This window comes from Saccharopolyspora phatthalungensis (genome assembly GCF_014203395.1).
Classification (GTDB): Bacteria; Actinomycetota; Actinomycetes; order Mycobacteriales; family Pseudonocardiaceae; genus Saccharopolyspora; species Saccharopolyspora phatthalungensis.
Map to the genome: position 1 here is coordinate 1 of NZ_JACHIW010000003.1, position 55,586 is coordinate 55,586.

56 protein-coding genes and 1 tRNA gene (1 of these 57 running past the window's edge) are annotated in these 55,586 nt (G+C 69.4%); 25 read left to right on the top strand and 32 right to left on the bottom strand.

The window, feature by feature from the left end; translation table 11 throughout:
• The 3 genes from BJ970_RS35330 to BJ970_RS35340 form a co-directional block, all read left to right on the top strand.
• The coding region (locus BJ970_RS35330) for a dipeptidase (protein WP_184732656.1) at nucleotides 1-618 on the top strand (618 nt) is incomplete at its 5' end.
• A 206-nt stretch (nucleotides 619-824) separates the two neighbouring features.
• Nucleotides 825-1,715, top strand: coding sequence for an oxygenase MpaB family protein (locus tag BJ970_RS35335; protein ID WP_184732658.1), 891 nt, complete (start codon nucleotides 825-827; stop codon nucleotides 1,713-1,715).
• On the top strand, nucleotides 1,712-2,323 hold the full coding sequence (locus BJ970_RS35340; RefSeq protein ID WP_184732660.1) for a TetR/AcrR family transcriptional regulator: 612 nt from the start codon (nucleotides 1,712-1,714) through the stop codon (nucleotides 2,321-2,323). The genes BJ970_RS35335 and BJ970_RS35340 overlap by 4 nt, the downstream gene beginning before the upstream one ends.
• A gap of 99 nt (nucleotides 2,324-2,422) precedes the next feature.
• On the opposite strand, the gene BJ970_RS35345 is transcribed toward BJ970_RS35340, so the two are convergent.
• Both BJ970_RS35345 and BJ970_RS35350 read right to left on the bottom strand, forming a co-directional pair.
• Nucleotides 2,423-3,061, bottom strand: coding sequence for a TetR/AcrR family transcriptional regulator (locus BJ970_RS35345; RefSeq protein WP_376775187.1), 639 nt, complete (start codon nucleotides 3,059-3,061; stop codon nucleotides 2,423-2,425).
• Complete coding sequence (locus BJ970_RS35350) at nucleotides 3,061-3,582, bottom strand: AMP-binding protein (protein WP_221468579.1); 522 nt, start codon at nucleotides 3,580-3,582, stop codon at nucleotides 3,061-3,063. Before BJ970_RS35350 ends, BJ970_RS35345 begins: the two co-directional genes overlap by 1 nt.
• A gap of 348 nt (nucleotides 3,583-3,930) precedes the next feature.
• On the opposite strand from BJ970_RS35350, the gene hpnC reads away from it, so the two are divergent.
• From hpnC to BJ970_RS35380, 8 genes are read left to right on the top strand one after another with little or no spacing between them, the layout of a single operon-like run.
• Nucleotides 3,931-4,839: a squalene synthase HpnC gene (gene hpnC, locus BJ970_RS35355; protein ID WP_184732664.1), complete on the top strand. Its 909-nt coding sequence runs from the start codon at nucleotides 3,931-3,933 to the stop codon at nucleotides 4,837-4,839.
• Nucleotides 4,836-5,699 carry a presqualene diphosphate synthase HpnD gene (hpnD, locus tag BJ970_RS37445; RefSeq protein WP_312864639.1) on the top strand — a complete coding sequence of 288 codons (864 nt, stop codon included), beginning with the start codon at nucleotides 4,836-4,838 and terminating at the stop codon, nucleotides 5,697-5,699. The genes hpnC and hpnD overlap by 4 nt, the downstream gene beginning before the upstream one ends.
• The gene (hpnE, locus tag BJ970_RS37450) at nucleotides 5,696-7,057 is read left to right on the top strand and encodes a hydroxysqualene dehydroxylase HpnE (protein WP_312864640.1); all 1,362 of its coding nucleotides are present in this window, start codon (nucleotides 5,696-5,698) and stop codon (nucleotides 7,055-7,057) included. Before hpnD ends, hpnE begins: the two co-directional genes overlap by 4 nt.
• Entirely contained in the window at nucleotides 7,054-8,064 is a 1,011-nt protein-coding gene (locus BJ970_RS37455; protein ID WP_221468581.1) for a polyprenyl synthetase family protein, read from the top strand. The genes hpnE and BJ970_RS37455 overlap by 4 nt, the downstream gene beginning before the upstream one ends.
• On the top strand, nucleotides 8,061-9,968 hold the full coding sequence (shc, locus tag BJ970_RS35365; protein ID WP_376775188.1) for a squalene--hopene cyclase: 1,908 nt from the start codon (nucleotides 8,061-8,063) through the stop codon (nucleotides 9,966-9,968). The genes BJ970_RS37455 and shc overlap by 4 nt, the downstream gene beginning before the upstream one ends.
• Nucleotide 9,969: 1 nt before the next feature.
• Entirely contained in the window at nucleotides 9,970-10,578 is a 609-nt protein-coding gene (locus tag BJ970_RS35370; protein WP_184732671.1) for a phosphorylase family protein, read from the top strand.
• A complete protein-coding gene (gene hpnH, locus BJ970_RS35375) occupies nucleotides 10,578-11,579 on the top strand; it encodes an adenosyl-hopene transferase HpnH (protein WP_184732673.1) in 1,002 nt (333 codons plus the stop codon). Before BJ970_RS35370 ends, hpnH begins: the two co-directional genes overlap by 1 nt.
• A gap of 24 nt (nucleotides 11,580-11,603) precedes the next feature.
• Nucleotides 11,604-12,320, top strand: coding sequence for a VC0807 family protein (locus BJ970_RS35380; RefSeq protein WP_246472187.1), 717 nt, complete (start codon nucleotides 11,604-11,606; stop codon nucleotides 12,318-12,320).
• A gap of 12 nt (nucleotides 12,321-12,332) precedes the next feature.
• Here BJ970_RS35380 and BJ970_RS35385 read toward each other — a convergent pair whose 3' ends face one another.
• The 4 genes from BJ970_RS35385 to BJ970_RS35400 form a co-directional block, all read right to left on the bottom strand.
• Nucleotides 12,333-13,046: an SDR family NAD(P)-dependent oxidoreductase gene (locus BJ970_RS35385; RefSeq protein WP_312864641.1), complete on the bottom strand. Its 714-nt coding sequence runs from the start codon at nucleotides 13,044-13,046 to the stop codon at nucleotides 12,333-12,335.
• A 20-nt stretch (nucleotides 13,047-13,066) separates the two neighbouring features.
• On the bottom strand, nucleotides 13,067-13,993 hold the full coding sequence (locus tag BJ970_RS35390; RefSeq protein WP_312864642.1) for a DMT family transporter: 927 nt from the start codon (nucleotides 13,991-13,993) through the stop codon (nucleotides 13,067-13,069).
• Nucleotides 13,990-16,368, bottom strand: coding sequence for a wax ester/triacylglycerol synthase domain-containing protein (locus BJ970_RS35395; protein WP_184732677.1), 2,379 nt, complete (start codon nucleotides 16,366-16,368; stop codon nucleotides 13,990-13,992). Before BJ970_RS35395 ends, BJ970_RS35390 begins: the two co-directional genes overlap by 4 nt.
• A 160-nt stretch (nucleotides 16,369-16,528) precedes the next feature.
• Nucleotides 16,529-17,158, bottom strand: a complete 630-nt coding sequence (locus BJ970_RS35400; protein ID WP_184732679.1) for a carbonic anhydrase — start codon at nucleotides 17,156-17,158, stop codon at nucleotides 16,529-16,531.
• 277 nt (nucleotides 17,159-17,435) lie between these two features.
• Here BJ970_RS35400 and BJ970_RS35405 point away from each other — a divergent pair, with 277 nt between their 5' ends.
• From BJ970_RS35405 to BJ970_RS35415, 3 genes are all read left to right on the top strand, one after another.
• A complete protein-coding gene (locus BJ970_RS35405; protein ID WP_312864643.1) occupies nucleotides 17,436-17,984 on the top strand; it encodes a Chromate resistance protein ChrB in 549 nt (182 codons plus the stop codon).
• 37 nt (nucleotides 17,985-18,021) lie between these two features.
• The gene (locus tag BJ970_RS35410; RefSeq protein ID WP_184732681.1) at nucleotides 18,022-19,197 is read left to right on the top strand and encodes an MFS transporter; all 1,176 of its coding nucleotides are present in this window, start codon (nucleotides 18,022-18,024) and stop codon (nucleotides 19,195-19,197) included.
• Between the two features lie 508 nt (nucleotides 19,198-19,705).
• The gene (locus tag BJ970_RS35415; protein ID WP_184732683.1) at nucleotides 19,706-20,503 is read left to right on the top strand and encodes an SAM-dependent methyltransferase; all 798 of its coding nucleotides are present in this window, start codon (nucleotides 19,706-19,708) and stop codon (nucleotides 20,501-20,503) included.
• A 62-nt stretch (nucleotides 20,504-20,565) separates the two neighbouring features.
• Here BJ970_RS35415 and BJ970_RS35420 read toward each other — a convergent pair whose 3' ends face one another.
• Together BJ970_RS35420 and BJ970_RS35425 are read right to left on the bottom strand one after the other, a co-directional pair.
• Nucleotides 20,566-22,107, bottom strand: coding sequence for an LCP family protein (locus BJ970_RS35420; RefSeq protein ID WP_184732685.1), 1,542 nt, complete (start codon nucleotides 22,105-22,107; stop codon nucleotides 20,566-20,568).
• Nucleotides 22,108-22,285: 178 nt separating this feature from the next.
• Nucleotides 22,286-22,852 (bottom strand): GNAT family N-acetyltransferase, encoded by a 567-nt coding sequence (locus BJ970_RS35425; RefSeq protein WP_184732687.1) that lies wholly within the window; start codon nucleotides 22,850-22,852, stop codon nucleotides 22,286-22,288.
• A gap of 291 nt (nucleotides 22,853-23,143) precedes the next feature.
• Between BJ970_RS35425 and BJ970_RS35430 the strand changes: the two genes are divergently transcribed.
• A complete protein-coding gene (locus tag BJ970_RS35430) occupies nucleotides 23,144-23,542 on the top strand; it encodes a DUF5313 family protein (RefSeq protein ID WP_184732689.1) in 399 nt (132 codons plus the stop codon).
• 156 nt (nucleotides 23,543-23,698) lie between these two features.
• On the opposite strand, the gene BJ970_RS35435 is transcribed toward BJ970_RS35430, so the two are convergent.
• Nucleotides 23,699-24,523, bottom strand: a complete 825-nt coding sequence (locus BJ970_RS35435; protein ID WP_184732691.1) for a universal stress protein — start codon at nucleotides 24,521-24,523, stop codon at nucleotides 23,699-23,701.
• Nucleotides 24,524-24,680: 157 nt separating this feature from the next.
• Between BJ970_RS35435 and ilvA the strand changes: the two genes are divergently transcribed.
• Entirely contained in the window at nucleotides 24,681-25,934 is a 1,254-nt protein-coding gene (ilvA, locus tag BJ970_RS35440; RefSeq protein WP_184732693.1) for a threonine ammonia-lyase IlvA, read from the top strand.
• Between the two features lie 51 nt (nucleotides 25,935-25,985).
• On the opposite strand, the gene BJ970_RS35445 is transcribed toward ilvA, so the two are convergent.
• From BJ970_RS35445 to BJ970_RS35455, 3 genes are all read right to left on the bottom strand, one after another.
• Nucleotides 25,986-26,873: a TIGR03854 family LLM class F420-dependent oxidoreductase gene (locus BJ970_RS35445; RefSeq protein ID WP_184732695.1), complete on the bottom strand. Its 888-nt coding sequence runs from the start codon at nucleotides 26,871-26,873 to the stop codon at nucleotides 25,986-25,988.
• A 162-nt stretch (nucleotides 26,874-27,035) separates the two neighbouring features.
• Nucleotides 27,036-28,634, bottom strand: a complete 1,599-nt coding sequence (locus tag BJ970_RS35450; protein WP_184732697.1) for an alkaline phosphatase D family protein — start codon at nucleotides 28,632-28,634, stop codon at nucleotides 27,036-27,038.
• Between the two features lie 321 nt (nucleotides 28,635-28,955).
• On the bottom strand, nucleotides 28,956-29,171 hold the full coding sequence (locus BJ970_RS35455; protein ID WP_184732698.1) for a hypothetical protein: 216 nt from the start codon (nucleotides 29,169-29,171) through the stop codon (nucleotides 28,956-28,958).
• Between BJ970_RS35455 and BJ970_RS35460 the strand changes: the two genes are divergently transcribed.
• Complete coding sequence (locus tag BJ970_RS35460) at nucleotides 29,158-29,682, top strand: hypothetical protein (protein ID WP_184732700.1); 525 nt, start codon at nucleotides 29,158-29,160, stop codon at nucleotides 29,680-29,682. The genes BJ970_RS35455 and BJ970_RS35460 overlap by 14 nt on opposite strands.
• Before the next feature lie 171 nt (nucleotides 29,683-29,853).
• Entirely contained in the window at nucleotides 29,854-30,543 is a 690-nt protein-coding gene (locus BJ970_RS35465) for a YqjF family protein (RefSeq protein WP_184732702.1), read from the top strand.
• 188 nt (nucleotides 30,544-30,731) lie between these two features.
• On the opposite strand, the gene BJ970_RS35470 is transcribed toward BJ970_RS35465, so the two are convergent.
• Nucleotides 30,732-31,589, bottom strand: coding sequence for an alpha/beta fold hydrolase (locus BJ970_RS35470; protein WP_184732704.1), 858 nt, complete (start codon nucleotides 31,587-31,589; stop codon nucleotides 30,732-30,734).
• 49 nt (nucleotides 31,590-31,638) lie between these two features.
• On the opposite strand from BJ970_RS35470, the gene BJ970_RS35475 reads away from it, so the two are divergent.
• Nucleotides 31,639-32,100 (top strand): MarR family winged helix-turn-helix transcriptional regulator, encoded by a 462-nt coding sequence (locus BJ970_RS35475; RefSeq protein ID WP_184732706.1) that lies wholly within the window; start codon nucleotides 31,639-31,641, stop codon nucleotides 32,098-32,100.
• Between the two features lie 51 nt (nucleotides 32,101-32,151).
• Here the strand turns inward: BJ970_RS35475 and BJ970_RS35480 are convergent, their stop codons facing one another.
• Complete coding sequence (locus BJ970_RS35480) at nucleotides 32,152-32,928, bottom strand: SDR family NAD(P)-dependent oxidoreductase (RefSeq protein ID WP_184732724.1); 777 nt, start codon at nucleotides 32,926-32,928, stop codon at nucleotides 32,152-32,154.
• Nucleotides 32,929-33,293: 365 nt separating this feature from the next.
• Here BJ970_RS35480 and BJ970_RS35485 point away from each other — a divergent pair, with 365 nt between their 5' ends.
• Nucleotides 33,294-33,968, top strand: a complete 675-nt coding sequence (locus BJ970_RS35485) for an HNH endonuclease family protein (RefSeq protein WP_246472189.1) — start codon at nucleotides 33,294-33,296, stop codon at nucleotides 33,966-33,968.
• 127 nt (nucleotides 33,969-34,095) lie between these two features.
• On the opposite strand, the gene BJ970_RS35490 is transcribed toward BJ970_RS35485, so the two are convergent.
• Nucleotides 34,096-36,015, bottom strand: coding sequence for an acyl-CoA dehydrogenase family protein (locus tag BJ970_RS35490; RefSeq protein ID WP_184732726.1), 1,920 nt, complete (start codon nucleotides 36,013-36,015; stop codon nucleotides 34,096-34,098).
• Between the two features lie 265 nt (nucleotides 36,016-36,280).
• Between BJ970_RS35490 and BJ970_RS35495 the strand changes: the two genes are divergently transcribed.
• Nucleotides 36,281-36,901, top strand: a complete 621-nt coding sequence (locus tag BJ970_RS35495) for an L-threonylcarbamoyladenylate synthase (protein WP_184732728.1) — start codon at nucleotides 36,281-36,283, stop codon at nucleotides 36,899-36,901.
• A gap of 350 nt (nucleotides 36,902-37,251) precedes the next feature.
• Entirely contained in the window at nucleotides 37,252-37,455 is a 204-nt protein-coding gene (locus BJ970_RS35500) for a cold-shock protein (protein WP_184732731.1), read from the top strand.
• Between the two features lie 132 nt (nucleotides 37,456-37,587).
• On the opposite strand, the gene BJ970_RS35505 is transcribed toward BJ970_RS35500, so the two are convergent.
• From BJ970_RS35505 to qcrB, 10 genes are all read right to left on the bottom strand, one after another.
• Entirely contained in the window at nucleotides 37,588-38,967 is a 1,380-nt protein-coding gene (locus BJ970_RS35505) for an MFS transporter (protein ID WP_312864644.1), read from the bottom strand.
• Nucleotides 38,968-39,059: 92 nt separating this feature from the next.
• Nucleotides 39,060-39,512, bottom strand: a complete 453-nt coding sequence (locus BJ970_RS35510; protein ID WP_184732735.1) for a MarR family winged helix-turn-helix transcriptional regulator — start codon at nucleotides 39,510-39,512, stop codon at nucleotides 39,060-39,062.
• Between the two features lie 98 nt (nucleotides 39,513-39,610).
• Nucleotides 39,611-40,159, bottom strand: coding sequence for a heme-binding beta-barrel domain-containing protein (locus BJ970_RS35515; protein ID WP_246472191.1), 549 nt, complete (start codon nucleotides 40,157-40,159; stop codon nucleotides 39,611-39,613).
• Between the two features lie 972 nt (nucleotides 40,160-41,131).
• Nucleotides 41,132-41,410, bottom strand: a complete 279-nt coding sequence (locus BJ970_RS35520) for a DUF6343 family protein (RefSeq protein WP_184732739.1) — start codon at nucleotides 41,408-41,410, stop codon at nucleotides 41,132-41,134.
• A gap of 50 nt (nucleotides 41,411-41,460) precedes the next feature.
• Nucleotides 41,461-42,054, bottom strand: coding sequence for a winged helix-turn-helix domain-containing protein (locus tag BJ970_RS35525; RefSeq protein WP_184732741.1), 594 nt, complete (start codon nucleotides 42,052-42,054; stop codon nucleotides 41,461-41,463).
• 309 nt (nucleotides 42,055-42,363) lie between these two features.
• Nucleotides 42,364-42,846, bottom strand: a complete 483-nt coding sequence (locus tag BJ970_RS35530) for a DnaJ family domain-containing protein (RefSeq protein WP_184732742.1) — start codon at nucleotides 42,844-42,846, stop codon at nucleotides 42,364-42,366.
• Between the two features lie 40 nt (nucleotides 42,847-42,886).
• A complete protein-coding gene (locus BJ970_RS35535) occupies nucleotides 42,887-43,399 on the bottom strand; it encodes a mycothiol transferase (protein ID WP_184732744.1) in 513 nt (170 codons plus the stop codon).
• A gap of 244 nt (nucleotides 43,400-43,643) precedes the next feature.
• On the bottom strand, nucleotides 43,644-44,669 hold the full coding sequence (locus tag BJ970_RS35540; RefSeq protein ID WP_184732746.1) for a CobW family GTP-binding protein: 1,026 nt from the start codon (nucleotides 44,667-44,669) through the stop codon (nucleotides 43,644-43,646).
• A gap of 50 nt (nucleotides 44,670-44,719) precedes the next feature.
• Complete coding sequence (locus BJ970_RS35545; protein WP_184732748.1) at nucleotides 44,720-45,634, bottom strand: ribonuclease Z; 915 nt, start codon at nucleotides 45,632-45,634, stop codon at nucleotides 44,720-44,722.
• A 38-nt stretch (nucleotides 45,635-45,672) separates the two neighbouring features.
• A complete protein-coding gene (gene qcrB / locus BJ970_RS35550; protein WP_184732750.1) occupies nucleotides 45,673-47,340 on the bottom strand; it encodes a cytochrome bc1 complex cytochrome b subunit in 1,668 nt (555 codons plus the stop codon).
• Between the two features lie 506 nt (nucleotides 47,341-47,846).
• Here qcrB and BJ970_RS39300 point away from each other — a divergent pair.
• Together BJ970_RS39300 and BJ970_RS35560 are read left to right on the top strand one after the other, a co-directional pair.
• A complete protein-coding gene (locus BJ970_RS39300) occupies nucleotides 47,847-48,023 on the top strand; it encodes a LapA family protein (RefSeq protein WP_312864646.1) in 177 nt (58 codons plus the stop codon).
• Nucleotides 48,024-48,087: 64 nt separating this feature from the next.
• Nucleotides 48,088-48,504, top strand: coding sequence for a DUF7144 family membrane protein (locus BJ970_RS35560; protein WP_184732755.1), 417 nt, complete (start codon nucleotides 48,088-48,090; stop codon nucleotides 48,502-48,504).
• Nucleotides 48,505-48,517: 13 nt separating this feature from the next.
• Here the strand turns inward: BJ970_RS35560 and BJ970_RS38635 are convergent, their stop codons facing one another.
• Complete coding sequence (locus tag BJ970_RS38635) at nucleotides 48,518-48,718, bottom strand: hypothetical protein (RefSeq protein ID WP_246472193.1); 201 nt, start codon at nucleotides 48,716-48,718, stop codon at nucleotides 48,518-48,520.
• Between the two features lie 339 nt (nucleotides 48,719-49,057).
• Here BJ970_RS38635 and BJ970_RS35570 point away from each other — a divergent pair, with 339 nt between their 5' ends.
• A complete protein-coding gene (locus tag BJ970_RS35570) occupies nucleotides 49,058-49,801 on the top strand; it encodes an SDR family oxidoreductase (protein WP_184732759.1) in 744 nt (247 codons plus the stop codon).
• Here the strand turns inward: BJ970_RS35570 and BJ970_RS35575 are convergent.
• From BJ970_RS35575 to BJ970_RS35600, 6 genes are all read right to left on the bottom strand, one after another.
• A complete protein-coding gene (locus BJ970_RS35575; RefSeq protein ID WP_184732761.1) occupies nucleotides 49,798-50,940 on the bottom strand; it encodes an MsnO8 family LLM class oxidoreductase in 1,143 nt (380 codons plus the stop codon). The genes BJ970_RS35570 and BJ970_RS35575 overlap by 4 nt on opposite strands.
• 26 nt (nucleotides 50,941-50,966) lie before the next feature.
• On the bottom strand, nucleotides 50,967-52,334 hold the full coding sequence (locus BJ970_RS35580; RefSeq protein ID WP_184732763.1) for an NtaA/DmoA family FMN-dependent monooxygenase: 1,368 nt from the start codon (nucleotides 52,332-52,334) through the stop codon (nucleotides 50,967-50,969).
• On the bottom strand, nucleotides 52,331-53,470 hold the full coding sequence (locus BJ970_RS35585) for an LLM class flavin-dependent oxidoreductase (RefSeq protein WP_184732765.1): 1,140 nt from the start codon (nucleotides 53,468-53,470) through the stop codon (nucleotides 52,331-52,333). The genes BJ970_RS35580 and BJ970_RS35585 overlap by 4 nt, the downstream gene beginning before the upstream one ends.
• 324 nt (nucleotides 53,471-53,794) lie before the next feature.
• Nucleotides 53,795-54,796 (bottom strand): selenide, water dikinase SelD, encoded by a 1,002-nt coding sequence (gene selD, locus BJ970_RS35590; protein WP_184732767.1) that lies wholly within the window; start codon nucleotides 54,794-54,796, stop codon nucleotides 53,795-53,797.
• Nucleotides 54,797-54,831: 35 nt separating this feature from the next.
• Nucleotides 54,832-54,926 (bottom strand) — tRNA-Sec (locus BJ970_RS35595).
• 173 nt (nucleotides 54,927-55,099) lie between these two features.
• Nucleotides 55,100-55,586, bottom strand: partial view of a sigma-70 family RNA polymerase sigma factor gene (locus BJ970_RS35600; protein ID WP_184732769.1) — the 3' portion only. Its footprint extends 494 nt past the window's final position; 487 of the gene's 981 nt are visible here — the last part of the coding sequence; the start codon falls outside the window, past its right edge; it ends in the stop codon at nucleotides 55,100-55,102.

Here is a 55,586-nt window from a genome sequence, read left to right on the forward strand (position 1 = left end):
CCCGAGACCATGCGGGACGCGCTGCGGGCCAGCCGCGCACCGGTGATCTTCTCGCATTCCTCCTCTCGGGCCGTCTGCGACCATCCGCGCAACATCCCCGACGACGTGCTGGCCGCGCTGCCCGCCAATGGTGGTGTGGCGATGGCGACCTTCGTGCCGAAGTTCGTACTGCCCGCGGCGATCGAATGGAGCAAGCGAGCCGAGGCCGTGCTCGGCGAGCAGGGCTTTCACCCGCTGGAGACGACGCCCGAGGCGTTGGCGGCGCTGCGCGCTCACGAGGCGGCCAATCCGCGACCGGTGGCCACCGTCGCGACCGTCGCCGATCACCTCGACCACATGCGCGAGGTGGCGGGCATCGATCACATCGGCATCGGCGGCGACTACGACGGCACCGCCTACACCCCGGCAGGGCTGGAAGACGTCGCCGGATACCCGAACCTGATCGCGGAACTGCTGACCCGGGGCTGGTCGGCGGCCGACCTCGCCAAACTCACCTGGCACAACGCCGTGCGCGTGCTCCGCGACGCGCAAAGCGTGGCCCTCGACCTCCAACGCACGGAACGGCCCTCGATCGCGACCATCGATGAACTGGACGGTCCTGAGGCGACCAAGCGCTGATCGCTGAGACATCAGTAGCCGAGGCCGTTCGGGCCGAGGCGATCGTCGGGGCACCGGAGCGGTACTTTCGGTCGATTTTGGCGACGCGAGCAGCGCCGCAGCGCCTCCTTGCCCCGGTCGGGCGAACACTGAGACGGCCGTTGACGATTTGTCTCGCAGCTCGCTACGGTCGCGGCAAACACGGGCCCGAGACGAGGTGCTGCGCAATGAAGCGTTTCGACCGGCTGGAGCAGATTCTCGCGCTCGACCCCGACCGCGACTGCGAGCAGATCTACCGGCTGCTCGCCGAGTACGAATTCCCCTGGGACATCACCAAAGCGCTGGAGTTCGCGCTGTTCCGCACCTACGCGGTGCCCAGCATCGGCCGATTGCTGGACCGCACCGGCGAATTCACCAGGAGCACGCAGCGGCGCTACGACGACACCGTGCTGATCCTGTTCGAGATCTTCCACTGGGGCACCGGGAGCGACCGTGGGCGGCAGGCGCTGGAACAGCTCAACGCCATCCACGGCCGTTTCAAAATCAGCAACGAGGACTACGTCTACACCCTGTCGACGCTCGTGGTCACGCCGGTGCGCTGGATCGAGCAGTTCGGCTGGCGGCGGCTGCATCCCCGCGAGGTCCGCGCACTGACCAACACCATGCGGCTGCTCGGCGAGGGCATGAAGCTGACCGGAATCCCGGAGACCTACGCGGAGTTCGAGCGGCTGCTCGACGATTACGAGCGCGAGCACTTCGGCTTCGACGCCGGTGGCCGTCGGGTCGCCGACGCCACGCTCCACCTGTTCGGGACCTGGTACCCGCGGTTGCTGTCGCCGGGGGTGGTGCGGGCGGCGCGGTTCCTGATGGAGCCGCACCTGCTGACCGCTTTCGGCTTCCCGCGGGTCTCGTCGTTTGGCCGCCGGACCGCCGAACTGGCGTTGAAGGTCCGCGCCGGGCTGGTGCGAATGGGCCCACCACGGCCGGATTCCCGCCCGGTGGAGCCGGACCCGCTGTCCTATCCGGGCGGGTACGAGATCGCCGATCTCGGCCCGGAGTCGTTCCACCGGTACCAGGCCAAGCGCCGGGACGAGCAGGCTTGTCCGGTGGCCACATGACCTCGGGCACGCTGGAAGACGCCTTGCGCCGGCCGTTCGCCGAGCCGGGCGGTGACCGGGTGCTGGACGCGGCGCGGGCGGCGATCGAGGAAGTCGGGATCCGGCGGACCACGATGCATGACATCGCCCGCCGAGCCGGGCTCGGGCGCGCGACGGTGTACCGGCGCTATCCGGACCGGGACGCGGTGGTGGCGGCCGTTCTGCTGCGCGAGGTCCGCGACTTCCTCGCCTGGCTGGACGGGCGGATCGATCACATCGAAGACCCCGCCGAACAGACCGTCGAGTGCTTCGTCGCGGTGGTCACCGGTCTGCGTGGGCATTTCCTGCTGAACCGGCTGCTGACGCTCGAACCGGCTGCGGCGCTGCCGGGGTTGACTGCCGACGCCGGTCCGGTGCTGGCGGTCGCGCGCGGTTACCTCGCCGAGAAGCTGCGTCGGCATCAGGCGGCCGGTCGGCTGCGCCGCTTCGATCCGGAGCCCGCCGCGGAGGTCTTCGTGCGGCTGGCCCACTCGATGCTGCTCACCCCGTCCGGCTGCATCCCCGAGAACGACGATGCGCAGTCCCGCGCCTTCGCCCGCGCCCACCTGGTTCCGGTCATCACGGGCTAGAGCAGCTTGATGTCGTCGATGAGCCAGCGGCCCTCGACGCGCACCAGGGGCATCTGCATGCGGTTGCGGTCGATGCGTGGCTGCGGACTGTTGAGGTCCTCAGGTCGCCTGGTCGAGGGGAGCCTGGTCGCGCACCGCGGGGTACACGGTTTGCAGCAGATGCAGGGCCGATTGCGTCAGCAGGATGTGCAGATCGCCACGGCTGAGGGTGCCGCGGACGAGCCATTCGCGGGAGGCGGCCTTGAGCATGGTGCCGTAGGCGCGGATCATCGCCCGCAGCTGCTCGCGGCCCTCGACGACATCGGTCATCATCGCCGCCTCCAGCACCAGGTCCGCGGCCATCTCGTCGGACTCCAGCAGGACCCGGTCGAGGTCCTCGTCGCGGCCGATGCCTTCGTCGATCGCGGACAGCCACATCTCCCGATCGCGGTCGACCACGTCGATCCAGCGGTCCACGACGATCGCGATCCGCTCCCGCGGGGTGGTGCGCGGCAGGTCTTCGCTGACCGAGCCGGGCGTCACCAGCATCTCCCGGACGATTTCCAGGTACAGCTGGCGCTTGCCGCCGAAGTAGTGGTTGATCAGCGGCCGGGTCACTCCCGCGGCCCTGGCGATGTCCGATGTGGACACCGACGAGTAACTGCCCCGGGCGAACAGCCGACGTGCGACTGCCAGGATCTGGGTCCGCCGCTGATCCGGTTCCAGTCGCTGCCGCCTGGCGCCGGTGCTCATGGTCATCACTGTTGCCGGTCGATTGCCACCCCGTCAACGAGTAGCCTGCGAACCGCTCGAATCGAGCACCCCGAAACCGAGCGACGACGCTGCTCTGAACGAGTCGTCTTTGTTGACCGCGGGAAAACGACTTCCAGCATGACCGACTGGTGGATTACGTTGCGGTGTGAGAGCACGACGCCCTTCGGAGCGCCGGCCGTGCCGGAGGTGTAGACAGCGCACAGGGCCTGGTCTGGGGTTGCGGCATCGGTGAGCTTCTCTGACGAACCGGGGTTCGCCGGACGGGATAATCGCCGGTTCAACACCACCACGGTGCGCAGGTCTGGCAGATCGTCGATGACCGGGCGCCACCGGTCCCACTGCTCGGTGCCTTCCAGCGCCACCACCGATGCCGCGCTGTGCCGCGTGATGTACCGGATCTGCTCGGTGCTCAACGTGTCGTAGAGCGTGCACGGGAGCGCGCCGAGGTGGGCGGCCCCGAGTTCGCAGACCCAGTTCCCGGGGCGTTTGGATATCGCGATCAACATCCGCTCGCCCCCGGTCGAGCCCGAGCGCGTCGAGGCCATGGGCGACGGCGGCGACCTCGCGGCGTGGCCCGGCCCAGCCGAGGGGGTCGCATCGGGGCCGATCCCGCTGGTAAGCGCGGATCACCGCCTTATCGTCAACTAAGGTCCCGTCAAGGTCCACTGTGGTCGGTTCAGATCGATCCGGCGTCTTTCCGGCGACCGCGTTGTCCAATATGGAAGACGGTGGCCGAACGATCGAACACCGGCTCGAATCACGGGAAACGCGGTGCCGCGTTGCTCACCCTGCGGTGCCGCAAAGGTGCTCATACGATGCCGGTTGCGCCTCCTGGTCGGCGGATAGGAGGATCCATGGGGTTGTCGCTGCCTGATAGCGCGTTGTCCGGCGGGGATTCCGGACACTCGGACGATGTGCCACGTTCGGGTGATTTTCCGCGCAGTGCGGCGGTGCTCGCCCGGATGCGATCGGAGAATTTTCCCGTCGCCGCGCGGATCCTGCCGCACGGGCTGCGGCGCCACCTGCAGGCGCTGTACGGCTACTTCCGCCTGGTCGACTACGCCGGGGACGAGGCACCCGGGAACCGAGGTGCGCTGCTCGACTTCCTGGAGATCGACCTCAAACGCGTCTACCAGGGAACTGCCCGCATTCCCATGCTGCGTGCGTTGACACCCACGGTTGCCGAGTGTGCCATCCCCTTCGACGTTCTGGTCAAGTTGATCGACGCCAACCGGCAGGACCAGCGGGTGCGGCGTTACCGTAGCTTTCCCGACCTGCTCGACTACTGCGCCCTGTCGGCCAATCCGGTGGGGGAAGCGGTGCTGTACGTCTTCGGCCGGGCCGAGCCGCCGCTGATCGCGTTGTCGGACCACGTCTGCAGCGCGCTGCAGGTCTTGGAACACTGCCAGGACGTCGCCGAGGATTTCCAGCAGGGCCGGGTGTACCTGCCGACCGACGACATGCGGCGGTTCGGCTGCCAGGAGCCGGATCTGACCGGCGAACGCGCCTCGACGAGGCTGCGCGGCCTGGTGAAGTACGAAGTGGACCGCGCACGCCGGATGCTCGACGCGGGCGCGCCGCTGGTCGGCCAGCTCTCCGGGATGGCCCGGGTCGCGGTCGCCGGCTACGTCGCGGGCGGGCGCGCCACCGCCGCCGCGTTCGCCGCGGCGAAGCACGATCCGCTGCGGGTCGACGTGCGGCCGGGCCGGCGACGCACCTTCGCCGAATGGGGGCGGTTGTACGTGTTGGGAGGCACCTGGTGACCGAATGGGCCCGGATCCGGGACGCCTACGCCGAGTGCGAGCGAATCACCCGGGCACAGGCGCGCAACTTCTCCTACGGGATCCGGTTGCTGCCCGGTCCGAAGCGCCGCGCGCTCTCGGCGGTCTACGCCTTCGCCCGGCGCGTCGACGACATCGGCGACGGCGCCCTGTCTCGGGAGGAGAAGCTGCAGAGGCTCAAGCAGGCCCGCGAGGCGATCCACGCGGTCAGCGTCGGTTCCGCCGACCCGGTGCTGGTAGCGCTCGGCGACTCCGCCGCGCGCCTGCCGCTGCCGCTGGAGGCGTTCGACGAGCTCATCGACGGTTGCGAGGCCGATGTCCGCGGCGTGCGTTACGGCACCTTCGACGAGTTGCTGCACTACTGCCGGTGCGTGGCTGGCTCGATTGGGCGGCTGTCACTCGGCGTGTTCGGCCCCATCGATCTCGCCACGGCCGAGCGACGCGCGGACGCGCTTGGTATCGCGCTGCAACTGACCAACATCCTGCGCGACGTCCGAGAGGACCACTTGGCCGGACGCGTCTACCTGCCGGTGGAGGACCTGGAGCGGTTCGGCGTCCGGCTGGAGCCGGGCAACCGCTACGTCGAGGACCCGGTGCGCTGGGACCAGCTGATCCGCTTCCAAGCCGTCCGCGCCGAGCAGTGGTACGACGAAGGGCTGCGGCTGCTGCCCATGCTCGATCGGCGCAGCCGAGCGTGCTGCGCGTCAATGGCCGGGATTTACCACGAACTGCTGGCCCGCATCGCCGCCGACCCGCGGGCCGCGTTGCAGCAGCGGACCGTGCTGTCCGGCTGGCGGAAGGCGGGCGTCGCGGCGCGGTCGCTGGCGGGGATGGCGCCGTGAGCCGCGGGCGGGTGGTGGTGGTCGGTGGCGGGCTGGCCGGGGTGACGGCCTCGCTGCGCTGCGCCGAACTGGGTTTCGAGGTCAAGCTGCTGGAAAGCCGGCCGCGGCTGGGCGGAGCGACGTATTCCTTCGCGCGCGGCGAACTCGTGGTCGACACCGGACAGCACGTGTTCCTGCGCTGCTACACCGCCTATATCGGACTGTTGCAGCGGCTCGGGGTGGCCGATTCGATCAGCATGCAACCCCGTTTCCGCGTTCCGGTGCTCAGCCCCGATGGCCGCTCATCGGTGTTGCGGCGGTGGAATCTCCCGGCACCGGCACACCTGACCCCCGCCCTGCTGGGGTACCGGATGTTGACGATGTCCGAACGCGCCAGGGTGGCGCGGACCGCGCTGGCGCTTCGGCGCCTCGACCCGGCCGACCCTGCGCTCGACGACATCAGTCTCGGGCAGTGGCTCATGCAGCGCGGCGAGTCTCCGCGCGCCGTCGACGCGTTGTGGGGCCTGTTGGCGGTGGCGGCGCTCAACGCCGAGCCGGAAAACTCCTCGATGGCGTTGGCGACCAAGGTGTTCCGAACCGGCGTACTGGATGCCGCAGACACCGCCGACATCGCGATTCCGCAGCTGCCATTGGGGCAACTGCACGGTGAGGCCGCCCAGCGCGCGTTGCTGTCGGTCGGCGTCGACGTCCGGTTGCGCTGCAAAGCCCAGCTGATCCGTCGCTCGGACACGGGTTTTCAGATTCCCGTGCGGGAGAACAGCGGGGAGGCGATGATCGCCGCGGACTCGGTGGTCGTAGCGGTGCCACATCGCGCGGCGGCGGCGCTCCTGGCAGAACTACCGGTGCCGGGGGCGGCGGCGTGGGAGCGGCTGTCGGCGGCACCGATCGTCAACGTGCACGTGTGCTACGACCGCCGGGTGACCGGTTGGGAGATGGCCGCTGTGTTGGACTCGCCGGTGCAGTGGGTTTTCGACCGGACGGCCATCTCGGGCGCTCCCCGCGGGCAATACTTGGCCATCTCGCTGTCGGCCGCGCAAGAACACATCGACGCGCGCACTGATGATCTGCGGGAGCTCTTCTTGCCGGCGCTGCAGCAGGTCTTCCCGCGCGCCCGCGACGCGCGGGTGCTCGACTTCTTCGTCACCCGCGAACCGAACGCCACCTTCCGGCAGGCACCCGGCACCGCCGCGATCCGGCCGCCGGCCCGCACCGCGGTGCCCGGCCTGGTGCTGGCCGGGGCGTGGACCGGCACCGGGTGGCCCGACACGACGGAGGGAGCGGTATTGAGCGGCACCCGCGCTGCCGAGGTAGTGGACCTGGACCAGCGATCGCAACATGGCGTGGAGGTGACCGCATGACGACCGTCCTGCCACCCGCCCTGCTCACAGCGCGGGAGACCGTGGATCCGGTACTGCGCACGGCAGTGGACCGACTCGACCCGGACACGCGCCGCGTATGCGAATACCACTTCGGCTGGAGCAACGCCGACGGCTCCCCGGACGGCGGTGGCGGCAAGGCCCTGCGACCGGCGATGGTGCTGCTGTCCGCACGCAGCGTCGAGCCCGTGGCGATGGGGGACGCGGTCGTGGCGGCGGCAGCGGTGGAACTGGTGCACAACTTCTCCCTGCTGCACGACGACGTTATGGACGGCGATACCTCCCGCCGCCACCGGCCGACCGCGTGGACCGTCTTCGGGCGGCCGGCGGCGTTGCTGGCCGGAGACGCGCTGCTGACGTTGTCCACCGACGTCCTGCTGGAGTCGACATCGAGCCATTCGGCGCAAGCGGCCCGGTCGCTGTCCACCGCGACCCGCACCCTGATCGCCGGTCAGGCCGCCGATCTGGACTTCGAGCGCCGCTCGACGGTGGGGCTCGACGAATGCCTGCGGATGGCGCACGACAAGACCGCCGCACTGCTCGCCTGCGCGTCCTCAATCGGCGCGCTTTACGTTGGCGCGCAGCAGGAAACCGTGATCCGGCTGCACGCCTTCGGCACCGAGGTGGGGATGGCCTTCCAACTCGTCGACGACCTGCTCGGCCTGTGGGGCGATCCCGGGATCACCGGCAAGCCGGTGCTGTCCGACCTGCGCGCCCGCAAGAAGTCGGTGCCGGTAGTGCACGCGTTGAGCTCCGGGACCGCTGCCGGCGACCGGCTGCACCAGCTGTATGCGCAGGCCGAACCGCTCAGCGAGGACCAGCTGCACGAGGCCGCCGAAATGGTGCAGCGGGCCGGTTCGGCCGACTGGACCCGCCAGGAGTGCGAACGGAGGCTGGCCGCCGCCCACGAGTACCTGCCCGGCGGCCCGCACGGGGCGTCCGAATCCCTGACCGAGCTCGCCGAGTTCATCGTACGGAGGAAGCTTTGACCGATCAGTTGCAGCAGCCCGTCGGCGCGATCGCCGTTGCCGAAGCGCGGACCGCGCTGGACGCCGCCCGCGATTACCTGCTTTCCCTCCAGCACCCCGACGGCTGGTGGAAGGGGGAGTTGGAGACCAACGTGACGATGGACGTCGAGGACCTGCTGCTGCGCCAGTTCCTCGGCATCCGCACGGCCGCCGAGACCGAGCAGGCGGCCCGCTGGATCCGCTCGCAGCAACGCCGAGACGGTACCTGGGCGAACTTCTACGGCGGCCCCGGCGACCTGTCGACCACGGTCGAGGCATACACCGCACTCAAGCTCGCTGGCGACGACATCGACGCCGAGCACATGGTCGTGGCGCGGGACTGGATCCTTGCCCAGGGCGGGTTGGAAGCCACCCGGGTGTTCACCCGGATCTGGTTGGCGCTGTTCGGCGAATGGTCCTGGGACGAACTGCCTGCCATGCCACCGGAACTCGTGCTGGCGCCCAAGTGGTTCCCGCTGAACGTCTCGGACTGGGGATGCTGGGCGCGCCAGACGGTGGTGCCGCTGACCGTGGTGTGCACGTTGCGGCCGCGTCGGGACCTCGGCATCAGCGTGCGCGAACTGCGCACCGGACGGTCCGGCGATCCCATTCGTCCACAGTGGTCATGGGAATTCGCCTTCCATTCGTTGGACCGGGTTCTACGCCGGTACCAACAACGTCCACTTAAGACGATTCGTAGGCACGCCATGCTGCGCGCGGCGGAGTGGATCGTGGCCCGGCAGGAGGCCGACGGATCCTGGGGCGGCATCCAGCCGCCCTGGGTGTACTCGCTGCTGGCGCTGAACCTGCTCGGCTACCCGCTGGACCATCCGGTGCTGCGGCATGGACTGGCCGGGTTGGAGGGTTTCCTGGTCCGCGAGCAGACCCCGGCCGGTCCGGTGCGGCGGCTGGAGGCATGCCAGTCGCCGGTATGGGACACCGTGCTCGCCATGCAGGCGCTAAGCGACGCCGGGGCGCCCGCCGACCACCCGTCGCTGCGCCGGGCGACCAACTACCTGCTGGCCGAGGAGATCCAGGTCAAGGGCGACTGGTCGGTGCGCCGCCCGCACCTGCCGGCCGGTGGCGGCTGGGCATTCGAATTCGACAACGACGGTTACCCGGACATCGACGACACCGCCGAAGTCCTGCTCGCGTTGAACCGTGTGGACCACTCGGATCCGGCGGCGGTGCGTAGTGCGATCGAACGTGGCATCCGCTGGTTGCGCGGCATGCAGTCGAAGGATGGCGGCTGGGGCGCCTTCGACGCGGACAACACCCGCTCGTTGGTGCGCAAACTGCCGTTCTGCGACTTCGGCGAGGTGATCGACCCGCCGTCGGCCGACGTAACGGCGCATGTGGTCGAGGCGCTAGCGGCGCTGGGGCACGACGACCGCGTCGTGCGGCGGGGCGTGCAGTGGCTACTGGACAACCAGGAGAAGGACGGCTCCTGGTTCGGGCGTTGGGGCGCGAACCACGTATACGGCACCGGCGCCGTGGTCCCTGCCTTGGTCCGGGCGGGCTTCAAACCCGGTCACCGAGCACTGCGGCGGGCGGTGAAGTGGCTGGAAAGCCACCAGAACGCCGACGGCGGCTGGGGCGAGGACCTGCGCTCCTACGACGACCCGGCGTGGATCGGCAGGGGCGATTCCACGGCGTCGCAGACCGGGTGGGCGCTGCTTGCCCTGCTCGCGGTGGACCGGCACGGGACCGAAGCGGTGCGTCGCGGGGTGCAGTACCTGGCCCGCACCCAGCGCGCGGACGGCGGCTGGGACGAGCCGCAGTTCACCGGCACCGGGTTCCCCGGCGACTTCTACATCAACTACCACCTGTACCGGGTGATCTTCCCGCTCACCGCGTTGGGGAGGTACCACCGTGCGGCGGGGTGAGATGCCCACTCGGCTCCTGGTCTGCGCGCCTCTGGGCCTCGAAGCCCGAGCGCTGCGGGCGGCCGTGGGCCGCAAGTGCGTGCGCCGCACGGGCTTCGGCCCGCGCCGCAGCGCCCGCAGTGCTGCTGCGTTCATTGATGCGGACTTCGATGTGCTGGTCGTCGCCGGGTTCGCCGGCGGCGTCAGCGCCGACGTCCGCAGCGGCGACGTGATCGTGGCCGCCGAGCTTCGCGGACAGCGCGGCATCGTGTGCTGCCCGTGGGCGCCGTCGCTGGCCTCGGAACTGCGTTGCGCGGGCTTGCCGGTGCGTTGCGGGTCCATCGTCACTACCGACCACGTTGTGCACGGTGCCCAGCGCGCCGAGTTGGCCCGGACCGGGGCCCTCGCCGCCGACATGGAGTCGGCCGTGCTCGCCCAAGCCGCTCGGGGACGCCCGTTCGGCGTCGTGCGGGTGGTGGTCGACACCGACCGGCAACCGCTGCTCCGGCCGGGCACGCCGAGCCGGGCATTGGCCGCGCGCGCCCGGCTGCACGCCGTCGGTTCATGCCTGCCCCGGTGGGGCCGCACCGTCCTGCCGGAGATCCGATCCGCACCCGAGGAGGTGTCCTGATGGGCATTCCGGTACGCCAAGCGATCCGCATCGGCGCCTACCTACTGAAGCAGAAGCTCGCCCGCCGCGACAAGTTCGCCCTGACACTAGAGCTGGAACCGCTGTTCGCGTGCAATCTGGCTTGTGCGGGTTGCGGCAAGATCCAGCACCCGGCGAGCGTGCTCAAGCAGCGGATGCCGGTCGAGCAGGCCGTCGCCGCCGTCGAGGAGTGCGGGGCCCCGGTGGTGTCCATCGCCGGTGGTGAACCGCTGATGCACCCCGAGATCGAGGTCATCGTCGAAGAGCTGATCAAGCGCAAGAAATTCGTCTACCTGTGCACCAACGCCTTGCTGCTGCCGCGCAAGATCGACAAGTTCCGGCCATCGCCGTACTTCAATTGGGCCGTACACATCGACGGGCTGGAAGAACGGCACGACGCGTCGGTGTGCAAGCAGGGCGTGTTCGCCCAGGCGGTGGACAACATCAAGGAGGTCCAGCGGCGCGGGTTCCGGGTCACCACCAACTCCACCTTCTTCACCTCAGACACCCCGCAGTCGGTGATCGAGGTGCTGGAGTACCTCAATAACGACCTCGCGGTCGACCAGATGATGCTGTCGCCGGCCTACGCCTACGACAAGGCCCCCGACCAGGATCATTTCCTCGGCGTGACCGAGACGCGCGAGCTGTTCCGGAAGGTCTTCGCCGACGGGCGGCGCAAGAAGTGGCGGTTCAACCACTCTCCGCTGTTCCTGGACTTCCTGGAGGGCAAGGTCGACTTCCGGTGCACGGCCTGGGCGATCCCGTCGTACTCGCTGTACGGCTGGCAGCGGCCGTGTTACCTGATGAACGACGGCTACGCGAAGAGCTACCAAGAACTGCTGACCGACACCGACTGGTCGGCCTACGGGCGTGGGCGAGATCCGCGCTGCGCGAACTGCATGGCACACTGCGGCTACGAGCCGACCGCCGTGTTGGCCACCCTGGGCTCGTTGCGCGAGTCGATCCGCGCGCTGCGCGGGTAGGCCGATGTGCGGGGAGCGGGTACCTTGACGCAGGATGTCCCCGACTTACGGGCGAGGCAGCAGCCCGACCGCGAGGAACCAATGCACAACCACCACCGCACCGTTCATCTGCACGGACTCCCGGCCCACCTGTGGCACGCCGCCAAGAACCTGACAGAGACGGTGCTGGCGCCGCTGCTGCTGTTTTACCTGCTGTTCAAGCTGACCGGCTTCACCGGCGGCCTGCTGGCGGCGCTGGGTTGGGTGGCGGCCTCGATCGCGTTCCGGTTGGTGGTGCGCGCGAAGATCCCGATGGTGCTGTGGCTGACCGCGCTGGTCCTGGTGGCCCGTACGCTGCTGGGCTTCGCCACCGGGTCGACGTTCGTGTACTTCCTGGAGCCGAGCCTGCAGAACTTCCTGATCGCGGCGGTCCTGCTGGTCACGCTGCCGTTCGAGCGGACGTTTCTGGCCAAACTGGCCAACGACTTCTGCTTGCTCCCGGTTGAGCTGACCGGAAATGCGCGGATCCAGCGGTTCTTCCGGCGGGTGTCGCTGCTGTGGGCGCTGGTGTTCATCGTCAACGGGCTGACGACGCTGTGGGCGTTGGCGCAGGCCACTCTCGGAAGCTTCCTGGTGGTCAGCACCGCCGGTTCGTTCTCACTGGTGGTCGTCGCGGCGGTCGCTTCACTGCTGTGGTTCCGCCGTGAGCTGCGCGGCGAGGGCATCCGGGTGCGCTTCGGCAAGCCCGCAGCCGCGGCGTGAAGCCGCGCGCTGTCAGCGGAAGCGGCGGGCGAGGCGATGGAATGTCTTCGGCATCGCACCCTGCAGCCGCGCGGGCACGATGAGCCACTTCGGGACGAACACCTCCGCCGCGCCCCGCTCGACGGCGCGCACCAGTGCCCGGGCCACTTCTTGCGCGCTGACCATCCGTGGGACGCGGCGCTCGTAGTGGCGACCGTCGAAGAACGGCGTCCGCACCGCGCCGGGGAACACTGTGGTCACGCCGATGCCGTCCTGATAGCGCAGGCTGGCCGCGAAGGCCCGCAGGCCGGCCTTGGTCGCCGAATACACCTCTTCGCCAGCTACGCCGACAACGGCGACCGAGGCGACGAACACGACGTGCCCGCGGCGTCGTCGCAGCTCGGGCAGCACAGCGCGGGTCAGCAGCATCGGTGCTGTCAGGTTCACCGCCGTGAGTTGCGCGATCCGCTCCGCTGGCATTGCGGTCAGCTCGCCTGCCCAGCCCAGTCCCGCGCTGTGCACCAGCAGGTCGGCGGCTCCGGCGGCTCCGGCTACCCGGTCGAGCCCGGCCGGATCGGTGAGGTCGGCGTGCACCGGTTCGCCGCCCGTGCGCTCGGCGACCTCGGCCAGTCGGTGCTCGTCACGACCGACCAGCAGGACCCGGCACCCCCGGGCGTTCAGCTCGGTCGCGGTGGCCGCGCCGATCCCCGAGGACGCGCCGGTGACCAGCGCCGTGCGCCCGCGCACGGCAAAACCTTCACGCTCGGTCAGCCCCACGTCGTATCCCACGAGTCGCCGTCGCGGTCGGGCTGCTCCGCGGCCCGTCGCAACTGCTCGCCCCGGCGGGTCAGCACCAAGATGGCGCCGATGATCACCACAACGGCGATCAGCTCACCGGCGAGGATCGAGGGGGTGGACTCGATGCGCTCGCCGAGCCAGCTCACCCCGATCGCGGCCGCCACCAGCGGATCCACCGTGGTGATCACCGCCAGCGCCGGCGATATCAGCTTGCCCCGCTGGAGCGTCTGCTGGCTGAGCAGGAACCCCATCGGTCCGATCACGCACACCGCGTAGAGCGACCAGTGCTGGAACGGCTCGGCCAGGCCGCCGCTGCGGAAGTGCCCGGCCACCACCTTGATCAAGCTGGCCGTCACCCCGTACAACACGCCGGTGGCCACCGCCAAGCCGATCACCCCGACCTCGCCGGGCAACAACCGGGCCGCCACCAGCGACACCACGACCAGCAGCCCGAGCGCAAGCGCCAACGGCAGGATCGATGCCCCGGTGAACTCGCTGCCCTGCCCGGACGGCCGCCCCAGCACCAGAAACGCGGACAACCCGCCCATGCAGGCCAGCGCGCCCAGCCCCAGCACCAGGTCCATCTTGCGATGCCCCAGCCACGCGGCGAACGCGGCGCCGAAAAGCACCGAGGTGACCAACAACGGCTGCACCAGCACCAGTGGGCCGAAGGCCAGCGCCACCACCTGCAACGACAACCCGATGATCACGGTGAGGATGCTGAGCACCCAGATCGGCTTGCGGACCAGAGCGAACAGCATGCGGGGGCTGAGCGTGCGCACCTCGGGCACTTGCTTGGTGACGCGGTGCTGGATGGCGCTGGCCAGCCCGAAGCTCGCCGCGCCGACGATCGCCGTTGGAACGGCGATGACGAGCTCGGTGCTTTGCGTGTTCACCGCCGGACTCCGCTCAGGTCGGCGAAGGCGTCGCGGAGGTGCGCGGCCAGCGTGACGGCGTCCGGGGCCAGCCCGGTGTCGGTGGTGATACCGAACCCGATCCAATCGCCCCAGCCGATCGCCCCCACGGCCACCCCCACGCCGTCGGCCAGGGACAGCACCGGCAGGACACTCGCGATGCACGCCTGGCCCAGGTAGGCCGGGCGGCGTTGTCCTGGTAGCACGGACACGACGGCGTTGAAGAAACGACGCTGGTAGAGCTGCCGCACCAACCAAGCGTGCAACGGGGCGGGCAGGAGGCCAAGGGTCGCGAGCACCGCACCGGTAGCGGCTGGCTGACCGGTGCGGTCCGGCTCGGCGAGTCGGGCGGCGACCTCGGCGATGCGTCGATCCGGCGGCATGGGCCCGACCGGGAGGTCGATCGACAGCGACTGGGTGTGGTTGCCAGGCGCGTCGGTGCCGATGCCGCCGCGTGAGGTGCGGGCGGTGCGCGGCACCATGATCCGGAACCGCTGGCCGGGTGCGGTGTCGCCGAGCGTGCGCTGCAGTGTCTCGGCGACCACGCCGATCACGAATGCGGAGGTGGTCACCTGGTGCGCGCGTGCGCAGGCGCGCACCTCGGCCGCTGGCAGCGCTACGTGGGCGAAGGACCGGTTCGGCGTGCTTCGGCCCGCCCAACGGCTGGCCGGCGTCGGCCCCGCGCGGGCTAGGCTCACCAGGCCGCGCAGGACCTTCCCGGCGCGGCGGTGCCACGGTGGACCGCCGCCGCGGCTCGGCGAGGTTGTCGGCGGCGGGTGCTCGCAAAGCAGCCGCAGCAGAGTGCTGGTCACGGCGACGCCGTCGCCGAGCGCGTGGTGCATCTTCGCCAGCAGCGAGGCCCGCCCGGTGTCGATGTCGTTGAGCAGCAGCAGTTCCCACGGCGGCCGATCGGTGCGCACCGGAGTACTGAAGAACTCGCGGATGATCGGGTCGGCGCGGTGCCCGTCACGCAGCTCGCAACACCGCAGGTGATCGCCGACGTCGATCTCTCCGTCGTGAATCCACTGTGGTCTACGACCGCGGCGCAGCGCCAGACGCCGGGTGAGCAAAGGCAATTCCGCCGCGCCCTGGTGGATTCGCCGGGAGATGCGTTCGCACCAGTCATGCGTGGACTGTCGCGAGCCTTCCAGCGACAGGATCGCGCCGGTCTGTTGCGAGACGGCGGGAGTCGTGGCGTACACGAAGAAGGCGTCTTGCGGTCGCAGCGGGCGACGGCCGTGGTGGCGAGGCAGCCGGGCCAGCGCGGCCACCTGCTCGGCGAAGTCGGCGGCCAGGCTGTGCTTGAGCGCTTGGTGTTCCCGCTGCGCGAGCTCGTGCGGCTCGGTGGCCCACCGGCGCAGCGTCTCGGTCAGATCGCGCTCCCGACGGCACAGCTCGGCCAGCCCGGCCTCGGCCATCAGCTCGGCGTTCGCGCGCCCGTGCCCGGCGATCGGCTCGAACATCAGCACCGCCCGCCCGCAGGCAAGTGCCTCCAGGGCCGTGGCCCCACCGGCATTGGTCACCACGACGTCCGAGCTCGCCACCAGGCCGGGCATGTCATCCACCCAACCCAGCGGGACGATCCGGTCGTCCGAGCGGTCGGCGAAGCGGTGGCGCAACGCGGCATTCCGGCCGCAGACGACGACAATGCGATCGACGCCGTCGGCGCGCAGCGCGGCATCCACCGCGCGCTCAACGGAGCCGAACCCGAACGAGCCGCACGAGATCAGCACCGTGAAACCGGCTTCCGGCAACCCGAACGACCGTCGCAGCGGGGCCCGGTCGGCAGGCTGGAACGCCGAGACCACCGGAGGCACGCAGACCGCGCCCACGGCGTCAGGCTCGGCGCGCCGCATCGCCCGCAGGCTGGCTTCGCTCATCACGTAGTGCAGGTCGATCTCCGGGTAGACCCAGAACGGATGCGGCGAGAAGTCCGAAACGACCGCGGCCACCGGCACGTTCAGCCCGCCCCGGCGGCGCAGCCAGTCGAGGCCGGCGGTGCCCAGCGGGTAGGTCGAGACGATCAGGTCGGGGTCCTGCTCGGCGATGGCCCGGTGCAGCAGCCGCCCGCTCCAGGCGCCGACGAACCGGCGGGAGGCGTTGGCGAACCAGCGGTAGCGCCACAGCGAGTCGTAGAAGAAGTCGTAGAGCCACGGCGTGGATTCGACGTTGGTGACGTAGATCCAGTTGAACGTCGCGGGCACCCATCGGCCCATCCTGCGCAGGGCGTCCAGCCAGGCCACCTCGCATCCGGGCCACACCCGCCGGGCCGCCTCCTCGACGGCGCGGGCGGTCGCATTGTGCCCCTCGCCGATGGTGGCGCTGATCAGTAGGACTCGACGCGGCTGGACAGTCACGCGGCTGGATCCTTTCGCCCGACCCGTGCCTTCGCAGGCTAACGTGATCGACCGAGTTCGGCTGACCGGAGCGAGCCGCCCCGAGCATTGTCGCAGCGACCGGCGTTGTCCGAAGTGGACGTGGCCGGTGTGACCACAGTGGATCCCCGGGCTTGGTGGGTCAGTCCGTGGGCGACAGCGGACCGTGGCTGCCGACGAGCCGGACGGTGCCCTCGGCGAGGCGGTAGGAGAGTCCGGCCACCGCGCAGCGGCCCGCGGCCACCTCGTTGGCCAGCAGGGTCGACCGCTCCAGCATCAGGTCACCGGTGCGCTGAATGTGCACGTCCACGATTTCGTCGACCTCGGTGGTGCCGTCGGCGCGGGCGGACAAGACGCTCGGCGTCACCCGCTCCACGATGTCCCGGATGTAACCAGGCGGTGCGGTGCCTTCGACGCAGGCGGCCCGCGCGGCGGTGACCGCGCCGCAGGAGTCGTGCCCGAGCACCACAACCAGGGGGGCGCCGAGGACGCTGACGCCGTACTCGATGCTGCCAAGCACCTCGGAGCCGATGACGTGCCCCGCCGTGCGGACCACGAACAGGTCGCCGAGGCCCTGGTCAAAGATGATCTCGGCGGCCAGCCGGGAGTCGGAGCAGCCGAAAAGGACCGCGAAGGGCCGCTGGCCCGGTGCCAGGGCGGCGCGGTGGTCGGCGTCCTGGTTCGGGTGCAGTCGCGTGTTCTCCACGAACCGCCGGTTGCCTTCCAGTAACAGTTCGTAGGCCTGGGCGGGCGAAGACGGCGGGTTGGACATGCGAACGACGCTACCGCACGCGGGTTCGAATGAAGCCGTCCATTGTTGTCCATATGGGGGATGTCACTCCGGTGTCCCGCCGGCGTCCGAACAACCCCGGCGTACCGGTCAAAACCCGCCAGCGGGTTTGACCGTAAACGCCCTTTTGGGAGCCGAATGCCTTCATGGCGACGACCCGGTAGACCAGGGCCCGGCCACCGGCGGTGTTGTGGATCGTGCACGTCGAAGTGGGTGCCGCAGGCAAAGGCATGATGTAACGCGTGATACATTCGGCCGCGTGACAGTGGAACAGCCGATGCGGTGGTTGGTCCTCGTGGTGCGGCTGCCGGCGCAGCCCTCGCGGCACCGGGTGGCGGTGTGGCGGGAGCTGCGTCGGGTCGGGGCGCTCTCGCTGGGTCAGGGCACCTGGGCGCTGCCGGACGTGCCCGGTGTGGCCGCCGGGGTGGCGCGGGCGATCGAGCTCGCCGAGCGGGGCTCAGGTGAGGTCGTCGTGCTGGCGGCAACCGGGCGCAAGGAACCCGATGCGGCGCGGCTGACGGCGATGTTCACCGCCGAGCGGCAGGAGGAGTGGGCGGAGTTCCTCGCCGACTGCGGCAAGTTCGACGCCGAGATCGACAAGGAACTGCGCAACAACAAGCTGACCATGGCCGAGCTGGAAGAGGAAGAGCAGAGCTTGGAGCGGCTGCGTCGCTGGTACCGCGACCTCAAGGCGCGCGACGTGTTCGGCGCCCCGGCGGCCACCGAGGCGCAGCAGCAACTGCAGCACTGCGCCGACCGGCTGGCCGACTACACGGAGCAGGTTTTCCAGGCATTGCACCAGATGTGATCGGACGTACCACAGTGGACGATGAGGTGATGTCCGGATGTCGGACACCGAACCGGTGACCGGTCGGCGTGCCGGGCAGATTTTCCCGCTTTACGCGGCGGGATTCGTCACCGCCTTCGGCGCGCACAGCATCGCCGCCGGGCTGGGCGCCTACACCGGCTTCGCCTCGCTGCTCACGTTGGGTCTGCTGCTTGCCGTCTACGACGGCGCCGAGATCGTCCTCAAGCCGGTTTTCGGCGCGGTCGCCGACCGGATCGGGCCGCGACCGGTGCTTTTCGGTGGGCTGCTCGGGTTCGCGGCGGCCTCGGCCGGATTCGTGCTCGCCGGTGACCCGGCGGCGGTAGGGCTGGCCCGCTTCGGGCAGGGTGCCGCGGCCGCCGCTTTCTCCCCGGCCGCCGGCGCGCTGGTCGCCCGGCTGGCGCCGGATTCGCGACACGGCCGTGCGTTCGGCGGCTACGGAGCGTGGAAGGGCCTCGGTTACACGCTCGGCCCCGTGCTGGGCGGGGTCCTGATCACCATCGGCGGGTTCGACCTGCTCTTCGGCACGCTCGCCGGGCTTGCGGTCGCGGTGCTCGCCTGGGCGGCCCTGTTCGTCCCGAAGGTGCCGCCGCTACCGCGGGCCCGTCAGACCCTGCTGGACCTGACCCGCCGCCTCACCGCCCCCGGGTTCCTGCGGCCGACCGCGGCGTTGGCGGGCGCGACCGCCGCATTGGCGGTGGGTGTCGGGTTCCTGCCGGTGGCCGGCGCGGCCAATGGGCTGGGCCCGCTGCTCACGGGCGCGGCGGTATCGGTGCTGGCCGCGACCGCCGCACTGATGCAGCCGTGGGTCGGACGGCTGCGCGATGCGGGGCGGCTGCCCGATGTTCCCGGCATGGCAGGCGGTCTCGCGGCGGCTGTGGCCGGACTGCTCGTGGCGGCGCTGGTGCCCGGGATTCTCGGGATCCTCGTGGGCGCGGTCGCCATCGGTTTCGGTACCGGGGTGGTCACGCCATTGGGCTTCGCGCACCTGGCAGCGTCGACGCCGCGGGAACGCCTCGGCCAGACGATGGGTTCGGCGGAGGTCGGGCGCGAGCTGGGCGATGCGGGCGGTCCGTTGCTGGTCGGCGCGCTCGCCGCCGCGGCTACCCTGGGCCTGGGACTGGCCGGTCTGGCGCTCGTCCTGTTCGCGCTGGTCGTGGTGATCGGACGCGAACCGAAATCGCCGGATTCCTGATCCCGGCGTCCGGCCGGGTTGCCCAGGCGCGCCGGGTTTTTGACCTCGCAACCAGCGTCGCCGCGGCGTATTCTCATCGGGCGGTGCTGCGGTCCAGGCCTCAGCGCCACGCAACACCCGAAAGATGCTGGGGCCGTTGACCATTCGGCCACAGCGTCACGGGGATGCACGCCTGGTGCCCGGTGCAGTCTGGACGGGCATATTCCTAGCGGACATCCGGCAACCGGAGCGGCACCGCCGCCGTGCCTGGCGCGGGCGCCCACCCGGCTGGCGGTTCTGGCCGCTAGGGGTAACCACCAGCCGTGCCGGCCGGTGGTGAGACGGGCGAGGGGGCCGCCTCACCACCGGCTTTTTCGTGCGCTGGTTGCAGATCCAGGCCGAACCGATCGAGTGAATTTCGGCGGGACTGGGTCGGCGAAAAAGCGACCCAGCGAACGGATTCCGCCGCCCCGCGCGGTGGATGTGCGAGGATGCGGCGCACCCGTCGACGCCGAGCGCGAGGTCACCAATGCCTGACCAGTCCGATTGGACACCGGACCACATCGACATCGAGTTGCCGAGCGCGGCACGCATCTACGACTGGTTGCTAGGCGGTGGGCACAACTTCGCCGTCGACCGGGCGGTCGCCAAGAAGGTGCTAGAGGTGCAGCCGAACGGACTGCGAATCGCCCGCTCGAACCGCGCTTTCCTGGATCGCGCGGTTCGTTACCTGGTTTCGCAGGGCATCACGCAGTTCCTGGACCTCGGCTCGGGCATTCCCACGGCGGGGAATGTGCACGAGGTGGCGCAGCGCGCCAATCCGGAGTGCCGCGTGGTTTACGTCGACTACGATCCGGTCGCGGTGGCGCACAGTCGGCTGATGCTGGGCGACAACGACCGCGCGGCCGTAGTCGACGCCGACATCTGCGAGCCGCGGAAGGTGTTCCGAGCGCCCGAAACCCGACGGCTGCTCGATCTGGACCGGCCGGTCGCGCTGCTGACCGTCGCGGTCTTCCACTTCGTCGCCGACCAGCGGCGGCCGAAGGAGGTCCTGGCCGAATACGTGGCCCGATTGCCGGCCGGCCGCTACGTCGCGCTGTCGCACCTGACCGCCGATCAGATGCCCACCGAGATGTCGGGCGTGGTGACGGCGATGCAAGACAGCCGCGATCCGATGTACTTCCGCAGCTACGCGGAGATCTTGGACATGTTCACCGGGCTCGAACTGGTGCCGCCCGGCCTCGTCGACGCTCCTAGCTGGCACCGGGAGGTCGGCGATGACGACGACCAGAAGGGCATCTACGCCGGAGTGGCCCGCAAGAACTAGCCCCGCGGAACGGCGCAGCCGCTGCCGTCGGCCGAAATTCGTTGTGGTTGCGGCAGCCCAGGTCAGTTGACGCATGGGATGCCGTTGGCGGTGATCGCCTCCGGACTGTTCCCGGTCGCCTGCCGGTTCGGATCGTCGAGTCGAATGCCGCCTGGTGGCGCGAAACGCGGTGCGGTGGGCCCGCGGTAGTCGCTTCCGATGATGACCTGGATCCGACCGTCGGGAATCGACTCATCGGTTTCGGTAGGCAGATCGCCGAGCAGCGCCGCGACCCGATTGGCCGCGGCGGCGCTGTCCGCGCCGTGGCGCACGACGGACTCGGACCGCGCGGGCGCATTGCCGACTCGCCCGACCGGCAGGCCGCGGTTGGCGAGTTCGGTTCGCACCCGCTGGGCCAATCCCGCGGCGCGCGTCGCGTTCAGCACGTCCACGGTTGCCACGGCATCGGATTGGGCGGCATCCGGTTGGGCGGCGGCGGAATCCGGGATTTCGCTGGTCTCGCTGCTCCCGGTGGCCGGCGGTTCGATCGTGTGGCTGATCGCGTCCTTCACCTTGCGCGGGTCGACCAGGATGGCCTCCCCGTCGTCCGGGGTGTCGTAGGAGGCGTTCTCGATGGGGATGGTGGTGAACCGGACCGCGCCACCGGCCAGCCCGCGCAGCCGGTCGGCGAACGCGAGCACGTCCCAATCGCGGTCGAGCACCACGGACTCCTGCACCGATCCGATTAGATCGCGCATCCGGGCGGGGTTGGCCAGCACGCCCCCGGAGACCACCGATTGCGTGAGCCCGGCGAGGAAGGCCTGCTGGCGCACCACGCGGTCCAGGTCGCCGCGCGGCAGCCCGTGCCGCTGGCGCACGAATGCGAGCGCGTTCGCGCCGGAGATGGTCTGCGGCCCGGCGGGGAAGTTCGCCCCCGAGTAGGCGTCCCGCGCGGACGCGAGCAGGCACACCGGGACGCCGCCGACCGCCTGCGTGATGCGGGCGAAGCCGAGCAGGTTGACCTCCGCGTAGTGGTCGATCGACACGCCGGTCAGCTGTTCGATGGTGCGCACCAGCAGCTTGCGTCCGGCATCGCCGCCCAGCCGCGCCAGCTCCGCGGGGTCGGTGACGCCGCGCTTGGTCTGCGCCGCGATGGCGGCTTCCTTGCCCCTGCCGTAGGCGGAATTGATCTTGTGCCGGCCGTAGCCGGGGATCTGCACGTAGGCGTCGCGGGGGAAGGAAAAGCCGACCGCGCTGGACCCGTCGGTGGGGATGTGCAGCAGGATGATCGTGTCGGTCAGCGATGCTTCGTTGTCGCCAGCGTGCAAGTCCCGGAGCACGTTCGCCGGTAGCGGATTGCCGTGCGCGTCGGTCCGGCTGTCCATGCCGACCAGCAGGATGTCGGTCGCCCCGTCGGCGCCGGCCCCGTCGGTGACGTCGCTGGTCGCCAGGCCGCCGAGCAGGTGCCGGTAGTTGGACCACCCATATCCGGTCACCACCAGGATCAGCGCGGACAGCATCATGGCCACGACGCGGGCGCCCAGGCGGGCGTTGTCCGCCGACCGGCGACGGCGCGGCGGAGCGGGTCGGCGGTCGGCCCCTATGGAGTTGCGGTGCGGTGGCACGGTACCTCCGGCGGGTGCGTCCGAGGCGCTATTCGAATGTGGGTGACCTCTTCAGGATCCCATTGACAAGGGTATCCGGCAGAGCGTCCGAAAGCGGGGAATTTCGTCATGCCCGTCGCTTGCGCCACCGTGCCGGAGTCCACTGCGGACGGTCAGATAGGACACAGTGGATAGTGGGTCAGTCCTCGGTCCTGCCGGAGGCCGGCCCGTTGGGCAGGTCGCCCTGCCGGATGCGGTAGACCTGCAACGCGGTGTCGTAGTACTTGGTCGTTTCGCCCACCCACTCCATGCCGATGCGTTCGGCGGTGGCGATCGCGCGGGTGTTGTCGGGCCGGGCCAGCGCGAAGATCTCGTCGATGTCGTAGGTGAACGCCCAGCGGAGGAGGGCAGCGGCGGCTTCGGTGGCGTAGCCGTGGCCCCATGCCTCCGGGCGCAGCTGCCAGGTCAGCTCCAGGTCATGGTCGTACGGGGGCAGCGTCCGCAGCACCAGGCCGCCGACCACCGCGTCGTCGCAGCGCCGCTGCATCGCCCACCGCCCGGTGGGCGGTACCAGGTTGGGCTGCGACTCGGTCCAGGACTGCACCACGGCGCGCATCGCGGTCAGGTCGGCGACGTTGGCGATGACGGGCGTGAGCCATTCGGTCACCTCCGGGCGGCCGTAGAGCGCCAACGCGGCCTGGACGTCGGCGTCGCTGGTGGTCCAGTCGCGCACGATCAGGCGATCGGTGATCAAGGGAGGCTGCATGGTCGCCCTCGCCTTCAGCAGCGACGCAGGGGGAGAACACCTGATTCTAGTTCGCCGATCCGTCGAGGCCCATCGCTGATCCGGCGAGGGGCCGCGGTCGCGCAAGGCCCGTCGATTAAGTCTATTCCTTCAGCGGTGGTCGAAACTGTTCTGGCGACGCTTGACCAAGCCGCGCGTTCCTGACGGCGGACACCCATGAACCCGTGTCAGGGTTCGGCCGGTAGCGGGGCCACGTGCCGGTGTGGGCACGCGGCTCGGCCGCGGGGAAGGGGGCGACCGTAAGGTGGCCAGATGCCCGTCAAGCGCCCGAACCCCGCGCGGTGGCTGTACTACCAGTACGGCGGCAAGCTCCCGGACCGCTATCGCGAGTGGGTGCTGCGCGAGGCCACCTGCAAGACGTGGGTGCTGCGGGTGCTGGTCCGGGGTCTGATCCAGGTCGCTCCGCTGGGTGCGGTGCTGTTCATGGGACTCGGTCTGCTGGGTGGGGCGTGGCCGATCGCCGCTGGCGCGCTGCTGCTGGGCATCCTCGTGGTGGCCCGCATCGTGCTGACCAATGCGGTGGACAACGTCGACGCGCGCCTTATCCGTTACGGTTACCCGCCCGGTCACGGTTCCGCGGTCCGGCGGCAGCGCGACGCCGAAGCCACCGAGCGCTATCGCGCGGTCTGGCGTCAACCGCCGTCGGAGTAGTTGGGTCGCCCGCAGACCCAGTAGCGCCTTCGCGCGTCAGGTACCGCATAGCTTCCGGCGACACCAGCATGGCCTGCTGCAGCTGGGTGCCCTTCGAGGCCACCGGTATGCACGCTATTCGGCATGAGCGGATGTCCCGCCTGAACACCCGAGGCGCTACGGGGCACCAGTGCGGATCACCGCGACCGGACACGGTGCGTGGTGCAGCACCCCGTTGGCCACCGAGCCGAGCAGCAGTCCGGCGAAACCACCGCGCCCGCGGTGGCCGACCACCAGCAGCTGAGCCTGCCGGGCGGCGTCGCACAGCGTTGAAACCGGATGCTGGTTGGCGACCTCGCGATGCACCGTGACGTCCGGGTAGTCGGCGCACCAGCCGGAGAGCTGTTCGGCAAGGTGCAGGTCGGCCCGATTCTGGATCTCCTGCCGGTCTGGCGCCGGGTAGGCGCCGACGGTGAAGTAGGCGTCCGGCAGCGCCTGCACCGCGACGAGGTCCGTCTGCCGCCGACTCGCGGCGTCGAATGCGTAGTGCACCGCGATGCGGCTGCCCGGTGAGTTGTCCACTCCGACGACCACTGGGCCCGGCACCGTTGCGTGGCCGCGCACCACGACGACCGGGCAACGTGCATGCGCGGCCACGGACGTGCTGATGGCGCCGAGCAACGCGTCCCGGAACACGCCGTGCCCGCGCGATCCGACGACGACCAGTTGGGCGGTGTCGGAGCGGCGGACCAGTTCCTCGGCCGGGTGCCCGACGGCGACTTCGTCGGTGATCGTCAATTCGGGGTACTCGCGGTGGCAGCGCTCGGCGATGTCGCGGACCGCCTGCTTGGCGAAGTCTTCGCGGGCCGGGTCGTCGTTGACCAGGACCAGGTGCGCCGGAACGGCCAGCCGCGCCGCCTCGGCGGCGGCCCACAACGCGGCCTGTACGGATGACTCCGAACCGTCGACGCCCACCACCACGGACTGCTTCGACCTCGCCATGTCCGATCGCCCCCTTACCAGCACTCTGCGGACCCGTGTCCGCCGGTGGTAGGGCCGATGGGCCCCGCGCGAAGGCGGCAAAACCGCGATAACACCGCGATAACGCCGTCCTGGCGCACCCGCGCGACAGCACGCCGACCAGCGCATTTAGGATCGGTTGGTGTCCGATGAGCTGAGTCCCGCAACGATCTTCCGCGCCGGTACCCGCCTGCGGCAGGTGGTCCGGCGCACTCCGTTGGAACCGAGCAGCCGCCTGACCAGCGAGCTTGGCGTCCCGGTGCGGCTCAAGCGGGAGGACCTGCAGGTCTGCCGCTCCTACAAGGTGCGCGGCGCGTACAACCTGATTTCCTCCTTGGGTCCGGACGAGCGGGAGCGCGGGGTGGTGTGCGCGAGCGCGGGCAACCATGCGCAGGGCGTGGCGTTCGCCTGCCGTGAGCTGAAGATCAACGGCCGGGTGTACCTCCCGGCGAATACGCCCCGGCAGAAGCGGCGGCGGATCGCGGAGATCGGTGGCCCGTGGGTCGAGCCGGTGATCGTAGGCAGCTCATTCGACGAGGCCAGCGTCGCATCGCGCGAGGACAGCCGGTGCACCGGCGCGATCTACGTGCACCCCTTCGACGACCCGCGGACCATCGCCGGGCAGGGCACGGTCGGCCTGGAGATCGCCGAGCAGCACGACGGCCCGATCGACACCGTGATCGTGCCGGTTGGCGGCGGCGGGCTGCTGGCTGGCGTGGTGCTGTGGCTCAAGGAGCACTTCCCCGAGGTGCGGGTGATCGGTGCCGAACCGGCCGGGGCGGCCAGCATGCGCGCGGCGCTGGACCACGGCGGGCCGGTTGCCCTGCCATCGGTGGACACGTTCGTCGATGGCGCGGCGGTCGGGCGCGTCGGCGACGTCGGATTCCGGGTGGTGCGGGAACTGGTCGACGAGTTGGTAGCGGTGCCCGAAGGCGCGGTGTGCACCGAGATGATCGAGCTCTACCAGACCGAGGGGATCATCGCCGAGCCCGCCGGAGCGCTGGCCAGCGCGGCGGCGCGGCTGCCACTGGAGCGCCCGGCCAAGGGGCCGGTGGTGTGCGTGGTCTCCGGCGGCAACAACGACCTGAGCCGCTACGGCGAGGTCGTCGAACGCTCGTTGGTGCACGAAGGGCTGCGGCACTACTTCCTGGTGACGTTCCCGCAGGAACCGGGCGCGCTGCGGCACTTCCTGGACGACGTGCTCGACGCGGGCCAGGACATCGTCGCGTTCGAGTACGTGAAGAAGAACAACCGGGAAACCGGCCCGGCGCTGGTGGGCATCGAGCTCGACCGCGCCGACGAGCTGGACGGGCTGCTGAAGCGGATGAAGGAATCGCCGCTGCAGATCGAGCAGGTCTCGCCCGGTTCACCGCTGTTCTCGTTCCTGGTTTAGCGAGTGTGAGTCCCACACCGCAAGTGGCTTACGCCGCTTATAGGGCAGACCCTAGTTTTGCAACGGCAGCAGTTCTTCGGTGAACCGGTGCAGGAAGTCGTCGAACGAGCCCGTCGGGTCGGCGGGTCTGATGACGAACTTGGTCAGGCCCGCCGCCAGGTGGCCCTCCACCATCCGCCGGGCGTCGGGCCAGCTGGCGGCCACCAGTTCGGCCGGATCGGCGTCCGGGCGGCGGTCGCGCACGCTGGCGAGCAGGTCGGCCGGGATGCCGTCGGTGGCCACCGGGATGCTGATGCCGTAGTGGTCGGCCTCGATCTCGCGGCCGGCTTCGGCGGCAGCGGCCTCGATCGCCTGTCGGCCGTGCCGGGTTTCGCCGGGGGACAGCAAGCTCGCCAGCCAGCCGTCGCCGTAGCGGCCGACGCGGCACAGCCCGGCCGGTGAGCTGCCACCGAGCCAGATATCCACCGGCTTGGCCGGTCTCGGGCCGATCGACGCGTCCTCGATGTCGAAGAACTCGCCGTGGTGGGTGACCTCGTCCTGCGTCAGCAGTCGGCGCACGAGGTGCAGCGATTCGTCGAACACCGCGCCGCGTCGCCCGGGCGGCACCGCGAACAGGTCGCGTTCGCGGCGGCGGTCCGGGCGCAGCCCGAATACCGGCAGCACCCGGCGCGGTGCCAGCCCGGCCAGCGTGGCCAGTTGCTTGGCGACCAGCACTGGGTGCCTGCCCGGCAGTACGGCCACTCCCGTGCCGACCTTGAGCCTGGCGGTGCGGGCGAGCGCGTGCGTCATCCCGATGAACGGGTCGACCTGCGGCGAGTAGATGAACTCCGACAGCCACAGCGAATCCACCCCGGCCGCTTCGAGCCGGTCGACGATGTCGGCGAAGACATCAGGGGTGCCGTGCTGCGCACCGAGCCCCACTCCGATTCGAATCTTCATCGTTCCATCGGACCACAACCGCGTGCGGTCAGGGGATGTGCGGCACGAAATCGAAATGGCGATCTTGCCGTCCGGCGACATCAAGCCGGTCGCGGAGAACCGCGGACAGCGCGTCCTGGGCAGCGACGCCGACGACCGGCCGGACAGGTCCACAAAGGACATTCAGGTGAGCCGCTCGCGGCAGGCGGCGGTGAGACGCCGGTCGCTGGTCGCTTCCAGGAGCCGGACCTCGGCGTGCGGGCCGTCGAAGTCCAGCCTGCCGATGGCGTTGCCGAAGAACGGGTCGGCGATCCTGCGCCAGCCAAGCGGCAGCTGCGCAACTCCAACTCGTTCCGCCTGCCGCCGGAAAAGCTCGGCTATCGGTGCCCACCACGCCGCACGCAGCGGTCCGCGCAGCACGCGCGGTGCCGGATTGTGCAGCGGCGAACAGGTCAACTGGACCACGCGCGACCGCGTCGGGTGCGGGTAGCCGGCCTCGGCGAGATAGCTGTGGTGCACGTCGCCGGAAAGCACGCTGACCGTGGCCGGCGCGGAAGCGCCTTCCGCGCGGTCCTGGATCAGCGAGCTGAGCCGGTCGAAGGAGGCTCGGAACGCCGCCCAGTGCTCGAAGTCGCCGACCTGCCGGAGTCGTTCGGCGAACCTCGGTACTCGGCCCCGATCGGTGCACGCGAGCTCGTTCCAGGACTGGATGTGGTGCACGGCCGGCGGCAGCAGCCACGGCAAGGACGAAGCGAGCACCAGGTGCTCGTGGTTGCCTTCGGTGATCTTGCGCAGCCACGCGAAGTCGACGTCGGAGAGCATGGCGCGGTCGGCGGTTTCCAGGATTCGGCCGCAGCGGGTGTCAAGCACCACCAGCCGGGCCGGGCCGAGATCGCGGTAGTAGCTCCAGCGCGCCCCTTTCGTCCCGTTCTGCTCGCGGTCGGCGCGCGCCGCGAACTCGCGTAGCACCGGGAGGGCATCGCCGGTGCGACCGGCCGCCAGCACCTGCTGGTAGGTCTCGTCGCGGTCGAGTTCTTCCGGACTGAGGTTGCCGATGTGCTGGTAGATCCAGTATGAGACGAGCCCGCCGAGCAGCCGTTCCGGCCACCACGGCGCATGCGCCATCCGCGCCCGCCAGGCACGCGAGGTGTTCCAGTCGTCCCGCACGTCGTGGTCGTCGAAGATCATCATGGTGGGCAGCGTCGACAGCAGCCACCGGATTCCCGGGGCACGCCAGGCATACCGGTACAGCAGCGTGTACTCCTCGAAGTCGGCGACCTCGTGGCCGGGCGGGCGGCGGAGATCGCGTCGGGCGCTCAACTCGCGCCGCAGCTCTGGGGTGGTCTCATCGGCGTAGACCTGGTCGCCGAGCAGCAGCAGCGCGTCCGGCCAGCCGGAATCCGGGGTGCGCGCCAGCTGGGCTCCGTAGGCGGCCAGCGCATCCGGCCCGAGCGCCTTGCGGTGGTTGGCGTTTTCCGGGCGGTCGAAGTGGCAGGAGCCGAACAGCAGCCGCAACGTCGCCGATCCTGCCACCGGCCGGATCCAGCTCGGCGGGTTGCCGGGCTCGGGCCAGACCACGCGTCCGTCCAACCGCACCTCGTAAGGCGTGGTGGCGTCCAAATCGGGCACGGTGACCAGTGCGTAGTGGTGTCCACCGACCTGGAACGTGCGCGCCGAACCGCCCAGCACCGCGACCGTGCAGGGACCATCGGTCTCCACCCACACGGTCGCCCGGCTTTCGTCGACGTAGCGCAATAGCGGGCCCAACAGCAGTTCGGTCATCCAACCTGAATACCTGACGGAGCCCGAGAAAGAAACAGCGACCGCGAGCCGCGTCGAGGTCCATTGTGGCCGGACCCGGTGGTCGGGCCGACCGGACAGCGGAGCTCAGGAGCAGTGTGACATCGAGTAGAGCGACGCCGACGGCCGCGTGAAACGCGGTGCGGGAGCCGGGACTGGCAACGAGACCGGCGGTGAGCACGGTCGTCGCCGGCTTGCGACGGTGGACGGATGTCGATCAGGCCCGCCACAGCATCGCTGGAATCGGATGGTGTTCTGCCCCGGATGTGCCGGGGCAGAACACGCATTCCTGCGCCGTCGCGGTCAGGCGGTCGGCACGGTCGGGCGGACCTTGGGCACGACTTCCTTGGCGATGCGGTGCATGGACTCGGTCCAGGGCTTGGAGTCTTCGAGGTAGTCGTGGGTGTTCATGACGATCTGGCCGAAGCCGCCGATGTCGTCCTGCATCTTCTCGATCTTGGCGATCACCGTCTCCGGGGAGCCGCAGATCCAGATGTGCTCGGCGATGACCGAGATCACCGACGTCGCGCAGGTTGCCAACACCCAGGCCGCCTTGTTGGGCATCGACAGCGAGATCGCTTCGATGCTCGGCATCTCCAAGGGACTGCAGCGGTTCCTGTACCTGCCCGACGACTGCTGGTTGGACACCGTCCGCGTCCTCATCGGCCTTGCCGAGCGCGTCATCGTCTGGGCAGAAGAGAAAACCCCTGCCGTGCTGCGGGAACTCGAACTGATCAAGGAACTGGGACGCACCGAGGACACCAACGTGCTGTTGGAGAATCCGCCAGCAGGGGCCGTCAAACTGCGGGCCTGCTGCGGCGAGACACCACCGCCTGCCGAAGCCCTGACCCTGGACGACCCGGTCCTGGCCGAGTTCCCAGCGGTTGTGCGCGCCGAAGACGTCACGTCGGTTGATCCCGACACCTTCCTGCGCGAGGTAATGGGCCCCATCGTCGCCACCAACCAACTCCCGATGCATGAGCGCGTGGCACGGATACGACGGCGGCTGGATGCGACGCGGGGTACTTGACCCTGACCAACACCGCACGATCGCCCGGGAGACAAGGATGTCGCACGTACCCGTAGAGCAGGGGCGCGCCCAGAGGCGACCACCTTGCCCATGCCGTAGACTGCCGACACTGGAGCGTTGTGGAACGACCTGACGCTGTACGCGGCACTGCTGCAAATCACTGGATAGCCGTTGGAGCCCGAACCGATCACGCTCACCGCGCCGCACCGCGTCCGCTGGGCTTTCACCAGGCAGCGTTGGAGCGATGTGGTGTTCGTGCATTGGCCTTGTCAGAAAAGGGAAATCGAGCCGCTGTTGCCGCCACGAACCCGGCCAGACCTGTTCGCCGGCACGAGCTGGCTCGGCGTGGTCGGCCTGCGGATGTCGGTCACCGGACCGGTACGGCTGCGATTCACCGAGCTGAACGTGCGCACCTTCGTCGTCGACGAGCGTGGTCGCCGCGGACTGGCGTTTCTGACCATGGAAGCGTCGAGCCCGGTCTTCGTCCGGATCGCGAGCACGGTGGGCTGTTTGCCGTACCGGTCGTCGGCGGTGGGATGTGCGACGACTGCGACGGAAACCTCGTACCGGGTCGAACGATCAGGGGTCGGCCTGAGCCTGCGCATCCGGCGTGGGGACCGGGTCGTGCTGAACGGAGCGGACCGGTACCTCACCGCGCGCTGGCGGATGTACTCGGCCTGGCACGGTCGGGCTCTCAAGATCCCGGTGCGGCACGAACCGTGGGCCCTGGATTCCGCCGAGCTGCTGGACTTCGCCGATAACGGTCTGCTGGACGAACTCGGCCTGGCACCGCCGAGCCTCCCGGTCGTCCGCTGTGCGTCCAGAGTGGACGCACGCTTCGGCCTGCCCACGCTGATGTGACTATCCTCAATCGAGCGGCACGACGCGGGCCCGCGGAGTTAAGCGACGTCGGATCGACGCGGCGCTGGGCTTTCCTGTTACCAGAAAATCGGAACTCGCGCGTTACCGAACGCGGTTACGGTCTGACACCGGACTGCGCCACCTGGTCGACCCATTCGTGATTGCTTGTGCGGCAGGCTTCTTTCGCTTCACGGGCGGACGCGGGCGAAGAAATCAGCGAGGATTTCGTTGAGTCGGGCGGCATTTTCGGTCGGCAGCGCGTGGTGGCCGACGCCCGGGAGAACCGCCGTCTGGACGTCGGGGACCAGACGGCGCGCCTGTGCGATGAGACGGTCGGGGTTGTGCGCCTTGCTCTTCCCCGCAGCCAGCACGAGCATGGGCACGGTAAGGCGCGACGGGTCGGGGTTGGGCCGAGTGATCACTTTGGCCGTCTTGAATTCGGCACCGCGGGCTTGCAGTTCGAGCAATGCCGGGTCGATACCGGTGCCGCCGGCCTCCCAAAGCAGGAAGTCGCGGGTTCGTCGTGGCGTCGGTCGCAGCAGCATGGGCAGGGCGCGCAGCAGGTAGCGCGGATTCCAGCGGGTGAAGCAGCCGGTCGGATCGAGCAGGGCGAGGCTGTGCACCCGGGGCGAATGGATGGCGTAATGCAGCGCGATCCACGCGCCGTAGGAATGGCCGCACAGGTGCGCGTTCTCGACGCCGAGGTGATCGAACAGCTCGTCTTGCCACGCCATCAGGTCGCCGACGCCGCCGATGGCCTTGCCGTCGGCGACGCTTCGGCCAGCGTCGCCGAGCAGGTCGACGGCGTGGATCCGGTGGTGCTTGCCGAGTTCGGCGACATTGGCGAACCAGGCCGTGGACGTGGCTCCGCCGCCGTGCAGCAGCACCAATGGCGTCCCGTCCGGCGTGCCGCAGACGTGCACGCGGGTGGTCCCGTACGCCGTCGGAACGTCGAGTGCATCGACCGGGACCGGCCACTGCGCCAGCACGGCGTCGTACGCCGCGGCGAAGGCCGCCGCGCTGACGGGAGTCCGGAAACCCATCATGCACCTCGCTCGTCAAATATCTCGATGGTCGATATATTAACATGGTGCCGTGGAAGACGAACTCCAACTGGTTCACCTGCTGCGGGCCATCGCGGTGGAACTCGACCTGCTCGGCGCCGAATTCGCCGGTGCCAACCGGCTGCATCCCACCGATCTGCGCGCGCTGATCGCGTTGCTGGACGCCGACCGGGCGGAGGAAACCGCGACGCCCGGACGGCTGGGGGAGTGGCTTGGCCTGAACTCCGCCTCGGTGACGGCCCTGGTCGACCGGCTCGAACGGCTCGGGCACGTCCGGCGGGAACGCGACTCCCAGGACCGGCGTCGGGTCAAGCTGGTCGTCGAGGAACGCGCCACCGAGCTCGGGTGGTCGTTCTTCGGCCCGCTGATCGGCGAGGCGGTCGAGCGAATGCGCTCCTACGACGAGGCGGAGCGCGAGACGATCCGGCGCTTCCTGCTCGACATGAACTCCCTAGTGACCGACCGGCGCTATGCGCAGCGGCGCGGCTCCTAGAAACGGCTGCGCGGGCCCTCGATTACCGGGCCAACTCTCCCGGGCACGGCATTAGAACGAAAGGTAGCCGCCGTCGACGGTGATGCTGTCCGCGGTGTGGAAGGCGCTTGCCGGGCTGGCCAGGTAGACCGCCAGGGCGCCGAAATCCGACGGCGCGCCCCAACGGCCCACCGGCATCCGGGGCAGGACCTTGCGCTGGAATCCCTCGGATCGCAACGCCGGGTCGGCGAGCGGGGTGCTCACCCAGCCCGGCAGCACCGCGTTGGCCCGGATCCCATGCCGCGCAAGCTCGATCGCGATCGATTTGATCATCGACACCAAGGCGCCCTTCGACGCGGCGTAGGCCTGACCGCGGGGCTGCCCCTGCCGCGCCGCCAGACTCGACGTGCCGACCAGGCTGCCGCCCTCCCCCTGCGCCAGCAGCCGTCGCGCGGCGGCGCGCAGCGTGAGGAACGCGCCATCGACGTTTACCCGCGTCACACGGTGGAAATCGCTGAGCTCGGTCTCCACAAAGCGGGCGTTCCCGGCGCCGACCCCGGCGTTGGCGAAGCACGAGTCCAGCCGCCCGAACTGCTCGACGGTGCTCGACATCGCGGCCTCGACCTGCTCCTCGTCGCCGACATCGCAAGACAGCGCCAGCACTTGACCGCCGTGCTTCGCCAATCCCCGGGCGGCCTTCTCATTGCGCTCGGTGTTGGTGCCCCAGATGCAGACGCCCGCGCCCGCCGCGGCCAGCGCATCGGCCATCGCGCGCCCGATGCCCGAGTTGCCGCCCGTGACAACGGAAACGTGGCCGGCCAGATCGAAGGGGTTGGCGGTTTTACCCATTGTTCGTGTCTCCTTGCCGGGGTCCGTCCTTGGGGAGTCGCTTGGCCCGCCGCATGTTCTGTGCGCAGCCGAGTCTTGAGGACCTTACCGCTGGGTTGCTCGGCAATTCGGCGACAATCGAGATCTTGCGCGGGGCTTGTAACCCGCGAGACCTTGCTTGGCAAGGAGCGGGATTTTCCACCGTGAAAACGGAATTCGAGGCGTGCGGACTGATAACCGCTTCCGGCTACATCGCGCTGTCACGCGCAGTGGTTAGCCGATGACCCGTCGTGTGCCTCGCAACGATACCCGCCCGGCGGAGCGAGCGGCGGCTGCATGCGATGATCGATCGACGGCAATACCAGCTGCTTTATCCGAGGAGACGCATGGCTGCCAAGAAGTCTGTGTGGACGTCGATCGTGGCGGCCCTCCTGCTGGGCTCGATGTGGGTGGTGTTCGAGTCTGGCTTACTCGACGGCGCGAAGGGCAGCGGCACCGCGCCCGCCAGCGAGCAGGGGAGTGGCACCGGGCCCGCCAGCGAGCAGCTCGCAGAGTTACGCGTCGCCCCGGCGGGTTCGATGGACGGATACTCCCGGGAGCGGTTCGAGCATTGGACGGCGCAGCCGAAAGCCGGGAAGAACTGCAACACCCGCGAGGCGGTGCTGGCACGCGACGGTCAGGACGTGCGAACCAACAACGCCTGCGAGGCGGTATCCGGCACGTGGACCAGCGCCTACAACGGCCAGCGGGTGACCGACCCGCGCCAGATCGACATCGACCACATGGTCCCGCTGGCAAACGCCTGGCGCAGCGGTGCGAACAAGTGGGACGACCACCGCCGCGAACAGTTCGCCAACGAGATGACGTTGCCGCAGCTGGTGGCGGTCGATTCGAGCTCCAATCGCAGCAAGGGCGACCAGGACCCGTCCCAGTGGAAGCCCGAACGCGCGAACTGGTGCAGTTATGCCACGAATTGGGTCACGGTCAAACGCGCCTACGACCTGACGATCACCGAACAGGAGAAGGGGGCGCTCCAGGAGATGCTCGCGACCTGCCGCTAAGCGCGTGCCCCGTCGGGTGCGCAGGGTTGGCGATTTTCGCGCGAAATCGGCGTTCCCCAGGGCGACCCGGACGGTGCGGTGGGTTGCGTGCCCGAGGTGATCTAACCCCAACCAAGGTTCCTGGACGTTAGGTGCGGGGCACTGTTCGTCGGAGGTCCTTCCGCTGTGACGGACCGGGAGCCGCCTCGGCGATCCAGGGGCCGTTGGAGGAGGCGTCCAGGATCCCGTCCTCCAGCCAGGAATACCGGCCGTCCAGCACCTTTCGCGCGAGCCCCCGATCGGGCGCGTCGGTGTTGTGCCACAACCGCCGGAACAACGTCTCGACGCGGCGGCGCGCTTGACGGCAGAACGCGTCGGCCAACTCCACCGCCGAGGGCTCCTGGCCCGCCGAACGGGCGTAGACGCAGCTGGCGCTCATCGCGTACAGCTCCGCGCCGATATCGACGATGCGGCCGAGGAAGAGCTCCCGGTGCTCCATATCGGCCTGCCATCGCGACATCCCGTAGAAGGTCTGCCGCGCGATGCGCCGACTGGCCCGTTCCACGAACCGCAGGTGTTCGGCCAACGGGCCGTATGCGCCGAAACCGCCGGGCAGCTGTCCCTTTCCGGCCACCAGCGTCGGCAGCCAACGCGCGTAGAAGCCACCGGCACGGGCCGCCGCTCGCGCCTTGCGCGACAGGTCGGCCTTCGGATCGATGATGTCGCCGGCCACCGACAGGTGCGTATCGACCGCCTCGCGGGCGATCAGCAGCCTCATGATCTCGCTGGAACCCTCGAAGATCCGATTGATCCGCAAATCCCGCAGCAACTGTTCGACGGGCACTCCGCGCTCGCCGCGCGCGGCCAGCGAGTCGGCTGTCTCGTAGCCACGCCCGCCCCGGATCTGCACCAGCTCGTCGACGATCTGCCAGGACATTTCCGACGAGTAGAGCTTGGCCAGCGCCGCTTCGATGCGGATGTCGTGCCGGTCGGCGTCGGCGAGCCTGCCGGAGACCTCGAGCACGGCCTCCAGCGCGAAGGCCGTGGCCGCGATGAACGAGATCTTGTCCGAGATGGCCTCGTGCTCGCCGATCGGCCGACCCCACTGGACCCGCTGCGCCGACCACTCGCGCGCGATCAGCAGGCACCACTTCGCGGCGGCGGCGCACATCGCGGGCAACGACAGGCGCCCGGCATTGAGCGTGGTAAGCGCGATCTTCAAGCCGTCGCCCTCCCGGCCGATCCGATTCTCGGCCGGCACCACCACGTCGTGCAGCCGCGTCACCCCGTTCTCGATACCGCGCAACCCGAGGAACGAGTTGCGGTTCTCCACGGTGATCCCATCGTCCCCGGCTTCGACGACGAACGCGGTGAGGCCGCCGCGATGCCCCTCGGATCGCGGCACCCGCGCCAACACCACCAGCAGGTCCGCCAGCACACCGTTGGTCGTCCAGAGCTTGACCCCGTTGAGCGTGTAGGTCCGGCCGTCCTCGCTGGGGACCGCGCTGGTGGCCAGCCGGGCGGGATCGCTGCCCACATCGGGTTCGGTGAGCAGGAAGGCCGTGATCTCGCGGACACAGCGCGGCAGGAACTCCCGCTTCTGCTCCGCGGTGCCGAACAACTTCACCGGTTGCGGCACGCCGATGGACTGGTGCGCGGAGAGCAGGGCGCCGATCGATGGGTTGGTCGTGGCGACGATCATCAGAGCGCGGTGGTAGTAGACCGCGGGCAGCCCGAGGCCGCCGTACTCCGCGGGGATCTTGATGCCGAAGGCGCCGATGTCCTTGAGCCCGTTGATCACCTCGTCCGGGATCCACGCGTCCCGCTCGATCTGGCGTCCGTCGACCTTCGTCTCGCAGAACTCGCGTAGCCGTTCGAGGAATGCCTCGCCCTCGGGGGAGGTCGGGCTTTCGGGCATCGGGTCGATCAGGTCGAGCCGCAGCCGGCCGAGGAACAGCTCCTTGCCGAAGCTCGGCCGGTCCCAGCGAGATTCGCGGGCTTCCTCGGCGACTTGCCGAGCCTGCGCGGCGTCGACCTGGATTTCGCGACTTTTGTCCACTGTGGTCATCGCTGCCCCCAACGGGCCGGACTGGTAGTACCGGTCACAACACGGTACTACCGATCGGTAACCGGCAACACCCGACGGGAGGCAGGGCGCCCCGGACCGTGCGCCGCACCGGTAAGTCGATCGGGTGGCGGCGTTGCGCCTGCTCCGGATCTCCGGGTGGTCGAGCGAGGCTGGCGACCGCCAACCAGTCGCACGCATGCGCCATGCCGCCGAGCCGACGGGACCACCGTGGCCCGGTTCGAGTGGCGCCTCCTAAGCTCGCCGCATGGCGAAGTACTTCGACGTCCATCCGGAGAACCCACAGCGGCGAGCGATCGGGCAGGTGGTGGACATCGTCCACGACAACGGTCTGATCGCCTACCCGACGGATTCGTGCTTCGCGCTCGGTACCCAGTTGGGCAACAAGGCAGGCCTCGACCGGATCCGGGCCATCAGGCATCTCGACGACCGGCACCACTTCACTCTGGTATGCCAGAACTTCGCCCAGCTCGGCCAGTTCGTGATCATCAACAATGCGGTGTTCCGCGCCATCAAGGCGTCGACACCGGGCAGCTACACGTTCATCCTGCCCGCCACCAAGGAAGTGCCCCGCCGGTTGATGCACCCGAAGAAGAAGACCGTCGGCGTGCGGATCCCGGACCACTTCGTGGCGCAGGCGCTGCTGGCCGAACTCGGCGAGCCGCTGGTCTCCAGCACGCTCCTGCTGCCCGACGAGGACGAGCCGATGACCCAGGGCTGGCAGATCAAGGACGAGCTCGACCACGTGCTGGACGCCGTGATCGATTCCGGCGACTGCGGCACCGAGCCGACCACGGTGATCGATTTCTCCGCCCCCGAGCCCGAGATCGTTCGCCGCGGCGCGGGCGAGACCTCCCGCTTCGAGTAACGGCAGCCGCACCCCGGCCCCTGTGCCGCGCTACGTGTATCGGCCGAGCTTTCGGCGCGTTTGAGCGGTAAGGGTCGGCACCACAATCGGACTGCTGAATGCGCGATGCCGTCCTCGACACGCCGTCCTCGACACGCCGTGCGATCCCCCCTGCGCGATCTTCGTTGACCGTGTACTGTCTACGTCGGTCGTATTTTTCTGGGGTCGTGTTCGCGCACACTCGCAGGATGGTGATGCGAGCGTGCTGCTATCTGGTTGTAGCTGGAGAAGTCGCCGTTCGAGATCCGCGACCCAGGTAGTCACGAAGTGTGAGTGCCTGTAGTAGTACCGGCTCCCAGAAGGAGAGAGACATGGCACAGGGAACCGTGAAGTGGTTCAACTCGGAAAAGGGCTTCGGCTTCATCGCACCCGATGACGGCGGCGCGGACGTCTTCGTCCACTACTCGGCGATCGACGCTCGCGGCTTCCGCAGCCTCGACGAGGACCAGAAGGTGACCTACGAGGTCACCCAGGGGCCGAAGGGCCCGCAGGCCAGCGGCGTCCGACTCGTCTGAGTTCGGGCCACCCGGCCGGTACCGGCTTCCGGACCGGCCCTTGAGCCTGGCGAAGGCCTCGCACTCCACAACGGGGTGCGGGGCCTTCGCCGTGTTCGGGAAGCGACGTGGCTGACTGCTCGGTCCTGGCGATCAGGCAGGGCGGCGGCGGAGCAGGCCGACCACCGAGGCGGCGAGCAGGGCGGCGGCGATGATCGCGATGGCCAGGCCCATCCGGTGCAGTCCGGCGTCGACGACATGAGCGCCCATCACCAGCGCCAGCAGCGCGGCGGCCAGGTTCGCCCCGACGTACTGCGACGTGCGGTACAAGCCGGATGCCGCGCCCATTCGCGCGGCCGGGGCGACGGCGTACATAGCGCCCTGGTTGCCTATGTTGTTGAAGCCGTTCGGCAGGCCCAGCAGCGCGGAGATCACGAGCAGCAGTGGAATCGGCGAGTCGACGCCCGGCAGGACCAGCAGTAGCCCGCCGAGGCACAGCGCGGCGGTCCCGACGATCAATGTCGCGCGCGACCCGTGGGTGCGCTGCAGGCGGGCGGCCAGCAGCGTGGACACCGCGCCGACGGCCGCGATCGGCAGCACGACCAAGCCGGCGCCGACCGGCCCGAGCCCCCGGGTTTCCTCCAGCCATTGCGGCAGGCCGTAGAAGATGCAATAGAAGGCCGTGTAGGTCACGATCGTCCGCCCGTAGGTGAAGGACAGCCCACGCCGCGCCAGCAGGCGCATGTCCAGGAATGGGTCGCGGGCACGCATGCCCCACCAGGCCGTGAGCGCTACGGCGGGGATGCCGATGGCAAGCCACCACCACGCCGGTGTCGCGGCCAGCGACAGCAGCCAGAACATCAGCGCCGTGACCGCGATGGCGAACAGCAGCATCCCGACCGGGTCCACCCGCATCAGCGCCTTCAGTCGCCCGCGGCTGCGGTTGCGCGTCGCGGGATCTGCCGGGCCCCACCGCATGATCACCACGGCGCTCAACAGCGCTAGCGGCACGTTGATCCAGAAGACGCCGGCCCAGCCGAAGCCACCGACGAGCAGCCCGCCGAGAGTGGGCCCGAGCGCGGCAGTGACCTGCGAGCAGATGGCGAGCGCGGCCAAGGCGTTGGTCGGGCGGGATCGCAGTCGGTCGGCTGCGCGGCGGATCATCGCCACCCCGCAGGGGTACTGGGCAGCGGTGCCGATGCCGATCATGATGCGGCAGACCACGAGCGTTGCCATGTTCGGCGCGAACGGAGCCACCGCCGAGGCCGCGCCGACCAGGACGATCCCCGCCAGGCTGGTGCGGCGCGGACCGAGCACGTCGGCGATGCGACCCATCGCGGGAGCGGCGACCGCGGTGGCCAGGTAGAGCGCGGAGACCAGCCAGGTCACCGAGGTGCCTGCGTCGAAATAGGCGCGGATGCCGACCAGCGCGACCGCGATCATCGACGAGTTCAGCGGTTGCAGGATGGTGCCGAAGGCGATCGGGGTGACGAACCCGCCCGGTAGCTCCGGTTCGGCAGCGGGCTTAGCCACGCGCGGTAAGTCTTCAGCGGAGCTGTCTTTTCTGGGGTGGGATTCGTGCGTCGTTCGTGGCATCGGTCCCCGGTCTTGCGTCGAAGGTGGCGTCAGGAGTCGGCGAGGCGGTCCAGCAGCCGGGCGGCGAGCACCAGCAGTTGCCGCTCGACGTCGGTGAGCCCGGTCATGGCCTGGGCCAGCCACGCTTCGCGCTGCCCCCGGTCGCGCAGGACCTCGCGTCGGCCGGCCTCGGTGATCCGGATGATCGCGGCCCGCCGGTCGGCCGGGTCCAGGTCGCGTTCGGCCAAGTCGGCGTCGATCAGGTGCTGCACGAGGCGGGCCATGGACTGCGGCGTGACGCGCTCGGCGGCGGCCAGCGCGCTGGTGGTCGCCGGGCCGTCGCGTTCCAGGCGACCCAGCACCGCCAGGCGGCCGAGGGTCAGCTCGCCGGGCTCGCGCTCGGCGCGCAGCCGCCGTGCCAGTCGCATCACGCCCAGCCGCACCTCGGTGGCCGACTGGGCGAGCCCGGCGGTGCCGTCGGCACCGGGATCGCCACAACTCATATGCTCAGCATAGCTGTATTTCTTGGAGGTGTCGTATCGCCGAGGTGCTTGACTTGATCTGTTGGAGTGGATTACCGGGCGTCATCCGCACCGGGTGGTCAGATGCGGTGCAGCCGAGCGGTGACGTGCGGAGTCATCGGCAATCCGACCATGGCGCGGCTTTCGGCGTAGTCGAGGGTGTCGTCTCCGCCGAGCGCGTAGCTGCGCTGCGCGGCCTCGACGTCCTTCGCGGTCGCCGTCCGGACGACGGTGTCCGTGGACAACTCCCAGCGCTGCGGGGTCGCGGTGCCGTAGAACAGTTCCAGGATTCCGGTGCAGTGGCTGATCAGTAGTTCCAGGGATCCGTCGGGTTGCGGCCGCCACCAGCCGGTCTCCCACGCGGCCGGTCGCAGCGCGTTTCCCTCAGGGGCGAGCAGCCAGGCGCGCGCCTCGTGGCGCAGGAACGGCCGCCCGTCGTGCGAGATCGTGACTTGCTGGCCAAACCGGTACGGCCCCTCGATGCTCGGGTAGTCGACCTCGCCGCCGCCGCGCCATATCCCGACCAATGCCCGCAGCCGACCGCACGCGTCGTGCAACGGCGGCGCGCTGTGCAGATCCGTCGTCTCGGCCGGGATGGGCAGCGGAGCGCGATCACTGGAAGATCCCATACCCAGCAGGGTAGGGGAGCGGGGGCGGCCCTCGCATACGCCTGTGTGTGGGGGCGGCATGATCGAGCTCAGCCTGAACCCAAGCCGCACCGAATCTGTGGTCCATTGTGGATCAATCTGGCCGCGGCCCGGGTGTTCGACAGGAATATGGCCACCGCACTGCCCGCCGACCGTGTTCAGGCCGTCCAATGGGGGGAACTTGCCGAAGACATCGGCGCTTCCTAGCACTGCCGGTGCTGGTCGACGCACCTCTCGGCCGTCGTACGGGCTGGGGCTGACCAGCCACAATGCTGCCGCCAGAGGCTCGTTACGGGCGTCCCTCCGCAGTGGACACAGTTTGGCCGGCTCGGCTGAAGTGCAGCGGGCCCCGGGTCACGCCCCGTAGTGGACGGTGTGTGCGCTGCGTGGCAGGCCCGTTTACCGGACGTTATTGTCTGGGCAACGGCGCTGCCACCCGGCGGGTTCACCATCAGCACAACCTGGTTTGTCGGGGCCAGGGGATCAAGCGCCGCGGAGAAAGGGAATCTCCCATGGTGCGTGCTGTTGGAACGCTGGCGCTCGTCGGTGCCGGTGTGTTGGGGTTCTGGGTCGGCTACCTCCTGGATGCGAGGCGCGAGTTCCGGCGTCGGCCTGCCGAGTAGTCGGACGCGCCCGCGCGGATGGTTTCCGTTCACCGGAAGCCGGACGCCCGATCTCCGTAGCCGCGAAATGGCAGCAGAGTGCACGGCACCTGCACCGCGCAAGCGGTCAACGGTGCCCTGCACTTTTCAGATCGCGCTCTCGTCAACGGGTGATGGCGTCCTCCGGGACGTTGAGATCCCGGTCCTTGGTTCCGGGGGCCACCAGGGAGACGACCAGGCTGATGGCCATTGCCTTGCGAAAGTTGCCGGGACGATTCGGGTGCGGGGCAGTGTGCGCAGGGCCGTGTCGAGCGGCAGCTGCCGAGGTCGACGCCGCCGCGGAGGGAGTCGTTCAGCCGGGTTCGCCGCGGCGCTTGCGGTGGGCGACCCAGGCGAAGTCGATAGCGGCGGCCACGGCCAGCACGACCAAGGCCCAGCCCAGCCAGGTCAGCTCCGGCAGGGACAGGAACACCAGCGCGGCCGCGCCCCCGCAGAACACCAGGCCGAATCCGGCCAACCAGAGCCGCAGGGTCAGGGCACTGCGCCCGTAGGGTGCTCCGGCGAAACCGGCCATCGGGTCGTGGTAACCCGGCAGTCCCCGCTCGTACTCCTCGCGCTTGCGCTTCGCCATGTCTCCCGGATACCCATTCCGGTGCGGCCCACCGCCGGTCGCGACGGCCGCTACGTCGCCCGAGGGGTGTCGCGGGCCCCGGAAGCGTAGGGGTCGTGCTCGATGTGGACCTCCTCGGTGTGGTCCAACCGGTAGCCCACCCCACGCACCGTGGTGATCAGGTCCTCCAGGTCGGGCCCGAGCTTGCTGCGGATCCGGCGGATGTGCACGTCCACCGTGCGAGTGCTCGGCGTGCTGTTCAACTGCCAGACGGCGTTGAGCAGCGCCTCGCGCCGGTGTACCCGGCCCGGGTTCTCGCGGAGGAAGAGCAGCAGGTCGAACTCCAGCCGGGTGAGCTCGATGAACGTCCCATCGGCGCGCACGACCCGGCGCGGTGCCACCAGGATTCGCAGCGCGGGCTCGGCAGGCGTGGGCACCGACCGCAACCGAGGCGCCTCGGGCGCGGCCTGGTCCTCCACAGTGGACTGGAGGGGGATCTCCGCCAGCGCGCGGAGTTTTCGGGCGAAGTCGCGTTCCAGCGCGGCGATATCTTGTTGCGCTACGACGAATCGGGCGGTCACCTCGATCACCGCACCGCCTTCTACCGGCCGCACCTCGAAGGAATCCGGGCCCACCGGCTCCCGGAAGGCAGTTTCCAGCGTCATGGCACAGGTCTCCGTCTCACATGCGGTGCCGGTCCGGGATGTCCGTCGGCACCGGCGCGAACAACAGCACCTCGGCGGCAGGTCACCGGCGAGGCGAGAGCACACCGGCGGCAAGCGGCTCGGGTGAGCATCGGAGCAGCGCCGGGGCGGGGGAGATCAACCACGCGAACAAGCCGCGGATGCGACCCACAACAGGTCGATGTGCGCGCGCTGCACGAGAGGCGGTCCCAGCGTCATGGAACCGATCAAAGCACCGGCGGCAGACCGCGTCAAAGCCGCTCAACAGGTGGGAAAGCCTGGGGTGGCCGATCATCGCCGGAAGCGGTGCCACCAGCGAGTTTTCCGCTGCTCGGACTCGTCTGGCCCAGGCGCGTGCCGTAGCGCCGGTTCGATCTGGTCGCAGCGCCACCGGGCAACCACTTCGTCGACGTTCACCGGGCCGACGACCACCTGCGGCCCGGTCGGTGTGCGCAGGTACTCGACGATGCGGCGGTTCAGGTCCGTGGCCACGTCCCGGACGGCTTGCTCGGTGGTCAGGTCGCGAATCGTCTCCGGCAGGCGCTCGGCCTCCTTGCGCAGTTGCAACGGGGTGGGCAGCAGGGCCTCACCGGACATCCCCTCCCGTCGGATGTAGTCCTTCAACCACCACTGGTCCTCGACGGTCTGTCCCGCGCCGGGTAGCGGTTTGCCCGCCCCGGGCAGGTCATCGAACTCGCCGCGCTCCTGCGCGGTCCGGATCTGCTTGTCGACCCATGATTCGAACGTGACACCTCGTGGCTTGCGCTCGGTCATGCCGCGATTGTCCGCTGCATCCCGGCCGCGATGCCAGCGGCTATCCGGTGCGTTCGATGATGCCGCGCACGAAAGCCGCCTGGCCAGCGTGCTGCAGGCCGTCAGCGAGCACGCTCACCAGGCGCACGCCGAGGGTGACCGGCGGCGACCACCCGGCGTCCACGATCTCCGGGAGGTCGTCGTCGGACAGGTCCGAGACGAAGTCGATCGTCTGCGCGTATACGGCGTCGTGGTAGCCGGTCAGCAGCTCGCCAGAGCCGACGCGGACCTGGGCTACGTCCTCGGGGTCGTGGCCGTAGCCGATGTCGTCGCGGGGGAACGGCAGCCCGAAGCGCCCCAGCCAGTCCTGCGCGGTCCAGACCTGCTCGATTCCGGCCACGTCCGAGACGTGGTCGTCCTGCACCCGGGTCAGGTGCCAGACGAGCCAGGCGATCGAGTTGGCCTCCGGGTCGACCCGGTACCCCAGCTGGTAGGGATCCAGGGCAGCGACGGTCTCGTGCACCACCTCGCGGATTCGGCCGAACGCATCCGCGAGCAACTCGGCGCTGGTCATCGGGCACGCTCCTGTCGGCGGACGTACTGGTCTGCCACGGTACGTCCGCCGCCGGAATCCGGCAGCGTGTCCACGGCGCTCCACAGTGGACGCTAGTCGAGGAGCACGCCCACCCCGGCCATCGCGCGGCTGGCCCGTGCCTGCTCGTCGGTGACCGGTCGTTCCGGCCGTTGTTGCCTCCCCGCGTCGAAAACTCGATCAGCCGTAGGCTGCCCGCCCGGGCGGGGGCCTTGACAAGCGCAGATCAGGATCGCGTGTACTTCAGCACATCCAGCATGCTGTGCTCGTCGGCGTGGTCCGGTTCGCCGAGACAGGCGGCCAGGCGGCTGCGTACCCGGTCCTGGTCGAGCCCGGAGCCGATCACGACGAGCTGGGTCCGGCGCGGCTCGTCCCGGCCCCAGCGCGTCCGGTGGAAACGCAGGAAGTCCCCGACGGTGTGCAGGGTGAACTTCTGTCCATGTCCCGGAACGCCGAAATAGACCAGGCCCTTCATCCGGTACACCCCGGCCGGGCGGTCGTCGAGGAACCGCATCAGCGCCCGTGGGTCCACCGGGCGGTCGGCGGTGAACTCCACGCTCTGGTAGGCGGCGTGGAGGTGCTCGTGGCAGTCCGCCGGCTCGGACAGCAGTTCGTCGAAGGACAGCTGGCGCGCGGTTGTCCGCCGCTCCCGCACCGCCTCGCGGTCGAACAGCAGCGTCGGATCGATGCGACCGTGCGTGGTCGGCAGCACCGGTTTGCCGCCGGCGAGCTCGCGCACCAGTTCCGCCAGCCGCTGCTGGTCGGGTTCGCCGACTCGGTCAATCTTGTTCAGCAGCACCAGGTCGGCGAAGCGCAGGTGCTGGTCGATCTCGGGGTGGCGCCGCCGGGTCGCCTCGAACTCCGCGGCGTCGACCACCTCCACCAGCCCGCCGTAGCCGAGGCGGCGGTTCGTGCTGTTCAACAGCAGCCGGACCATGCCACGCGGGTCGGCCAGTCCGCTGGACTCGATCACGATCACGTCGATGTCGCCGCCGGGCCGTGCCAGCCTGGCCAGCAGGTCGTCGAGCCCGCGTGCGTCGACGGCGCAGCACAGGCAGCCGTTGCCCAGCGACACAGTCGAGTCGACCTGGCCGGCCACGCTCAACGCGTCGATGTTGATCTTCCCGAAGTCGTTGACCACGACGCCGATCCGGGCGCCCTGCGGGTTGCGCAGCAGGTGGTTGAGCAGACTGGTCTTCCCGGATCCGAGGAACCCCGCGACGATGATGACCGGGATCGGTTGCCGAACCAAAACGTGCCTTTCGCGAGATCGTTGCCCGCCCGGCAGCATATCGACCGGCCTCAGCGGCGCTGCGGCACCGGGACCCGCTGCAGATCTTCGGCGACCACGACCGTGCCGTCGAAGATCGCCGTGGCTTCGTCGTAGAATCGGCGCGGATCCGCGTAGCGCTGCGAGAAATGCGTTAGCACCAGGCAGCGCACCCCGCACTCCGCGGCGACCCGGGCCGCTTGGGCGGCGGTGAGATGTCTGTACTCGTCGGCCAGCCGCGCGTCCTCGTCCAGGAAGGTCGATTCGATCACCAGCAGATCGGCGCCGTCGGCGATCGCGAACACGCCGTCGCAAAGCCGGGTATCCATCACGAACCCGAAGCGTTGCCCCGGGCGGGGCTCGCTGACCTGCTCCACGGTCACCAAGCGGCCGTCGATGCGCAGCACCCCCTCCTGCTGCAGCTTCCCGATGGCGGGACCGTGCACCCCGAAACCGGTCAGCCGCTCGGGCACCATGCGTCTGCCTTCCGGCTCCACCAGCCGGTAGCCGAACGTGTCGATCCGGTGCTCCAGCCGGACCGCTTCCAGCCGGCCGAACGGCCCGGTGGCCACCGGGCCCTCCCGCTCGATTGGCCGTTCCCGCAGGTCGACCACCTCGTCGAAGGCCGACGCGTAGCGCAGGTTCCGGAAGAAACCGGCCCCGCTCGCCGGGTAGTGCGCGTACACCGGCCGAGGTACCCGGTCCAGCGAGAATCGCTGGATCACCCCGGGCAGCCCGAGGCAGTGGTCGCCGTGGAAGTGGCTGATGCAGATCCGGTCGATGTCGTGCGCGCTGACCCGCGCGTGGATCATCTGCCGCTGGACACCCTCGCCGGGGTCGAACAGCACGCCGGTGCCGTCCCAGCGCAGCAGGTAGCCGTTGTGATTGCGGGACCGCGTCGGCGCCTGGCTCGCGGTGCCCAGCACGATCAGTTCGCGATTGGACACGCGCGGGACACTACGGCACCGGGCCGGGGCCGCGCCGGTCACTGCTCAGGCGCCTGCGGACGGCCCGAGGGGACCTCGACCTCCGCCTCCCCAGCGGCGGCGCGTTCGCGCTCGGCCTCCTCCCGGCGGGCGCGGTCGAGGGCCTCGGTCTCCTCGCGCGGATCCGGCCACAGCAGGCTGCCGGGCACCGACCGGCCGGCGGCGCCGAGCTGGTTCATCTTCTTCGGCACCGGGGCGGCCTGGTACGGCAGCGGCTGCGGGTGGCCGTGCTCGTCCACCGCGCCCAGCGGCTGGTGGACCTCGATGAACTCGCCGTGCGGCAAGCGCTTGATGATGCCGGTCTCCACGCCGTGCTCTAGCACCGCGCGGTCGGCACGTTGCAGGCCCAGGCAGACCCGATAGGTCACGTAGTAGGCGATCGGCGGTAGGACCAGCACGCCGATCCGGCCCGCAACGGTGGTCATATTCAGCGACAGCCCGAACACGAACGCGATGATGTCGTTGACGCCGGACAGCAGCACCACCACGAAGAACGTGATGGCCATCGTGCCCAGCGAGGTCCGCACCGGCGCGTCGCGCGGCCGCTGCAACAGGTTGTGGTGCGCGGTGTCACCGCTGAGCTTGCGTTCCACGAACGGGTAGCTGATCGCCGCGGTGAACACCAGGACCAGCCCGACCACAAGCGGGAAGAACACCGCCGGAATGGTGTAGACGCCCAGGTAGAGCTCCCACGGCGGCCACAGCCGCCCCATTCCGTCGGTCCAGATCATGTACCAGTCGGGCTGGGAGGCGGCGGAGACCATCGAGGCCACGTATGGGCCGAAGTTCCAGATCGCGTTGATCTGGAAGATACCGCTCATGATCGCCAGCACGCCGGTGACGATCAGGAACAGCCCGGTGCTCTTCACCGCGAACGCCGGGAGGATCCGCACGCCTTCCACGTTGGATTCGCTGCGCCTCACCCCGGGGTACTGGGTGTGCTTCTGGTACCAGACGATCGCCAGGTGCACGGCCACCAGCCCGATGATGAGGCCCGGCAACACGAAGACGTGGAACAGGTAGAACCGCGGGATGATCTCGGTGCCGGGGAATTCCCCGCCGAACAGCATCCACTGCAACCAGGTGCCGATGACCGGGACCGACAGCACGATGCCGGAGGCGATCCGCAGCCCGGTGCCGGACAGCAGGTCGTCGGGCAGCGAGTAACCGATGAAGCCTTCGAACATGCCCAGGAAGAACAGCAGGACGCCGATGGTCCAGTTCGCCTCGCGCGGGCGGCGGAACGCGCCGGTGAAGAAGATCCGGAACATGTGCACCACGATCGCGGCCATGAACACCAGCGCGGCCCAGTGGTGCAGCTGGCGCGCGAACAGCCCGCCGCGGACATCGAAGGTGATGTCGAGTGTGCTCTCGAACGCGCGGGACATCGACACGCCGCGCAGGTTTGCGTAGGTGCCGTTGTAGGTCACCTCGGTCATCGACGGGTCGAAGAAATAGGCGAGATAGGTGCCGGTGAGCAGCAGGATGATGAAGCTGTACAGCGCGAGCTCGCCGAGCAGGAACGACCAGTTCGACGGGAAGACCTTGTTGATCTGCCGCCGCATCCCCGAGGCCAGCCGGAACCGCAGGTCCGCTTCGTCTGCCTGTTGGCGGATCATCCGCAACAGCTTGCTCTCGGGTTTGGTGGGCTGAGTCAACTTGCTCATCTCGGCTCCCAGCACCGCCCGCGCGCCCGACGGGGATCCCTAGCCGGTCGATTCCGCGAGCTCCCGCCGCCTTGGCCGGGCGAAACGACATTGCGCATTATGAGCGTACTGCTCCGGCACGCCCCCGGCAGCCGAACTGGCGTCCCAACCGCCGGTCGGCCTCGCCGTTCGGCTGGCGGGCCTGGGCCTGGTGCAGGTTTCGTTGTTTACGGGGCCAATCCCGGGGGAGAAATGCCTCGTGGTGCCGGGCGGCGGGAAATCACCATGCGCACCGGGCGATCGGTGGCTATCCCACGTTGTCGATATAGGGGGAACACCGCGACCGGGCGGGCGAGCCCGCCGCGCCCGGCACCGCGAACTGCGAACCGCTTGAAAGGCGACACCTTCAGTTTGAGGTCGTTGGGCCCTGGGATATCCCGGCAGCGCCTCGCAGGCTGGGGAACATGGGGTCTGTGCATAGTGGCCATGGTTCGCCCGCGACGCGGTCGCGGTGGATGACTCCGCGCGTGATCACGGGGCTGGTGCTCGTCGTACTGGCGGTCGTGCTCGTCGTCGAGAATCGGCAACCGGTCGAGGTCAGGGTCTTTGTTCCATTGGTAACGATGCCGCTGTGGACGGCCCTGACGGTGGCGCTTGTCGTCGGCCTCATCATCGGGCTCTTGGTGACCCGGCCCCGGAAATGAAGCGGCCCCGGAAGTGAAGCAATCGCGTGCCCGCGTGCGGGTGCGGCAGCGAGGGAGCGAAACCATGACGTCCCACAACGTGCCGCGCGGTGGGATCCGGACCCGGTGGCTGGGGTGGGTGATCTTCGCCGGCATCCTCCTGCTGCTGGTCGGAGTCGTCCAGTTGGTGCACGGGATCGCCGCCTTCTCGCATTCCGGCACCGCGGTCACGCAGACCGGAACGTTGGTCACCGTCGACCTGTCCAACGTCGGGTGGACCTACCTGATCCTCGGCATCGTCCTCGCCGCCGCAGGTATCGGCGTGATGTTCGGTAGGATGTGGGCGCGCGTGATCGCGATCATCCTCGCCGTATTGAGCCTGCTGGCCAACATCGCGTTCTTCACCGCCTACCCCGTCTGGTCCACCATCGCCATCGTGCTGGACGTCGTCGTGATCTACGCACTCGTCGCGCACGGCCGGGAGGCCAAGCGCATTCGTTGACACCGGCGGTTTCTCAACCGATCCGCGCTTCCGACACGACCAGCGGGGTCCCTTGCATGCAGGTCGTCACCAGGGCCGGTTCGAGCCTGCCGCGCACGACAGCGGTCACGCCGGGCCGCAACGCCGGCGAGGGATTCACCAGCAGGTACTGCCGTTCAGCGGTGCCGAGGACCAGACAGCCGGGTTCCACGCCGCGTCGCACAACGCCGCGCACGGTCACCTCCACACCCGGTACTGGGGACGACGGCGCGGGGCTTGTTGGCGGACCCGGCGGCGTCGACGTCGCGTCGCAACCTGCCAGTACGGCAAGTGCGATGGCGAGTGCCGCCGGGTAGCGCAATGACCCTCGCGCCGTTGGCAGACCGGGATGAATCGTGAGCATCAATTCCGGAATGCCCGACCGCGGCTCGCGCGAATCGTGGCCGAGCCGAATCGTCGGCCGCCCCGGCAGGTTCGGGCAAGGACGGGCTCGCGAACCGGGTCGACGCGCGCCGGTGGGTTTCGCGGCGTGCGGTATCAATGGGGCCGGTGGCAATCGTGCTGGGAGGGCTGAATGGACGACATGCGAGTCGCGGTGGTGACCGGTGCCGGATCGGGCGTGGGACGGGAGATCGCGCAGGCATTGCTGGGCTCTGGATACCGGGTGGCGCTGGCGGGCCGGCGGCCGGAGCCGTTGCGGGAGACCGCGCAGGGCAGCGCCGCGGCCCGCGTGGCCCCCACCGACGTGGGGGATCCGGACTCGGTCGCGGCGCTGTTCGACGGGGTGCGCGACGAGTGGGGACGGGTTGACCTGCTGGTCAACAACGCGGGCACCTTCGGCACACCAGGTTCGGTCGGCGAACTGTCCTATTCGGACTGGCAGGACGTCGTGGGGGCCAACCTGACCGGCTCTTTCCTGTGTGCGCACCACGCCTTCCGGATCATGCGGGGCCAAGACCCGCGGGGTGGGCGGATCATCAACAACGGCTCGATCTCGGCGCACAGCCCGCGACCGCGCAGCGTCGCCTACACCGCCACCAAGCACGCCATCACCGGGTTGACCAAGTCGATCTCGCTGGACGGCCGGCCCTACGACATCGCCTGCGGGCAGATCGACATCGGCAACGCCGCCACCGAGATGACCGCGGGTATCGCGGCCGGCGCGGTGCAGGCCGACGGTTCGGTGCGCCCCGAACCGACCTTCGACGCCCGGCATGTGGCCGAGGCCGTGCTCTACATGGCGGGCCTGCCGCTGAACGCCAACGTGCAATTCCTGACCATCACCGCGACTTCGATGCCGTTCATCGGGCGCGGTTAGGTCGTCTCCCAGGCCTTGGCGAGCAGCTCGTAGGAGCGGATCCGGTCGGCGTGGTCGTGGGTGACCGTGGTGATCACGAGCTCGTCGGCGGCAGTGGCGTCGCGCAGTGCCGCCAGCTTGGGCACCACCGCCTCCGGCGTGCCGACGATCTGCGTCTCAACCCGGTCGGCGACGAGTTCTCGCGCCTGGTCGGTCCAGGGAAACTCGGCGGCTTCCGCCGGGCTGGGGAACGGGATCGCTCCCTCGCCGGCCCGGATGCTGTGCACCCACGGACCGTACGGTGCGGCGAGTTCGCGGGCCTTCGTATCCGAGTCGGCGACCACCACGTCCGCCGACACCACGACGTACGGCCGCGACAGCCTCGCGGAGGCCGTGAAGTTCTTCCGGTAGGCGGCCACCGCCTCCAGCACGGTGGACGGGCTGACGTGGTAGTTCGCCGCGAACGGCAGGCCCAGCGAGCCCGCCGCCGCCGAACTCTCCCCGGCACTGGACCCCAGGATCCAGACGTCGAAGTCGGCGCCTTCGACCGGAACGGCGTGCACCGGCTCACCGCTGGAGGCATGGAAGTCGCCGGAGACGAACTGCAGGATCTGCGTCACCTGGCCGCGGTAGTCCACCAGTGCTTCCGCCGGTTCACCGACGCTGAGCAGGCGTTGCTGCTCCTCGATCCGGGCCGCGAATCGCTTGGAGCCGCCCAGCGCCCGGGGCTTGGGCGGGATCAGCAGACCATCGACCACCTTCGCCTCGGGTGCCGAGCCGTCGGTGCGGGCGGTGAAGCGGCGCACCAGCTCCCGGCTGCGCACCAGTCCGGAACGACCCAGCCCGAGATCGATGCGGCCCGGGTGCAGCTGGGCGATCGTGGCGAACTGCTCGGCAACCACCAGCGGGGCATGGTGTCCCAGCAGCACCGCGCCGGACCCCACCCGGATTTGGCTGGTCGCACCCGCGACCAGCGCGATCAGCACCGCCGGCGCCGATGAAGCGACCCCGGGCGTCAAGTGATGTTCGGCCACCCAGTACCGGCGGTAGCCGAGGCGTTCGGCTCGTTGCGCGAGGTCGATGGTGTTGCGCAGGGCGTCGGCCGAGGTCTGCCCGGAGACGATGGGCGACAGGTCGAGTACCGAGAGCGGGGTGGGCATTAGGCGTGACCTCCAAGCCGGTCTGGTTATGACGCGGTTTTCTTGCTGCGCCGAGGGTTCTCCAGCGGCGGCAGCCCCAGATTCTCGCGTAGCGTCGCCCCCGGGTACTCGGGGCGGTAAACGCCACGCTCTTGCAGTAGCGGCACCACGGTGTCGACGAACTCGTCGAGGCCGCCGGGGGTCAGGTGCGGGACGAGGATGAATCCGTCGCCTGCGTCTTCCTGCACGAACCGGTTCATCGCGTCGGCCACGTGCGCGGCCGTGCCGATGAACGACTGCCGCGCGGTGACCTCGATGATCAGTTCCCGGACGGACAGCTGCTTGGCCTCGGCGAGTTCGCGCCACTGGCGGGCGGTGGCGATCGGATCGCGGTTCCGGCGGGCGCTGGCCCGGCCCTTGGTGATGGTGTCGGTGCCGATCACCGGATCGAAATCGGGCAGTGGCCCGTCCGGGTCGAGGTCGCTGAGGTCGGTGTTCCAGAGCTGCTCCAGGAACCGGATGGCGGTCTGCCCGCTGACCTGCTGGTGCCGGATGTGCGCGGCTCGTTCATGAGCTTGCGCTTCGGTGTCACCGAGCACCACGGTCGTCGCCGGGAACACCAGGAGTTCGTCGCGTGAGCGGCCGTGCCGGGCGAGCCTTCCCTTGACGTCGGCGTAGAAGTGCTTGCCTGCCTCCAAGGTGGCGTGCCCGGTGAATATCGCGTCGGCGGCCGAGGCGGCGAATTCGCGGCCCGCGTCGGAGTCACCGGCCTGGAAGATGACCGGGCGGCCCTGCGGGCTGCGCGGCACGTTGAACCGGCCCGCGATGTCGAAATGCGCGTCGCGGTGCTCGAAGGCACCGGCCCGCGGATCAGTGAGGAAGGTCCCGGACTCCTTGTCGGCCACGATCTCGTGGCCCTGCCAGGAGTCGAAGAGTTCCCGGGCGGTACGCAGGAAAAGCTGAGCGCGGTCGTAGCGCTGGTTCTCGGGCAGGAACCCGCCGCGCCGGAAGTTCTCGCCGGTGAACGCGTCCCACGACGTCACGACGTTCCAGGCCGCGCGGCCACCGGAGAGGTGGTCGAGGCTGGCGAACTGCCGGGCCACCTCGTAGGGCTCGTTGAACGTCGAGTTGATGGTGCCGGCCAGCCCGAGGTGTTCGGTGACGGCGGCCAACCCGGCCAGCACCGTGAAGGTGTCCGGGCGGCCTACCACGTCCAGGTCGTAGATCTTCCCGGCGTGCTCGCGAAGCCGCAAACCTTCGGCGAGGAAAAGGAAATCGAACTTGCCCCGCTCGGCGGTGTGAGCCAGGTGCGTGAATGAGGAGAACTCGATCTGGCTCAGCGAGGCCGGATCGCTCCACACCGTGGTGTTGTTCACGCCCGGGAAGTGCGCGGCCAGGTGAATCTGCTTGGTCACAGGTGTCCTCCGGCGTTGGTGGCGTAGCGGCTGACGGGCCGATGCAGGCCGAACCTCGCGCGCAGCGTGCCTGCCTCGTAGGCGGCGCGAAACGCGCCGCGCCGTTGCAGTTCCGGGACGAGTTCCCGGGTGATCGCGGTCAGGTCGTGCGGGATCACGCCCGGCCGCAACCGGAATCCGGCGAGGCCGGCGGCCTGGTTGAGCAACCGGTCGGCGAGTTCGGCCGCGGTTCCGGCGAACACCGGAGCGTCCGGTGTGTACTCCGTGCCGTCGAGCTCGTCCAGCCGGGCCTTCCGGTCGGCCGCGTGTTCGCCGAGGAACACCACCAGATCGCCGAGGATGCGCGGGATGTCGTGCTCCCGCCCGACCGCCAGCGCTTCGGCGCGGATGCGGTCGGTGGTGATCCGGGCCCTTTCCGCGTCGTGCGCAGTGGTGAAGACGATGTCGGCCGCGCGGGCGGCGAACCGGAGCGCGGCGGCATCGGTCGCCAGGGCCGCCACCAGCGGTTGGCCCTGCGGCGGGCGGGGAGTGATGGACGGTCCCTTGACGTGGAACCATTTCCCGGCGAAGTCGATGTAGTGCAGCTTATCGCGGTCGATGAACCGCCCGGTCGCGACATCCCGGATCTCGGCGTCGTCCTCCCAGCTGTCCCACAATCGGCGGACCACCTCGACGTAGTCGGCGGCCTCGTCGAACAGTTCCGCGGGGTCGATGTCGCGGCGACCGAAGTGCGCGGCTTCGCTGCGGCGTCCCGACACCTGCGGCTGCCAGCCCGCGCGGCCGGCGCTGATGAAGTCGAGGCTGGCTATCGCCTTGGAGATGTGGAACGGCTCGGTGTGCGTGACGACCGCACTGGGCGCGAGGCCGATGTGTGCGGTGCGCGGCGCGACGCGGGCGGCGATCAGTCCGGCGTCGAGACGGCCGCGCACCTGGTCGGTGCGGGTGGACTGCGGGCCGAGCGAGTCCTCGATGGTGACCAAGTCGAGCAGCCCGCGCTCGGCTTCCCGTACGACGTCGACCCAGTATCCGGCGGTGAACAGTTCGGCGGCACGGGCCGCTTCGTCCCGCCACGCCGCGGGGTGCCAGCCGGCGCCGTCCAGCGCCACCGCGAGGTGCAACTTCGGTCGTGAAGTCATCTGCCGGTCCTTCCTAGCGGGCTCCTCTCGGCGATTTCAATGCAAACCAGCGTGCTGATCTCCATTGAAATCGCCCACAGTGGATTCATGTGCGGGAGCGTTCGAAGAGCGGGGCGACGTCGGTTTCACTGGGTGAAGGGCTGCGGAAAGCCCGGCAGTGAAAGGCTCAGTGCCGCGAACAGGCGGCGGAGGTGACCCGGAGGAGGTCCACGTGGTCCCTGGTGACCAACTGCACCGGCTTCGCCATGACCAGAACGCTAGAAGGGCGACCGGGAAGCGTCAACGGATCGACGCAACTGCCCACGATGTGGGCCTAAGACGGCGTCAGCGCAGCGCGATCGTCGCAGCGCCGGCGGGCAACACCCGGCCGATGACCGGTGCGCCGGGGATCTCCCCGACCACGAGCAGCCCGCCCGAGGTCTGGGCGTCGGCGAGCAGGAGCAACTCCTCCCCCGGCGCCGGGCCGGGATCGAGGTGCGGGCGGACCCAGTCGAGATTCCGGCGGGTGCCGCCGCTGACGTAGCCTGCCCGCACCGCCTCCCGCGCGCCGTCGAGGTACGGCACCGCGGCGATGTCGATCTCAGCGGCGGCCCCGGAAGCGCGCATCGTCTTGTACAGGTGGCCGAGCAACCCGAACCCGGTCACATCGGTGGCACACACCACCCCCGCCCGCGATGCCGCCACCGCGGCGTCCCGGTTGAGCGTCGTCATCGCCGCGATTGCCTGCTCGAAGCGTTCACCAGTGCTCTTGTGCCGGGTGTTGAGCACGCCGATGCCGAGCGGTTTGGTCAGCGACAGCGGCAGTCCCGGGCGTGCGGTGTCGTTGCGCAGCAACCGATCCGGGTCGACCAGGCCGGTGACCGCCAGGCCGTACTTGGGTTCGGGATCATCGACGCTGTGCCCCCCACCGACGTGGCAACCGGCCGCCCCGGCGGCATCGCAGCCGCCGCGCAGCACCTCGGCGGCCAGCTCGAACGGCAGCAGGTCGCGCGGCCAGCCGAGCAAGTTCACCGCGAGGATCGGGGTGCCGCCCATCGCGTACACATCGGACAGCGCGTTCGTAGCCGCGATCCGGCCCCAGTCGTAGGGATCATCCACCACCGGGGTGAAGAAGTCAGTGGTAGCCACGATTCCCGGCCCGCCGCCGACCCGCACCACGGCCGCGTCGTCGCCGGTCTCCAGGCCGATGAGCAGTTCGGCGTGCGGCCCCTCGACGGTCGGCGCCAAGCCGCCGAGGACGGATTCCAGCTCACCCGGCGGAATCTTGCAGGCGCAGCCGCCCCCATGCGCGTACTGGGTCAGGCGAATCGGTTCGAGCCGGGTCATGCCCCCCATTGCAGCACGGCCGCGGCCGGTTCTCATGCGGAGACGGACGGGAATCGAACCCGCCGCACCGAGGTACTCGGTGCCACCGGCTTTGAAGGCCGAGGGGGCCACCAGGCGCCCATACGTCTCCGACGTGAACTCTACTTCTCCGTGCCTGGGGTGGCGAACCTGGTGCGGAACCATTCTGTCCGATGTGGACCATGAGGCCTATGGCATGAGTGACTTCACCGCGGATCGTAGAAGTGGCAAGAACGAGTGCACGCCTGTTCGACGGTTTGGGCCAGCATCGGTTCCGGGCGAAACTCAGTGCGGATAGGTGGTGGGCAGGCCGAACGCGGGGAACCTGCTGACGTCGAAGAACGCGACGGTGTGCCTGACCTTCGCGCCGTCGAAGTCGAGCACCTGGAGGTGGAACGGCCGGAACACGTCGTCGGATCCGCGCATGTACACGCCGAAGGCGACCTGGCCGTTCGCCCGGGCCGGCAGCAGCCGCATGTCGCCCGGCCCGGCCGGGCACTTGAGGTCCACCAGGCGGCCGATCTGCGCGGCACCGCGCACCCAGTTCGTGAACGGCGGCATCTCCCAGACCGCGTCTTCGGTGAACAACTGCACGATGGCGGGGATGTCTTTGGCCTCGAACGCCGCCACGTAGCGTTCGAGCAACTTCTGCTGTTCGGGGGTCAGCGGCTCGACGATGTCGTCCTCGGAAGGCTTGACCTGGTCGAGTTGTGCCCTGGCGCGCTGCAGCACGCTGTTGACCGCGGTGGTGCTGGTGCCGAGCGTGTCGGCG

What these genes read in the sequence shown, in the direction of transcription:
- BJ970_RS35560 (WP_184732755.1), top strand. Translation starts at nt 48,088, where the DNA reads ATGACGTCCCACAACGTGCCGCGCGGTGGGATCCGGACCCGGTGGCTG.
- BJ970_RS35530 (WP_184732742.1), bottom strand. Translation starts at nt 42,846, where the DNA reads ATGACCGAGCGCAAGCCACGAGGTGTCACGTTCGAATCATGGGTCGAC.
- BJ970_RS35345 (WP_376775187.1), bottom strand. Translation starts at nt 3,061, where the DNA reads ATGACCATGAGCACCGGCGCCAGGCGGCAGCGACTGGAACCGGATCAG.
- hpnC (WP_184732664.1), top strand. Translation starts at nt 3,931, where the DNA reads ATGGGGTTGTCGCTGCCTGATAGCGCGTTGTCCGGCGGGGATTCCGGA.
- BJ970_RS35490 (WP_184732726.1), bottom strand. Translation starts at nt 36,015, where the DNA reads ATGACCACAGTGGACAAAAGTCGCGAAATCCAGGTCGACGCCGCGCAG.
- hpnH (WP_184732673.1), top strand. Translation starts at nt 10,578, where the DNA reads ATGGGCATTCCGGTACGCCAAGCGATCCGCATCGGCGCCTACCTACTG.
- BJ970_RS35460 (WP_184732700.1), top strand. Translation starts at nt 29,158, where the DNA reads ATGACCGAGATCACCGACGTCGCGCAGGTTGCCAACACCCAGGCCGCC.
- BJ970_RS35480 (WP_184732724.1), bottom strand. Translation starts at nt 32,928, where the DNA reads ATGGGTAAAACCGCCAACCCCTTCGATCTGGCCGGCCACGTTTCCGTT.
- BJ970_RS35400 (WP_184732679.1), bottom strand. Translation starts at nt 17,158, where the DNA reads ATGTCCAACCCGCCGTCTTCGCCCGCCCAGGCCTACGAACTGTTACTG.
- BJ970_RS35435 (WP_184732691.1), bottom strand. Translation starts at nt 24,523, where the DNA reads ATGGCGAGGTCGAAGCAGTCCGTGGTGGTGGGCGTCGACGGTTCGGAG.
- BJ970_RS35430 (WP_184732689.1), top strand. Translation starts at nt 23,144, where the DNA reads ATGCCCGTCAAGCGCCCGAACCCCGCGCGGTGGCTGTACTACCAGTAC.
- BJ970_RS35370 (WP_184732671.1), top strand. Translation starts at nt 9,970, where the DNA reads ATGCCCACTCGGCTCCTGGTCTGCGCGCCTCTGGGCCTCGAAGCCCGA.
- BJ970_RS35485 (WP_246472189.1), top strand. Translation starts at nt 33,294, where the DNA reads ATGGCTGCCAAGAAGTCTGTGTGGACGTCGATCGTGGCGGCCCTCCTG.
- BJ970_RS35535 (WP_184732744.1), bottom strand. Translation starts at nt 43,399, where the DNA reads ATGACCAGCGCCGAGTTGCTCGCGGATGCGTTCGGCCGAATCCGCGAG.
- BJ970_RS35450 (WP_184732697.1), bottom strand. Translation starts at nt 28,634, where the DNA reads ATGACCGAACTGCTGTTGGGCCCGCTATTGCGCTACGTCGACGAAAGC.
- BJ970_RS35575 (WP_184732761.1), bottom strand. Translation starts at nt 50,940, where the DNA reads ATGCCCACCCCGCTCTCGGTACTCGACCTGTCGCCCATCGTCTCCGGG.
- BJ970_RS37455 (WP_221468581.1), top strand. Translation starts at nt 7,054, where the DNA reads ATGACGACCGTCCTGCCACCCGCCCTGCTCACAGCGCGGGAGACCGTG.
- BJ970_RS35585 (WP_184732765.1), bottom strand. Translation starts at nt 53,470, where the DNA reads ATGACTTCACGACCGAAGTTGCACCTCGCGGTGGCGCTGGACGGCGCC.
- BJ970_RS35415 (WP_184732683.1), top strand. Translation starts at nt 19,706, where the DNA reads ATGCCTGACCAGTCCGATTGGACACCGGACCACATCGACATCGAGTTG.
- BJ970_RS35335 (WP_184732658.1), top strand. Translation starts at nt 825, where the DNA reads ATGAAGCGTTTCGACCGGCTGGAGCAGATTCTCGCGCTCGACCCCGAC.
- BJ970_RS35495 (WP_184732728.1), top strand. Translation starts at nt 36,281, where the DNA reads ATGGCGAAGTACTTCGACGTCCATCCGGAGAACCCACAGCGGCGAGCG.
- selD (WP_184732767.1), bottom strand. Translation starts at nt 54,796, where the DNA reads ATGACCCGGCTCGAACCGATTCGCCTGACCCAGTACGCGCATGGGGGC.
- BJ970_RS35510 (WP_184732735.1), bottom strand. Translation starts at nt 39,512, where the DNA reads ATGAGTTGTGGCGATCCCGGTGCCGACGGCACCGCCGGGCTCGCCCAG.
- BJ970_RS35340 (WP_184732660.1), top strand. Translation starts at nt 1,712, where the DNA reads ATGACCTCGGGCACGCTGGAAGACGCCTTGCGCCGGCCGTTCGCCGAG.
- BJ970_RS35525 (WP_184732741.1), bottom strand. Translation starts at nt 42,054, where the DNA reads ATGACGCTGGAAACTGCCTTCCGGGAGCCGGTGGGCCCGGATTCCTTC.
- BJ970_RS35500 (WP_184732731.1), top strand. Translation starts at nt 37,252, where the DNA reads ATGGCACAGGGAACCGTGAAGTGGTTCAACTCGGAAAAGGGCTTCGGC.
- BJ970_RS35445 (WP_184732695.1), bottom strand. Translation starts at nt 26,873, where the DNA reads ATGAAGATTCGAATCGGAGTGGGGCTCGGTGCGCAGCACGGCACCCCT.
- BJ970_RS35410 (WP_184732681.1), top strand. Translation starts at nt 18,022, where the DNA reads ATGTCGGACACCGAACCGGTGACCGGTCGGCGTGCCGGGCAGATTTTC.
- BJ970_RS35520 (WP_184732739.1), bottom strand. Translation starts at nt 41,410, where the DNA reads ATGGCGAAGCGCAAGCGCGAGGAGTACGAGCGGGGACTGCCGGGTTAC.
- BJ970_RS35570 (WP_184732759.1), top strand. Translation starts at nt 49,058, where the DNA reads ATGGACGACATGCGAGTCGCGGTGGTGACCGGTGCCGGATCGGGCGTG.
- BJ970_RS35470 (WP_184732704.1), bottom strand. Translation starts at nt 31,589, where the DNA reads ATGATGGGTTTCCGGACTCCCGTCAGCGCGGCGGCCTTCGCCGCGGCG.
- BJ970_RS35515 (WP_246472191.1), bottom strand. Translation starts at nt 40,159, where the DNA reads ATGGGATCTTCCAGTGATCGCGCTCCGCTGCCCATCCCGGCCGAGACG.
- BJ970_RS35425 (WP_184732687.1), bottom strand. Translation starts at nt 22,852, where the DNA reads ATGCAGCCTCCCTTGATCACCGATCGCCTGATCGTGCGCGACTGGACC.
- qcrB (WP_184732750.1), bottom strand. Translation starts at nt 47,340, where the DNA reads ATGAGCAAGTTGACTCAGCCCACCAAACCCGAGAGCAAGCTGTTGCGG.
- BJ970_RS35350 (WP_221468579.1), bottom strand. Translation starts at nt 3,582, where the DNA reads ATGTTGATCGCGATATCCAAACGCCCCGGGAACTGGGTCTGCGAACTC.